Origin of the sequence: Nocardioides flavus (ex Wang et al. 2016), from assembly GCF_014653115.1 — a bacterium.
Taxonomy (GTDB): domain Bacteria; phylum Actinomycetota; class Actinomycetes; order Propionibacteriales; family Nocardioidaceae; genus Nocardioides; species Nocardioides flavus.
In genome coordinates, this window is sequence record NZ_BNAD01000015.1 from 1 (window position 1) to 55,302 (window position 55,302).

A 55,302-nucleotide genomic window follows, 5' to 3' on the forward strand; every position below is an offset into this window, starting at 1 on the left:
CGTGATGGTCCTCGAGGATTCGGTAGAAGGTTGACTCGAAGGATCACGCGGTGGCCGCGCCTACGTCCGACGTACACGCCGGTGACGATCTCGGCGACCGCGCTACACCACTATCGGGGACTCAACTGAAGCCGAACTTTCCCGCCGTATCAGTGGTACCGCCGGCGGGGCCGTTCGTGTTGCTGACGGAGACGTTTGGAGACGGACTCCCGGCAAGGTTGGTGACAACACCAGTCACCTGCGGGAGCACATCCGCGGCGGCCGATTGCGTGCTTGGCAGCACCAGCGCCAACAGCACAACGAGTAGCGGCGCAGTGCGTCCGGCGCGAATCACGAATCCCCCTGCCGCGAGCGTGACGTCGGGGTCGCCGCGGTGCTACTAGATTACTGAGCTCACCGGTTAGCGGGGTATTTCCGGCGATTCTGGGGCGGGCGTCTCCAACCGTCCCGCTCATATTAAGCGGCGAGTCCGGATTGCGACGGTCCCGCTCCCTCGGCGGCGGCGGGGGGTTCATGTCACACACATGTCACAAGACAACTGAAAACGTCCCAAGACAACCGAAGGTGTCTTGGGACGTTTTCGCAGGTCAGGCGCCTATCGACAGGGAAAGCCGCAGGTCAGCGCTAAGCGTGACTCAGATGTCGTAGTACTGACTGACTGACCCATGTTGACCTGCGCAAACGTCGGCGAATGTTGATCGTTTGTACCACGTGTGTAACGGCAGGTCGTCCCTCAGGGCGGGTTGACTCACGTGAGGTGGTGCAGTTTGGGCAGCCGTTCATCGTTGTTCAGAGGTTGCATAGTATCTGCGTATGCATGCAGACAATGAGTCTTTGGAACCACTGCCGGTCGAGCAAGCGGAACTGGCCGCCGAGGTGTTCCGCATGCTCGCCGAGCCCACCCGGGTGCGACTGCTCTGGGCGTTGCTCGACGAGGAACTGCCGGTCAACGAGCTGGCTGACCTGGTGGGGAAGCCTGCCCCCTCGGTCTCCCAGCACCTAGCCAAGCTGCGGATGGCCCGACTCGTGCACACGCGCCGCGAAGGGACCCAGGTCTTCTACAGGGTCGAGAACGACCATGTGGCGCATCTGGTCCGCGACGGGGTGTTCAACGCCGAGCACGCCGGCCCGGATCTGCCCCGCCACCACCAGGGTGAAGCGGGGCCACTGCGATCGGCGAAGCGGCGGGGTGACGCGTGAACGAGCACGATCACGGGCACGCTCATGACGGCGCGCACAGCCACCTCCGCGGCCAGCACCGCGGCCACGGGCACGACCAGGACCCGGCTGGGCGGCGAGGCATGCGGGACCGCATCGGCCACGTCCTCCGCCCGCACTCGCACGACGCAGCGGACTTCCTCGACGACGCGCTCGAGTCCAGCGCCCAGGGCATCCGAGCGGTCAAAATCAGCCTGGTCGCGCTCGGCGCGACCGCCATGGCACAGCTCGCGGTAGTTGCGATCTCGGGATCGGTCGCGCTGCTGGCCGACACCATCCACAACTTCTCCGACGCCCTGACCGCGCTGCCGCTCTGGCTCGCCTTCGCGATCGGCAGGCGGGCGCCGACCCGCCGCTACACCTACGGGTACGGGCGCGCCGAGGACCTCGCCGGTCTCTTCGTGGTGGCCATGATCGCCCTGTCTGCCGTGGTGGCCGGCTTCGAGTCGATCGACCGGCTGATCCACCCACGACCGGTCGACCACCTCGGCTGGGTTGCGCTTGCCGGAATGGTCGGTTTCATCGGCAACGAGGCGGTCGCCCTCTTCCGGATCCGGGTCGGCCGCCAGATCGGGTCGGCGGCCCTCGTCGCGGACGGCCTGCACGCCCGCGCCGACGGCTTCACCTCCTTGGCCGTCCTGCTCGGCGCCGCAGGCGTCGCGGTCGGCTGGGACGCCGCCGATCCGGTCGTCGGGCTGCTCATCACCGTGGCCATCCTCGCCGTGCTGCGGACCGCGATGCGCGACATCTTCCGCCGGCTGATGGACGCCGTCGACCCCACTGCGATCGACACCGCCGAGTCGACGCTGACGGCGATCCCCGGTGTCCTGGCGGTACGGCGGGTCCGGATGCGCTGGATCGGCCACGAGATCCACGCCGACGCCGACCTCGACATCGACCGCCACGCCTCGCTCGCTGACGCGCACCGGCTCGCCCATGCCGCCGAGCACCAGCTCACCCAAGCCGTGCCGAAGCTGACCAGCGCCGTGGTCCACGCCTATCCGACGAGCACGGGAAACGTGTCTCCGCACCAGCACGCTCCTGCGCCGCCGACAGCCGAGAGCCCCGGACCACGTGCTTGACGCGCTGAGCACCAACGGCGCTATCATCGCCAAATGACGATGACAGTTGGCGATGGCCCGAGTCAGACGGAGCGGACACCTGACCTGACTGAGGCCGCCTGCCTCTTCCATGGCTTCAGCGACCCGTCGCGACTCACGATCCTGCGCCACCTTGCTCTGGGCGAGCACCGGGTCGTCGACCTCACCGAGCATCTCGGACTCGCCCAGTCCACGGTCTCCAAGCACCTGGCCTGCCTCAAGGACTGCGGTCTGATCCAGTCCCACCCGCAGGGGCGTGCGTCAGTGTTCTCGCTCACCCACTCCGAGGCCCTACTGGACCTGCTCGCCTCGGCCGAGCGACTGCTCGCGCTCACCGGCGACGCCGTCGCGCTCTGCCCCACCTCCGGCCTCGCCACGATGCCGGCCGCCTCGTGACCACCACTCTGGCCCCCGAGGTCCGCAGCCGACTCGGCCGCCGCGCCCAGCGGCTGGCCGGCGCGTCGGTGGCCTACAACCTCCTCGAAGCGGCCATCGCCATCACCGCCGGCCTGGTGGCAGGTTCGGTGGCGCTGGTGGGATTCGGGCTCGACTCGGTCGTCGAGGTCTCCAGCGGCCTGATCATCCTGTGGCAGTTCCGGCACGCTCTGCCGGAGTCGCGCGAGCGGCTGGCGCTGCGGCTGATGGCGGTCTCGTTCTTCGCCCTCGCCGCCTATGTCGCGGTCGAGTCGACTCGGGCGCTGGTCTTCGGTGCCGACCCCGACCCCTCGCCGGTCGGCGTCGGGCTCGCCGCTGCGTCGCTGGTCATCATGCCGTTCCTGTCGTGGGCCCAACGGCGCACCGGCAAGGCGCTCGGCTCCAACGCCGTGCTCGCAGACTCGACGCAGACGTTGCTGTGCACCTACCTCTCTGCGGTTCTGTTGGTCGGGCTGCTCCTCAACGCCACCCTCGGCTGGTCATGGGCTGACCCGATCGCCGGCCTGGTGATCGCCGCGATCGCCGTCAGGGAGGGACGCGACGCGTGGCGCGGCGAGGGATGCTGCGGTGCCATCGCCTCGCCAGGTGGGCGCGAACACGCGGAAGGCGGCTGCACGTGCGCGGACGGGGCCTGCCCAGACGGCTGCTGCGCGCTGCAGGCCGCCGCACCCGCCGGCGACCTCTCGCTGCTGCAGATCCAGACCCGCCACGACACCCGTCTCTAGCCACCACGGCTCATTCGACCCCACACTTACAGAACAGACCATGGGAGCAGGACACGGCCACGGCCAGCCTGGCCACGCCGGCGGCCCAGCCTCGCCTTCGGCCTGGTCTTGGCCTTCTTCGTCGTCGAACTGACCGCCGGGCTCGTCTCTGGCTCGCTGGCGCTGCTCTCGGACGCCGGCCACATGGCCGCCGACGTGGTGGCCCTGGGCGCCGTTTTCGTCGCCACCACGGTCGCCACCCGCGCCGAGCTCGGGCTCGTGGCCATCGGTCAGCGACTCGAACCGGAGCGGGCCGTGTTTGCGTGTCGCGTGGTGGAGCCCGATCAGTGGTGTCGCCGTTGCGGCCGCGAGGGTTCGCCGCGCGAGACCGTGGTCCGGCGCTTGGCGCACGAGCCGTGGGGTTGGCGGCCCCACGACCCTGGACGGCATCAAGAACGCGGTCCTCGCCGTGGGCAAGCGGGTCCTGATCGACGACCCCACACGGCTCGACGGCGTCAGCGCGATCGGCGTCGACGAACACGTCGCGCGCCACCAGACGCGGCGACGAGGACGTCACCGTCATCACGACCTGACCGGCATCCGCGCCGGCACCGGCCCCCGCCCAGCTGCTCGACGTGGTCGAGGGCCGCTCCGAGCAGGCCGTCAAGGCCTGGCTGAGCGAGCGCCCCCAGGACTGGCGCGACGGCGTCGAGGGCGTTGCCATTGGGCGAACGGACGAGAAGCCGATTCGGGCTGGCGGACCCGCAGGAGTCGGCATAGTCGCGCCACCCGTCAGGCTGTAGTCAAGGGACTTCGACGAACCACTCCGTGCCCAGGACACGACGTGCCACGGGGCGTGGGAGCGCGAGCAGGATGGCGACGGTACGGATGCCGCCGCTGTGCTGCGAGGCATGGGCTGCCAGCGAAGCTCGTTTCGCGGTCAACTGCGGGCGGACGTCTACGGTCAGGGTGAGTGTGTCTCGGCTGGTGAAGATACCGTCGCCAGGAAGGGTCAGGCCGGGCAGGAGGCGCGATAGAGGCCGCAGGAGTATCAGGAGCCGGGCCAGCCAGGTGCGGTCGAGTGTTGCCTCCAGCAACAGGGGCCTGAACGCCGCCAGGGTCTGGGCGCGGCGTGCGACCCGGTGCACCTGGACGTGGTCGGGGTGGCCGTAGCCGCCGTTCGCGTCGTAGCCGGTGAGGATGTCCGCGCCCTCGTGGTCAACGATGGCCGCGAGCTCGCGGGCCGCCTCGTCGACGGAGATGTCCACGAAGCGGCGGCCGCCTTGGGAAGGTCGGTTGGCCATCCCGGAGTCGGCATAGCCGAGCCACGTCACCCGGGCCGCTCCCAAGGCCGTGGCGGAGACCGTGGCCTCGGCCCGTCGCACCTGGGCCAGTGAGGTGGATGAGTGGCGGTGGTCGGCGAGCCCGGCGGCGCCGTCGGTGGCGAACACGAGGACGATCCGGTCACCGGCGGCTGAGCGTTGTGCGAGCCAGCCGCCGGTCAGGAGCGCTTCGTCGTCGGGGTGGGCGTGCAGTGAGACGATGGTGGCCACGGTGCTCAGGCCTCCAAGGCCATGACCGGCCGTACTTCGGCCACCGGGCGCTGGGGGAGGCGAACCCGCTTCGCGGCCACCTCGTAGAGCTCCGCGGTGCGCTCCAAGATATCGGCCCAGTCCAACGCCGGCGCGACCGCCTCGTTGTGAGCAGCGATCCGGTTGCGCAGGTTCGGGTCGCGGACGAGGTCGGCGAGGGCGACTAGCATCTGCTCGTCGCTGTCGACGAGGACCCCCTCGACCCTGTCGCGGACGAACTCGCCGACACCACTTCGGCCGCTGGCGATCACCGGCAGGCCGGCACAGCGTGCTTCGAGCGCGGCGATGCCGAACGACTCCTTGGGCGCCGGGGCGATGTACATCGATGCCACGGCGAGCTCGTCGTGGACCTGGTGACGGGGCAGCCGTCCGGTGATCCGGACGTGCTCGTCTAGTCCGCGACGCCGCACGCACCGGTCCGTCCGGCCGCGGAGCGGGCCGTCGCCGACGATCACGAGCCGGACATCGTCACGGCCGGTGAGGCGACGGACCTGCTCGAACATCCGCACCAGCTGGAGCGGGCGCTTGCGGGGCACCAGGCGCATCACGCTGATGATTGTGATGGGCCAGTCGGCCTGCGCGTGCCTGTCCGGCGTCGACCCCACCGGGTGTCGTCGCCAGGCGGCGACGTCCAGAGCGTTCGGGAGCACCGAGACCTCGACGCCGCCGAGCGACCGTCCGAAGCTCTCGGCGGCGGCGCCACTCACCGCGGACCACGCGACCGGCCAGCGACGAAGCCCGGCCAGCGCAGCCAGCCGGAGGATCCCACCCGCGCCACTCCACATCGAGTGCACCGTGACGAGGACCGGAACACCGGCCTTTGCTGCCGCTCGCGCCACGCCGATGCCATACGGCGAGAACATCGACACGTGCACGTGCACCGCGTCGTACCCGGTCACTGCACGACGTGCGTCTGCGGCCGGCATCCGGCGGACCCATGTGGGATCGGCCCCGTCGGAGCGGGTCGGGGTCAGGACCTCGGGTTCGAGTCCTGCCGCGCGTTGGTGGCGGACCAGGTCGTCGACGTGGGTCTCGATCCCGCCCAGGCGGGGGAGGAAGACGTCGGTGACGTGCGCGATGCGCCGCGCCGGTGACAAGAACAGACCGGAGGACGACGACGTCAGGGCGGTGCGTCGCCCCGCCCGGCGCTGAGCGAGGAGCCAGACGCCGAGAGCGCCGCCGCCGACGGGGATCTCGACAGCGAAGATGAACGCCCGGTACAGAATCGCGGCGCCGGCGACACTGGCCGGGTCTCCGCCGAGGGCGAGCAGCACGCCGACGAGGCCGAGGTCGGCGACACCGACCCCACCCGGGGTGAGCGGCACGATGGTGAGGGCGCGCTCCACCGCGAACGCGGCGAGGATCTCCGGCCAGGCGCTGCCGCCGCCGGTGACATGCAGGCAGAGCCCCAGGAGCAGGCCCTGCAAGGCGACGTAGCCGGCGATCCCGGCGGACATCCGCAACCACCCCTGAGCCACCAAGGTCGCGCACTGTGCCCGGATGTCGCGCAGGGCCGTGGCAAGGCCGAGCTCCCGGTCCTTGCCGACCAGCCGGAGACCACGCCGCGCCCACGCCTCGAGGACGCGGCCCACCGTGACCGCGCCGCGCGAGCTCATCAGCACCGACGCCGCGCCGGCCGCCACCACGACGAAGGCCACCCCTGAGATGAACGACGCCGTCTGAACCTGCGGCGAGACGTGCTGCCCGGCGCGGGCCAGCGTGACCACCGCGATCACCGGCAGCAGCAGCTTCGACCCGACGTCCCACAGGTTGGTGAGGAAGGTGTAGCCGGTGAAGGCCCTGCCGTCGATGCCCCACGCGCGCATCATCCGGCGGTTGAGTTCGACACCGGCGGCGCCACCGAGCGGCACGACGTTGGAGACCGCGCTTCCGGTCAGGTTCAGGGTGAGGGCGCGTCGGTGGGTCAGGCTCGGCGCGGCGGCGGTGAGCACGAAGGTGTGCACGTACAGGCCGAGGAGCCAGAGCCCGGCGAGACCGAGCGCTGCTGGCCAGTGGACAGACCCGAGGACCGGGAGCACACCGTGCCAGGACACGTCCACGGCACGGGGCAGGACGGTGATGACCAAGGCCAGGGCGGCGACCCAGGACAGGACGAACCGGATCCTGGCCCGGAGTTCAGCGCGTGAACCGCTCGCCCCCTTCAGGCTCGAGTGGGCACTCGCGTTCATGCGCGCGCTGTGCCGTCGTGCACCACTGCCGGCGCAGCGGGGCGGGTCGTCCGTCGACGCGTGAGCTCGCGGAACCGCCAGCGGAGGACGAGGAGGGCAGCCTCCCTGGCGACGCCGGGGCTCATCTTCGAATCGCCGGCGGTGCGTTCGACGAAGGTGATCGGGTGTTCGGCGAGCCGAAGTCCCCGCCGCTCGCAGCGCCAGGTGTTCTCGACCTGGAATCCGTATCCGTTCGAGGTCGTCTCCGGGACCCCGGCAGCAGCGATCGCCTCGGCGCGCCAGGCGCGGAACCCGGAGGTGGCGTCATGGGTGCGTAGCCTCAGCACGGTGCGTGCGTAGGTGTTCGCCGCCCACGAGAGCGCCCTGCGGCGGCCCGGCCAGTTCTCGGTCCGACCACCCGGGACGTAGCGTGAGCCGATCGCGACGTCGTTGGTGCGCACCAGCACCAGCAGCGGCAGGACCGCGGTGGCGGGGTGCGACCCGTCGGCGTCCATCTGGACGACGACGTCGTACCCGGCGCGGACGGCAGCGGCGAAGCCGGCACGGTAGGCCGCACCGAGTCCGTCCTTCGAAGCGCGGGGCAGCAGGTGCACCCACCCACCGAAACCCGGGTGCGAGCGGACGATGTCCTGGGTCTGGTCGGGGCTGTTGTCATCGACGACCAGGACGTCGATGACCTCATCTGGGGCCTGGTCCCGGCAGGCACCGATCCCGTCGAGCAGGTCCCCGATGGTGGACGCCTCGTTGTAGGTCGGAACGACGATCACACAGCGCATGGTCGGAAGGTAGGGCGGGCCCGATGAAGGGGACGTGAAGACGTCAGCCGGCGGCCCGGTGGGTGGCCGGATCCGCAGGTTGCGACCGCCTGGGCTCGGGGCGACGGCGTGCCCCGACGGTCAGCGGGCCGAGGACCCACGCGAGTGCGGCGATGGCCAGGCCGGCCGGGATGTCGACCGCGAAGTGCCAACCGAGATAGACCGTCGCCACCATCGTCCCGGCCAGGTAGACCGCCAGCACGACGGTCGTCCGGCGCAGCCGGTGCCACCAGGCGAGCCCGAGGATCGTGGCCGTCACGCCGACGTGCAGGCTGGCGAAGGCGGACACCTGGGCGAACGCGTCACCGGCGTGCGGGTGAGCGAGCAGGTAGTCCCGTTGCGCGATGTAGCGCGCCTGGGTGTCCTGGATCATCGTGTCCGGCAGACCTGAGAAGTCTTCCGGTTCGGCGTGGAAGGGGCCCAGGGACGGGATGATGTAGTAGGTCGCGGTGCCGAGGATCCATACCCACACGAACGCGGCGATGCCGGCGTAGGCGTCCCGGATCCGCCTGGAGAGCACGACAGCGGCCGGGAAGGCGAGGACCACCAGGGTTGGGAACGTTTCGTACCAGACCGCGAGTACCCAGGCGGCTGTGTGTTGGCCGAGCAGGTCGTGGAGCAGCACGCCCGGGCTGTACCCAAGGAAGAGCCAGCGGTCCCACCCGGTGAGCATGCCATCGCGGGGGGCGTTGAAGACGTCCCAGCTCTTGAGGTTGTGGTAGGTGAAGTACGTCAGGTGGTAGGCGAGCAGGGCGGCCCACGCGAGGGCCAGCCGTCCCGGAGTCCACCGGGCCCGGATGGTCGACCACGAGCGCCGCACCGTGAACGGGCGGCCGGCGCGGAGGAGCCCGTCGACCGCGACAAGTCCGAGGAAGATCAAGAGCGTCAGCGTCACCCGGCTCAGCAGGTACGCCCCGTGCGGGTCACGGAAGGGGATGTCGACCTGGACCGACCGTGCGATCCCGACGCCGACGAAGCACACCACGACCGCCCAGAGCCGCACCGCGTGCCACCACGCCCACCGCAGTGCCTTGCTCGCCGTCGGCGCCCGCGTCTCCGTCCCCGGCGTCTCCGGCACTTGCACCGTGGTCGTGCGGGCATCGCCGATCATCCCGGCAACCTAGGTGAGACAACATGAAGTGGTGATGAACCGGGACCAGCTCGGGACCGATCCGCTTAGGTCCCCGCCGGCGTCTCGGGTGCCTCGGCAATCGTGGGCAGCAGGACCGTGACCGTCATCTCCGGGCCGTGGGCGCACGGCACCGGAGCGGGGCGACCGTGCGAGGAGTGTCGCCCGTCGTGGCAGAGCCGGAGCTCGCCACCGGCCTGGCCGACCAAGGCATCCACCAGCGAGAGTCCGAGTCCCGCCCCCGGGCGGGGGCGGGCGTCGTCGGCGCGTGCGAAGCGCTGGGTTCCCGTGGCGAGGAGTGCCGGCGGCATCCCCGCTCCGAAGTCCGAGACCGTCATCCGCGCCCAGCCGGGGGAGGGTTCGTCGGCGGCCACCTGGAACGGAGGCGCTCCGTGCGCGACAGCATTGTCGAGGAGGTTGGTCAGGATCCGTTCCAGCTCGAAGTCGGCCACCCCCACCGGCAGCGGATGCGAGGGACGGGTGACCGACACGTCACCAGCGTCGGCGGGGTCTGCCAGGCGTCGCTGGTTGATCACCCTGCCGATGACCGCGACCAGGTTGCTGGAACCCACGACCGTGCCGGAGTCGACGCGGCCGACTTGGAGCAGTTGCTCGGCGAGACCGGCGAGCCGGTCGAGGTCGACCTTCAGCTCGGTGAGGATGTGTTCGTGTTCGCGTTGGCTGCGGGGGCGGCGCAGCGCGAGCTGGACGCGACTGGTCAGAAGGGTGACCGGTGTGCGCAGTTCGTGACTGGCGTCGCTGACGAACTGTCGCTCGCGGTCCAGCGCCTCCTCCAGCGAGGAGAGCATGTCGTTGAACGTGTGACCCAATCGGGTGATCTCGTCGTCCCGCAGCGGCGGCACGTCGAGCCGCAGCTCGGCGTTGCCGGCGGCGATGGCGGCGGCGCGCCGCCGGTAGCGTTCGACCGGGCGCAGCGCGGCCCGTGCGAGTCGCTCACCGACGAAGGCGGTGACCAGCAGCGCGCCGAGCCCGGCGAGGCTGAGCTGGACGAGGAGCTCGCGCAGCGCCTCGTCGCGGTGATCGCGTCGGACCCCGACGAGCAGGTAGCGCTGGGGGGATGAGCCGGCATGCGCCACCCGGAGGCGGTAGGGCTGGTGGGCGGCGGGCAGGAAGTCGCCGACGTTGTAGGTGTGGGGGCTGTCGCGGACCCGGCCGAGCTGTCGAACGCTGACCATCGGGGTGGTGCCGGCCGGCCCACCGTGGTCGAGCACCGTCCCGTCCGAGGCGAGGACCTGCCAAGCCACCCCGGTGGCCTCGGCCGCGGACCGGTTAGTGACCGTGCCGTCGGTTCCGATGAGGGGATCGAGGGCCTGGCTCGCCTGCGCCAGTTCGGTGTCGAGGCCACGATCGAGGGCGTAGTCGACTCGCCAGTACACGAAGACGCCGGCTGCGAGCAGGACCACGAACGTGGCGGCGGAGAAGCCCGCCACCAGGCGGATGCGCAACGGCAGGCGCGAGACCCGAGTCCGCACCGGCGTCATTGCGGTCCGGCCGTCGGCTCGAGCCGATATCCCACCCCACGCAGGGTGGTGATCGTCTCCGTGCCGAAGGGCTTGTCGATCTTGCCGCGGATCGCCGCCAGATGGACGTCGATCACGTTGCTGCGCAGGTCGGTCTCCCCGTCCCACACCTCGTCGAGGATGGTGAACCGGGTCACGACCTGGCCGGCGTGCGAGGCGAGCAGGTGCAAGATGTCGAACTCGCGCGCCGACAGCGTGACCTCCACACGGCCACGGAAGACGCGCCGGGCGACGGGGTCCACGACGAGATCACCGACTTGCACCGGGCCATCGCCGACGTGGCTGCTTCGCCGGTAGAGCGCGCGCAGCCGGGCAAGCAGCTCGTCGAGGTCGAACGGCTTCGGCAGGTAGTCGTCGGCCCCGGCGTCGAGCCCGTCGATCCGGTCTCGCACGTCGCCGCGAGCAGTGAGCATCAAGATCGGCGTGGTCAGTCCCAGGCCCCGCAACCGTCGGGCGACGCTGACCCCGTCCATGCCGGGGAGCATCCAGTCCAACAGCACGACGTCGTATCCGGCGTCGCGCAAGAGAAGGTCGTAGGCCGAGCGGCCGTCGTGGACCACCTCGGCCCGCCATCCCGCCTCGGTCAAGGACTCCCGGAGCAGGTCGGCCAGCCGCACGTCGTCCTCAGCCACCAGGACTCTCATCGATCGCCTCCTCCCTCACGGTGCTGCCACACATGCCAGTCGCCGTAGGCCACCTGCTCAAGGTAGTGCCGCTCGAGGAGGCGCTGGGTGGCCCCGGCGTGCAGTCCCCACGAGTCAACGCTGTCGCCTGCGACGACCACCCAGCGCGGGGCGTCCGGACCGGTCATGACGGCGCCGAGCTCCGTCAGCTCAGGGTCGCGCACACGCACCGGGAGGCTCCACAGGTACTCGTAGGGACTGGACAGGCCACTTCCGGCGACGATGTCCGGATGCCCGAACGCCACGACCACGCCGTCAGCGCTTTCAGCATGCGCGCGAAGGTAGGCAACCACCCGCGCGTCGTCGGAGATCGTGACCGGTGAGATGGCCTGATGCCCCCAGACCACAGCGCTGGCCACCACAAGGTACGAGACACAAGCAGTCAGCACCCTCCGCCAACGCCGTGACGGGCGGACCAGCGCCACGAGCAGGAGCACCCCAGGAACCAGACCCGTCAGGTAGTGGAGCCAGTAGCTGCCACCGAGCGCGACACCGCACACCTCCCACAGCACCATCCCCAGGGCGGCCCACGTCACCGCGATCTGAGGCTCGACCGGTGCCCCACCCCTCGCGCGGGCAGATCCCGCTTGATACCTGGGCCGGCCCAGCACCGCGCCGACGGCCGCCGCGATCCCGAGCACGAGCACACCGCTGCCCACAGCCGCCAGCGCGAGGTTGCCCATGCGCCCGGCGGTCGCACTGGACGCGGACGCGTGGATCACCGCCGAAGCCTGGAGCCGGAAGACGACGGTCGCGTCCCACAACCCCGCCGGAGTCGTCCCACGAGCAGCCGCCACCAGCACGGATGCGGCGAGCACGCCCGCGGCCGTGGTCAGAAAAGTGCCGACTCGGCGCCACCGGTGCGACAGATTTCCGCCGGCAGCGACCAGCAGGACGGCGGCGAAGACGAAGACATCGATGACGTTCTGCTTGACCAGGGCGGCACCCACGCCCGAGGCACCCGCCGCGACGGTGAGGAGCCCAGCGTCGCGTCCCCAGTTGCGGCGCGCCGCGGCGATCAGGCACGCGGTCCCGAGCAGGACGAACGGGAGCGCCAGCAGCTCGCCGTTCGTCACGGGCATGCCGAGCAGCGGACTGGACAGCAGCGCCAACGCGGCGACCACGGTGACGCGGCGCGTCCAGCGCTGGGTGGGTGCGACCAGCTGGGCAACCACGCCGGCCAGCACCACCGTCAGGCCACTGGCGGCCGCACCCAGGAGCCTCACGCCCGGCGCCGTGACGCCGGTGGCCGGGTGACCGACCGGCCCAAGGTGTCCGGCCACGGAGAAGAGCCACAGCAGCAGCGGGGGACGGTCGACCCAATAGTTGCCGTAGAGCGAGGACCCCGGCCGCCAGTGTTGGGCCAGCAGGAGGAAACCACTCTCATCGGGCGAGAGCGGGACGCCGAGGAACGGCAACCAGGCCGCCACCGCCAGCGCAGCGGCGATGCCGACGCCGATGACAGCGGGTCGGTCCCACCCGCGCGGCGGACGCGCCGGAGGAGGTGTCCCGGGTCGGATCGAGGGGGCGAGAAGGTCGGCCGACATGGTGGTCTCCGGCGCTATCCGGCGCTGTCCGGGGCACGGCGGGTCGACGTGTCCCTGGGGAGGAGAGGCGGGACCGTCGAAAGTGCACCTCGCGTTGAGCCCCGTGCCCCGGCAGTGGTGGGCTGGTGGCCAACGTCGGGCTCCGCGCCGGGGGCGCCAGGCAGGCGTTGTCCGGGCCGGCGGACCAGACGGCGGATGAGACGGGGGATGAGACGGGCGGCGACGAACAACACCACCACGCCGACGGTCAGCGCGACGCCGGCGCCGGTGAACAGCGCGACGCCGGCGCCGGTGACGTAGCGCTCCACTGTGTGCCAGTTGTTGCCGGCCAGGTAGCCGGCCGTCGCCACGAGCAGGCCCCACACGGCGCCCCCGGCCACGTTGGCTGCCAGGAACCGTCGCGACCCCATGCCGGCCATCCCGGCCAGGCCCGGGATCATGACACGCAGGGCGACCGTGAACCGGCCGAGGAACACCGCCCAGCCGCCTCGTCGGAGCAGGGCCCGCTCGGCTCGGGCGAGATGCCGGTGGTTGATGAGGCGGCTCAGCGTCGAACCGAGGATCCGTCGACCCCAACGGCGGCCGACGAGATAGCCGACCGCGTCGCCCAGGATGGCGCCGCCGACACCGGCGGCCACCACCGCGGCCAGCGGAGCATGACCCTGGCCGGCGGCGACCCCTCCGAGCAACACCGCTGTCTCGCCGGGGAAGACGAACCCGAGGAACGCCGATGACTCAAGGGCGGGAAGGGCGAACACCACCAACAGCACCAGCCATGCCGGCGTGGACAGGAGCTGCTCCAGCAGCCCGCTCACTGGCGCACCATCCCCTCGGGATGAGCCCTCACCAGCAGCCGCACCGGGGTCCGCAAGAGGAGCAGGATCAGCCAGGAGAGCGCGGGCCGCGCGGCCAGGTACGAGACCACGGCGACGATCGCTCCCACGGCCAGACCGGCGGCCACATCCAGCGGAAAGTGGGCACCCACGTACACCCGAGTCAGAGCCATCACAACGGCTAGGGCGGCGGTGACCCGGCCGAGCCTGCGGGTGGCGAGAACGACCCCGACGACGACCGCGCCGGCCATCACGGCGTGGTCGCTGGGGAAGGAGTAGTCGGTGCTGCGCGAGACCAGCACGAGGGCCTGGGGCATAGCCGTGTATGGCCGTTCCTCGGCCACGGCGGCCACCAGGAACTGGTTGACGCCGATTGCGATCAACGCCCCCGCAGGTGCCCACAGGGCCGCCGTCACCCGGCGCAGATCGCCGTCGCGTCGCGCCAGCAACCAGGAGAACAGCAACAGCCCCGCGAAGAGGACCACGCCGTACTCGGCGTACATTCGCGCCGGCGTGTGAAGCCACGGCGTGCTGCGCGCGAAGTCATTGACCGCGCTGAACCAGCCCTCCTGGGTCTGGCCCCAGACCACCGTCCCGCTCGCCACCACCGTTCCTCCTCGGCCAGCGCAGCCCGATCGGTGTGACCGGGAACCTGACCGTAGGCAGCACCGCATGAAGCAACGATGAAGCCGCCCCTTTAGGTTGCCTTCAGCGCCTGCCACAGGCGCGGCATGACATGGATGAGTCCAGCCGGGCACCTGCAGGAGTTCGGATCGACCCTGTTCTGGATCAGCTGCTGATGACCGTCGTCGAGCGCGGTACTGCTCATCCGCCTCCTAGCAACACGGCAGCCGGGCCGTCGCGACCGGACGGCTCGTGCCTTCGTCCGTACCCTCACAACGCCGGTCGCCTGAGCCGTACACGTGGAACGTCGCCGGTTCATGACCGAGGAGCGCCACCAGCGCCACCGGCGCCGACGGCCTCGTCGCGATCATCAACCTGCTCGACCACTACCTCGTCACGACCATCCCACCCCGCAAGCACGACGTCGACCACGCCAATCCTCGCATTCTCCGCTGTACCGACCGTCGCTCAGGCTCGGGGCGGGGCCGGTCGTCGAGGTCCGGTGCCGAGTTCAGCTGGACGTCGCCCGTGGGCGCTACGGTCGTCGGGCAAGGGCCCCGAGGCACCTCGACGCACGCCCTGTGGAGGCCGAAGCTGTGGGGCGACGAGGTGGCTCCACTCGGGCTTGGGACGCTCGTTGAGGTCGACACCTCCTGTGAGGTAGACGTGCGACAGATTGTCGCGTCGCTGCGGCCTATGTTCACCGGGTGACCGGTCCGTCGGTGGCGCAGACCGGGCACGACTCGTGGTCGTTCTGTGGGCCGGAGGGTGTGGGCGCAGGGAGGCGTTCGGCCGCATCCGACCCGTCGTGGGCGTCCACGCAGGGGCGGGCGTGTTGCTGGACGGTCCCGCCGGCGCGTGCTGCGGGCGCCGGCCGGCGGGACCTGGGATGAACCCCATTGACGGCGTTCCTCCTGCCGCTCACCTTGTCATCGGCTCGTGTCGTTCTTCAACCGCGGCGCAGCCATGACCTCTCCGAAGGCGTGAGCCCCATCGCCGAGCCGCCGTCAGGGCGCGTCGCCGTCGGTTCTTCGTCGAGGACCGGTGTACTCGCCTTGTGCCCGAACGACTGTCGCCCCCCGACGACGCGACAACCTCGGACCTGCGTGATGAGCCGCCCCGGACGGTCGGCCGGCTGGCACGCCGGGCGGGCCTGGGAGTCCTGATGCTGATCGTGGGCGCCGCAGGTTTCGACCTGCTCGGCCCGCGCACGGCCACCACGTCGGCGAACGGTGGTGGCTACGACCTCGCCGTGGAGTTCCCCCAGATCGCCCGGGCCGGCGAACCGGCCCCGCTGAACCTGACCATCACGTCCGAAGACGTGTACGACCAGACCGTGCAGGTGCGGTTCTGCGGCAGCTACTTCAAGCACCTCGACTTCCAGTCGTGGTACCCCAACCCGTCCGCGGAGACCTCCGACTCGGCCTTCGAGGTATCGTCCGGCGCGGCGCCGGATGGTGACTGGGTGGTCTACGAGTTCGACGCGCCCCCCACCGGCAACACCCTGCGCATCGCGCTCGACGCCCGGGTGGCCCCGGGGCAGCTCGCAGGTCGTGACTCGTGCGAGGTCAGCGTCCTCGAGGACGACCAGCCGGTTGTGACGGCGACGTGGACGACCTGGAGGATGCCCTGATGGACGTCCTGATCCGGTCGGTGGCGATCTTCGCGTTCCTCTGGTTTGTGGTCCGGGTTGGTGGCAAGCGTGAAGTGGCGCAGCTGTCCGCTTTCGACATGATCCTGCTTATCACTGTCGGGGACCTGGTCAGCCAAGGCATCGTGCAAGAGGACTACTCCGTCACGGCCGCCGTCATCGCGGTCGCGACATTCACCCTCGCCGGCATCCTCCTCAACGCCGTCACGTTCCGCTTCCCGCGGTTCCGGCCGTGGCTCGCCGGCCGGGCACGCATCGTCGTCCGTGACGGCGAACCGCTGCTGCAGACCCTCGCCGGTGAGAGGATGACGATCAAGGACGTCCACGAAGCCGCTCGGGAGAAGGGCATACGCCGACTGAGCGACATCGAGTTGTGTGTGCTCGAGACCGACGGGTCCTTTTCGTTCTTCACTCGCGACGATGACAAAGAGGGTGCACCCGAAGGGCCCGACGCCCTCTCCTAGGACGGCGGTGACCACGCCGCATTAGCACGCGCACGACCTGCCGCCCCCGGCACTCTCATCCACGGAGGCGATGCGTGAAGCCAAAGATCTCGCTCTGCTCGATGTCACATCGACATTCTCTAGAGCCAGAGTGGCGCCGCAACGGCACTGGCGTCCGCGCGACTCAATCACAGGTTCTGACGTCCCTACGTGCAGGTGACGTGTGGCACCGCGTCTTGGGGCGAGGTGTCCAGACGAGAAGGTGGGGCCCGCTGCCATTTGGCAACGGGCCCCACCGGTGTACCGATGAGTTCGGCGGTTCAGCGACCTGAACGGGGGACGGTCGCTTACTCGGTCTCGCCGGACTCGTCGGCGTCCTGGTGGCCGGGCTCGTTGGGGTTGGCGTCGGGGCCCTGGTCGGCTCCGTCGTTGGTCTCTTCGGCGCCCTCGGTCTCGCCGGACTCGTCGGCGTCCTGGTGGCCGGGCTCGTTGGGGTTGGCGTCGGGGCCCTGGTCGGCTCCGTCGTTGGTCTCTTCGGCGCCCTCGGTCTCACCGGACTCGTCGGCGTCCTGGTGGCCGGGCTCGTTGGGGTTGGCGTCGGGGCCCTGGTCGGCCCCGTCGTTGGTCTCTTCGGCGCCCTCGACCTCGGTGGCGTCGTCGACCTCGCCGTCGCCGTCGGTCTGCTGGATGACCGGGGCCGGGTCGTTGGTGGTGGCTTGGGCGGTGACTGCGCCGCCGATGCCGAGTGCGGCAAGGATCGCGGCGGCGCCGGTGATCGCGGCGTTGCGCTTGAGGTTCGCCATGTTGTGTCTCCTCGGTGGGTGGCCGCCGGTTGCGACCTTGGTAACAAGAGAGTGCCTGGGGGCCACTGTGAGGAGGCTGAGGAATGCTGAGGGTCCGCTCAGCGCTTGCCGCGTCGCGACTGCATGGCTAATGGGACAGCTCGAAGGAGTCGAAGAGCATGCCGGACTGGTCGATCGCGCGGAGCGTCAGGCGGTCGTCCTCGGCGAGGAGGTCGACGTAGTGGAGAGTCGATGTGCTGATCTCCGTGAAGTCCTGATGTCCGGTGGGGCGGAGCGTGGCCGCGCCACCGGAGATCACGTAGGTGACACCAGCGATCGGTTTGGACCGGTGGTAATCATGGTCATGGCCGGCGAGCACCAGCGGGATATCGTACTGCTCGAAGAGCGGCACCCATTGATGCTGGATCGCTGCGTCCGAGCCGTGGACCCCGGCGGAGTGGGCCGGCTTGTGCATAGCGACGATGGTCCAGGCAGCATCCGTCGGGGATGCGAGCGTTTCCTGCAGCCAGGTGGCCTGGGCGGGACTGTCGACCTGCTCGGTATCCAGCACGATGATGCGGACAATGCCGACCCGTTCGGCGTACCAGGTCCGCTCGCGACCGACCTCGGTGAGGATGGTGGACTGTTCGTCGCTCATGTAGTCGTGGTTGCCCAGTACCGGTACCAGTCGAGCGCCCCGACTGGTCACGGGGGCGAAAACGTCGGTGATCGTGCTCCGGGCCTGGTCCGCGTCGCCCTCGGGATAGATCAGGTCGCCCAGCAAGACGAGCCCGTTGTAGTCACGCTGCCGACTCTGGTCGACCATGGTCTGCACGGTTGCCTCGATAGCACTGCCCGGCCCGGTCCCGGTGTCGCCCGCGATGGCGATGCGTGTGTGGGTCGCTGGGGAGACCGCGGGGGCCGGGGTGCTCGGCAACATCGGGGTCGTCGTCGTGTCGCCCACGATCCCGAAGCCCAGCAGGGCGGCCGTTCCACAGAGCGCGACGGCTGCGGTGAGACCAGTGACGGCTCGTCGGTTCACGAGAGGGAGCCTTTCACGAGGACGGACGGCGCGTGCGATGGCGCTCACCGTTACGCGCGCGCTTGGCCCACAGCGTGCGCCTCGTTGCCTGTGATGAACCTGAGAGGGCCTTCGCCAAGATCGGCTTCACAGCGTGTCCTCAGCCGCGGCCCGCCAAGATGGGAGCTGACAGGGAAAGGCAGGTCGACCGGTGCGGGTATTGATGGTGGAGGACGAGGTCCGCCTCGCGGAGACGGTGAGGCGTGGCCTGGTTGCCGAAGGATTTGTCGTGGACGTGTTTCACGACGGGGCCGAAGGGCTCGAGCATGCGCGGTCGCGGGACTACGACGTGCTCATCCTCGACATCATGTTGCCGTCCCTAAACGGTTACGACGTCTGCAGGGGTCTCCGCGAGTCCGGTGTGTGGACGCCGGTGCTGATGTTGACGGCCAAGGACGGGGAGTACGACCAGGTCGACGCCTTCGACCTGGGGGCCGACGACTACCTGATCAAACCGTTCTCCTTCGTGGTCCTCGTGGCGCGGCTGCGGGCACTGGTGCGGCGTGGAGCGCCCGAGCGTCCCACAGTCCTGACGGTGGGGGACCTGATGCTGGACCCGGCTACCCGGATGGTGCGTCGCGGCGCGGCCGAGGTCGACCTAACTCCGCGGGAGTTCGGGTTGCTGCATTTTCTGATGCGCCACTCCGGGCAGGTGGTCTCCAAACTGGAGATCCTCCAAGGAGTGTGGGACCTGAACTACGAAGGTGACGAGAACGTCGTCGAGGTCTACGTCGGATACCTACGCCGCAAGGTCGACCAACCCTTCGGCCAGCAGTCGATCCAAACGGTCCGTGGCGTGGGCTACCGCCTGTCCGGACAAGGGGCGCGTCAGTGAACAGGAGAAGATTCCGTGGTGTCCGGTGGCGGACCACCGCTGCAGCCACCCTCGCCGTCGCGGTCTTCCTGGCCCTCGCAGGCCTGGCGTTCGCGTTCGCGCAGCGCCAGCAGCTGGAGGCATCCATCACCGAAGCCGCGCAGCAACAGGCCGCCGACATCGCCGGTCAAGTCGCCCAGGATGGGGCCGGTGCGGACCTGGCCACCGGCGCAGGGGACCAGTCCTTGGTACAGATCGTCGACGCAGGCGGCAACGTCCTGGCCGCGAGCCCCTCAGTGGAGGGAGAACCGCCGGTGGTCGACACCCGACCAGGCCCGGGATCTACCAGCACCGTCCGCTCGGCGGCGCTGCCCATCGGTGAAGGTGAGGACTTCGTCGTGGTCGCCCTGGGAGTCTCAGGTCCTGACGGGCCCGTGGTGGTCCTGGTCGCGCAAAGCCTCGAGTTGGTCGGGCAGTCCACCGCGGTGGTCGTCACCCTGTTGCTGATCGGCTACCCCGTGGTCCTGCTGGGCGTCGCGGCGACTTCCTACTGGCTCGCTGGTCGAGCCCTTGCCCCGGTCGAGGCCATCCGGGCCCGGGTCGCGCAGGTCCAGGGAACCTCGGAACTCGATGCTCGCGTTCCTGTGCCTGAGGGCGACGACGAGATCGCGGCCCTTGCGGTCACGATGAACGCGATGCTGGAGCGGCTGGAGAGCGGCAGTGAGCGGCAACGCCGGTTTGTTGGAGACGCCTCGCATGAGTTGCGCAGCCCTCTGGCCACCATTCGGGCTGCTCACGAGATCGCGGCGCTGCACCCGGGAAGCCGGGACTGGAGCTCAACCAGCCGCGACGTGCTCGCCGAGCTCGACCGCCTCGACCACCTGGTCGCGGACCTGCTTCTGCTCGCTCGGGTTGACGAGCACGGTCTCAGGGTCCGATCTGTCGACGTTGACCTCGACGATCTCGTCAGCCTCGAGGCGGAGCGGCTACGCAAGCTCGGCGCGCTCACGGTGACCGTGGCGGCGCCACCGGTCCGCATCAAAGGTGACCCCGTCCAGCTCGCCCGGGCACTGCGCAATCTGGCCGACAATGCCGCACGTCACGCCGAGGGTCACATCGACCTCACCCTGCAGCGCCGCGGCAACGAGGTGGAGGTAGCGATCGAGGACGACGGTTCGGGCATCCCCCTGGCAGACCGTGAGCGGGTCTTCGAACGCTTCGTGCGCCTCGATGAGAGCCGCACTCGCGCCAGCGGTGGCACTGGTCTAGGACTGGCGATCGCCCGCGAGATCAGCACAGCACACGGAGGGAGCCTCTCTGTGGAGGCCGGCGCGCGCGGGGGGGCCCGTTTTGTGCTGCTGCTCCCGTGCGAGAGCAGGGTGCGAGAGGCGGCCGGATAGTGAGGGGTGCGATCGGCCAATTAGCCAGGGGCTGATGCTGGTCGATCAGTCGGATTGAGGACCGAGTCCTCCCTCCTGTCGGGCACCTGGCCCCGATCCTTTCGGAGCGGCCTCCTTCAGCTCGACGAAGAGAACATGGGTGGGGGTGTCGCCTACGTTCACGCCGTGATGCGTCTGAGCCGGCAGCCAACCGGCCGAGCCGGCCCGCAGCTCCACCTCGCGATGCAGGTCGTGTGAGACCAGGCGCCGACGAAAGGTGCTCAGCGTGTACATGACGCTGTCTGGGTGCTCATGCGGAGTCGTCCGGTCACCCGGCATGTCCGTGTACTCCAGCACCCGCACCCGTTCGTTCTCGAAGAGGACCTTGTAGTGGTCTGGGTTGGTCTCCACCGGATCTAAGCTCATGGCAGCACCCTGGCAGAATTGAACCGGGTAGCTCCAGGGGTCTCGATGGCCGCAAGTTCGTGGGGCACCCTGCGAGGCGCCTCTGCTTTCCAACCGCCTTCTCAGTCGATCGGCTCGCCCGCGAGTGCCTTGGCGGCCAGTCGTTCCTCCTCGCTGACTTCCCAGACCTCGTAGGCGGCATGCAGGGCCAGCAGAATGATGAAGCTACCTAGCACCAGGTCTGGCCAGCCCGACTGCGTCCAGACGGTCACCACGCCCATGGCAATGATGGCCACGTTCACTAGCACGTCGTTGCGAGCCGAGAGGAACGCTGCCCGACTCAAGGAGCCACCCGCATGGCGGACGCTGGTGAGAAGCCACGCGCTGGCGCCGTTGATCGCGATGGCACCGAGAGACGCAAGCACTAACGGCGTGACGTCGGGCGCAACGGGGTCGAAGACACGTTGGATCGCAGTCCAGGCCGCCACTGCTGCGGGACCGAGGATGATCACAGCCATGGATTTGCCCGCGATCGCGCGCCGGGCAAGTGGCCAGCCCAAAGCAGCGAAGATCAATAGGTTGATCGCGGTGTCTTCGAGGAAGTCGACGCTATCGGCGAGCAGGGAAACCGAGCCTGCGACGAGCGCGACAGAGAACTCGACAAAGAAGTACGAGAAGTTGAGGACCGCGACGACCAGGACGGTCCGCCGCAGCAATGGGGCACCCACGTCAGCTGGTGGCCGATTCTCGTCGCTGGGCCGGGTCGTGTGCTCCACTGTGGTAACCCTATCGGACGTGCTGTGGGCATGCCGCGGAGTGCCCGACGGCGCAACGCACTCGCCGGCGGTTGGATTTCACGCAGATCATTGCCCCCAGACCTGCGGCCAGCGCCTCAGCAATGGCAGTTGGGTGACTGAATGGCAGGTCGCCTCGTGACCATCAGTGGGTGGCGCAGACGCACGAATCCTGATGCCCTTCTGTTGGGCCTTCGCCATCGATCTGGCCCCGGCTCGTAAGCGTTGTTCGCTTTGCGAGAAGGCTGTGCCCCGGGGTGGGGGACCCCCGGGGCACAGGACTATGGAGGATGGAGTCAGGCGGCTGACTCTTCCACTACAGGATATGTGCTCGTTCCGACGCGTCGCTGTTGCAGGGTGAACCACGCGACCGCGGCCACGATCACAGCCAGGAACAGGCCGCTGGTGCCGTTGGTGCCGAGGCCCAGTCCGCCGTCGGCGGGTGCTGCGGTCAGGTAGTCGCCCAGCGAGGCGCCGAAGGGGCGGGTCAGAATGTAGGCGGCCCAGAAGGCGAGGACGGCGTAAGGCATGGCTCGACCAGCAGCCCGACGGCTTCCGCCTCAACTTCTACGTCGACGAGGTCGGCCAGTTCATCGGGTCCAACACCCACCTGATGCTCAACCTCCAGACCATCGCCGAAAGCCTCAACACCAAGTGCGGCGGCCGGGCCTGGGTCTTCGTGACCTCCCAGGAGGACATGGACAAGGTCGTCGGCGACCGCACCAAGCAGCAGGGCAACGACTTCTCCAAGATCCAGGCCCGGTTCAAGACCCGCGTCCACCTCACCAGCGCCGACGTCGAGGAGGTCATCCGCAAGCGCCTGCTCGAGAAGAACGACGACGGAGCCGTCGCGCTCCGAGAGATCTACGCCTTCGAGTCGGCCAACTTCAAGACACTGTTCGATTTCGTCGACGGCGCGAAGAAGTACCGCAACTACGCCGACGAAGAGCACTTCGTCGGCACCTACCCCTTCGTCAGCTACCAGTTCCCACTCTTCCAGGCCGCGATTATCGGGATCTCCGACCACAACGCCTTCGAAGGCCGCAACAGCTCCGTCGGCGAGCGGTCCATGCTCGGCGTCGTCCAGGACGTCGCCAAGGTCGTCGGCACCAGCGAGCTCGGAACGCTGGCCACCTTTGACCGCATGTTCGAAGGCATCCGCGCCTCGCTCAAGGCACAGGCCCAGCAGCAAATCCTCGTCGCCGAGCGCAACCTCGACAACGAGCTGGCCATTCGGCTCCTCAAGGCACTCTTCCTCGTCAAGTACGTCGAGAGCTTCCAAGCCACCGCCCGCAACCTCACCGTGCTCGTCTACGACCGCTTCGGGCTCGATCTGCCGGCGCTGGCCGAGGACGTCAAGGAAGCGCTCGCCGAGCTGGAGCGGCAGACCTACATCCAGCGCAACGGCCAGGTCTATGAGTACCTCACCAACGAAGAGCAGGTCATCGAGGAGGAAATCAAGAACGTCGACATCGACGCCTCCGAGGTCAGCTCCCAGCTGTTCAAGGTGCTCTCGGTCGACGTCATCAGGACCAACAAGATCCGCTACGCCAAGAACGGCCAGGACTTCCCGTTCGGGTTCAAGCTCGACGACCAGGTCCACGGACAGCAGAAGGAACTCTCCGCCCACTTCATCACCCCGGACTACCCCTACACCGCGGACGAGACCCGGATGCACAGCGCCGGAAAGGACGAGCTGCGGGTCGTGCTCGACCCCGACGAGCGCGTGCTGACCGACCTGCGGCTGCTTCTCAAGACCGACAAGTACATCAAGCGCAAGCGCACCAGCTCACTCTCAGCGATCGAAGAGCAGATCCTCCAAACCAAGGCGACCCTCAACCGTGAACGCGAGAAGGAACTCGCCCAGCGCATCCAGACCGCCGTCGGCAAGGCAGGGCTGATCATCAACGCAGCCGACGTCCCCGCCAGCTCGCTCGACGCACTCGGACGAGTGACAGAGGGCTTCCAGGAACTCATCAGCCGCACCTACACCCAGCTCAAGCTGCTCGGCGGCATCACCTACAGCGAGCAGCAGGTGGCGGGCGCCGCGAACCCCGACAGCGGCCTGTTCGACGCCGACGCACTGATGAAGATCGACCAGGCCGCCCAAGAGGTCCTCTCGACGATCCTGCGCAAGACCGGCCAAGGCGAGCAGGTAACGATGAAGACGATTGTCGACACCTTCCAGGCCAAGCCCTACGGATGGGACCTCGCCTCGATCGAGGTCATTGTGGCCTCTTTGGTCGGCGCCTCGAAGGTCACGCTGACGATGGATGGCAACGTCCTCAAGCGGACCGAAATCGCCACCGCGCTGCGAAACACGCAGAAGCACGGCCACCAGGTCATCGCGCCGCAGAAGACGTTCGACGAGCGCAAGGTCGCAACCTTCCGCAAGTTCTGCATCGACTTCTTCGACGAGCCCAGCGCTCCCAAGGACCCACTCGAGCTGGCCCACCATGGCGGCGACAAGCTCAAGGGCAAGCTCGACGAGTTGCGGGCCGCCGTGAACGTCTCGCGCTACCCGTTCGTCCAGCAGCTCGACGGCCCGATCGACCTCCTGGAACAGGCGGTCGGCAAGAGCGACGACTGGTACCTCAACGACTTCAATCTCGGCGACGACCTCCTCGAAGCCAAGGACCACGTGATCGACCCGATCCAGTCCTTCGTCAACGGACCACAGCGGACGATCTACGACGACGCCGCAGCTCTCCTCACCACCCACGCCAGCAATCTCAACTACCTGCCCTCCGGCAGCGATGAGGCCATCAAGACTGCGCTCGCCGACCCGAACGCCTTCCGTGGCAGCAAGATGGCCCAGCTCAAGCAAGCAACTGACGCCTTGCGGGGCCAGATCGACAGTGTTGTTGCGGACAGTCGGGCGGCGGTCGCCAGCACCGTGGAGCGCCGCCGCAGCGAGCTCGCCGACACCGCGTATTACGCGGCCGCCACACCGGAGGCCCAGCAGCGCGCCGTCCAGCGGATCGACCAGACGCTCGCCCGGATCGCCACCGAGAACCAGGTCGCGCTCATCCAGCAGATCGGCTCGAACTTCGAGTCCAGCGAGTACCCGGGGCTACTCGACCTGCTCGCATCGTCGCCGTCCACCCCGAGCCCCGATCCAGAGCCGGTCAAGCAGACCGTCTCTGTGAAGACCGTCCTGGTGCCAGGTGCGTCTGGAGTCCTCGAGACCGAGGCAGACGTTGACAACTACCTGACCGCCCTGCGCAGCGCGCTCATTGAGACCTTGAACGACGGAAAGCGAATCACCCTCTGATGGAAACCGCACCGCTGAAGAACTTCGCGACCTGGGCACGTACCGCGCTCATCCGCGAGGTCACCGCCCGCGTCGCTGCCGTGCTCGCCCCAGGCTCATCGGAGCGCGTCGAGCAGGCCAAGGCGGTCTATGCCCTGGAGAGGGCGGTCACCGCTGCCGGCGGCGGGGATGAGGGTCGCTCGGCCGTCGCAGACAAGGTCGCCTACACCTGGTTCAACCGGATCGTCGCGCTTCGCTTCATGGATGCCAACGGCTACACCGGCATCGGCGTCGTCTCCCCCCAGGCCGGCATCGAGGTCGGCCAACCCGAGATCCTCGCCGAAGCCAAGCGCGGAGTTGTCGACACCGAGGTCGCGAGTCAGAAGACCTGTACGGCAGTCGCCGCGCTTCTTGACGGCACGCGCGCAAGCGCCAGCCCCCAAGGCGAGGCATATGCACTCCTGCTCGCCGACTACTGCCGACACTGGAACCGCGCCATGCCGTTCATGTTCGAGCGTGAGGGCGACTACACCGAGCTGCTCATCCCGGCCAACCTGCTTGCCGACGACTCAGTCCTTAACCGCTCGGTCAAGGTACTTACCGAAGAGGTCTGCAGGGACGTCGAGGTTATTGGCTGGCTCTACCAGTTCTACATTGCCGAGCGGAAGGACGAGGTATTCGCCGGGTTCAAGAAGAGCAAGAAGGCGGGCGCCGGAGAGATCCCCGCTGCCACCCAGCTCTTCACCCCGCACTGGATCGTCCGCTACCTGGTGGAGAACTCCCTAGGCCGACTCTGGCTGCTCAACCGACCGTCGTCTGGCCTGGTTGACCAAATGGAGTACTACCTTGCACCTGTCGAGGAGGTGACAGACTTCCTCAGGATCGCCAAGCCCGAGGACCTCAAGGTCATCGACCCGGCCTGCGGCTCGGGCCACATGCTCACCTACGCGTTCGACCTCCTGTACTCGATCTACGAGGAGGAGGGCTACGGCCCCGCCGAGATTCCTAGCCTCATCCTCACCAACAACCTCTACGGCACAGAGATCGACCCGCGCGCAGGGGCCCTCGCCGCGTTCGCGCTCACGATGAAGGCCCGCGCCAGACAGCGGACGTTCTTCACCAAGCAGGTCGAGCCGAACATCTGCGTGCTGGAGCCCATCTCGTTCAGTCCAGACGAACTCGACTTCCTCCGCACTAAGAATGGGGATCGCCACGCTGAAGAAGCCTTCTGGAATCAGCTTGCCGACGCGGACACCTTCGGCTCATTGATCCAGCCTGACCCCGACATCACATCGCAGTTGGCCGCCCATCTGGCGACCTTCGACCACGGGGACGAGTTGCTGAGGGCTGAGACCATCGAGCGGGCACACCGGCTGGTTTACCAAGCAGAGTTCCTCCTTCCTCGGTACGGAGTTGTCGTCGCGAACCCGCCTTACATGGGTAGCAGCAACATGGGTCCGCTCCTCGCGGGCTTCGCCAGGGAGAAGTATCCGGCCGCGAAATCCGACCTCATGACGATGTTCATCGAGCGCGCGGCGTCACTGGTGCCTGAAGGCGGCGTGTTCGCGATGATCACGCTCGCCAGCTGGATGTTCAATCAAGATGCGGCGAACTTCCGCAAGGACCTCCTGGGTCGTTCGACAATCTCGTCCCTCCTGCACCTCGGGCGAGGAGTCTTCGGCGTCGACTATGGAACGGTCGCCTTTGCCGCCACCCGCGGTCACGACGACCGGTCCGTCGGCGTCTACCGCAAGCTGTACGACGTCTTCTCCAGTGTCAGGACGCCCGAGGAGATCAGGGACCTATTCCTGGATCACTCACATGCTTCATACCTTGTTGCGCAGCATGCGATCGAGTCCCTGCCAGGGAAGGCGTTCGCATACTGGGTCGACCGCGAGGTCGCCGACGCCTTCAGCCGCTGCGGTCCGATTGGAAAGCGCTTCTCCTCAGGGAATGGCATCACGACGTTGATGCGCAGACGTCCGCCCCGCAGCCCCAGCAGGCATCGTGATGAGTGACCGGAGCGACGCGATCGTGCTGTTCGGCGCGTCGGGCGACCTGGCGAAGAAGATGCTGTTCCCGGCGCTCGTCCAGCTCGCACGGGATGATCTCCTGCCCGGGCGGGTCATCGGGGTCGCCGCGTCGGACTGGGACGACGCTGAGCTTCGTGAGTACGCCCGCCAGTCCATCGTGGAGTACGGCGACGGCGACCCCGACTCCCCGGCGGCGATCCGGCTCCTGAGCGTGCTCAGCTACCTCCGCGGTGACTACCGACGGTCGGACACCTTCGTGCACCTCTCGGAGAGACTCGACGGCGCTGAGCTGCCCTTGCTCTACCTGGCCGTCCCACCCAGCCTGTTCGCCTCGGTCGTCGCAGGCGTCGTCGGTGTCGGCCTGCACGAACACAGCCGCCTCGTGGTCGAGAAGCCCTTCGGGCGTGACCTCGACGGCGCCCGTCAGCTGAACAAGACCGTTCTTGCCTCGTTCCCGGAGGAGGCTGTGTTCCGCATCGACCACTATCTCGGGAAGGAGGAGGTGCTCGACCTGCTGGTCTTCCGGCTGGCGAACACCGTCCTGGAACCGGTCTGGAACCGCAACTACATCGATAGCGTGCAGATCACGATGTCTGAGTCCTTCGGCGTCGACGGTCGAGGTCGGTTCTACGAGGAGGTCGGGGCGCTGCGCGACGTCGTACAGAACCACCTGCTCCAGGTCCTGTCCCTGGTGGCGATGGAGCCGCCCATCGCCGCGGATGCACGGGCGCTGCGAGACGAGAAGGTGAAGGTGCTCCGGGCAGTGAGAGCCCTGGAGCCCAGCGACCTGGTGCGCGGACAGTTCACCGGCTACCGGGACGAGGAAGGCGTCGCCGGCGACTCCGATGTCGAGACGTACGTCGCCCTCAGGCTGTCCATCGACTCCTGGCGCTGGGCGGGCGTGCCGTTCTACATCCGCACGGGCAAGCATCTGCCGGTCACGGCGACCGAGGTCCTGATCGAGTTCAAGCAGCCTCCGCAGATGTTCTTCGCCGACGCCGACGCGCCCCCGCACCCCAACCACCTGCTGTTCCGGCTCAAGCCCGGCGAACAAGTCACGCTCGGCATGCAGATCAACGAGGCCGGTGAGCAGCTCAGGAGCCGCAACATTGACCTGACCTACGAGTACAGCCAGGAGCACGAAGGACCGCGACAGCTCGCCTACGCGCGCCTGTTCCAGGAGGCGATGGACGGCGAGCAGCGCCTCTTCGCCCGTGCAGACGGGGTCGAAGCCGCCTGGCGCATCGTCGACCGCGTCCTCACCGAGCACCCGCCGGCACACGCCTACGGTCAAGGCACCTGGGGACCGCCCGCGGCCGATGACCTGATCACGTGCGACGGCGGCTGGCACAACCCGCCTGCCCGCAACGCCCGCTGACCCGTCTGCGAGCGGGCAGCCAGGTCCGAGGCTCCGCACGACCAGCGATCTCCCGCAGGCAAGGGTGAAGTGAGAGTTCCTTCTCGAAGCTGAGGCGGGGCGACGACGCGGTCACGTCCAAGATTTCGGTCCGCCGCGGCAGCCGGCCATGCGGTCACGTACTGGTACGTGATCTTCAACGTTCCGCAGAACTGCAACACCGGCGCCTGTGGCGAGGACGACATCTTCGTCGGCGGTGACCCGGCTGCAAGGTTCAACATGGCACAGATCGATGCCGCCCGGATCTCCGTCGTGTACGGCGGTGACGGTGCGGTCGTCACCCCGGGGGGACGGCTGGCCCTCGACGGCGGGTTGGCGGAAGGCGAGGTTCCGACCGGCAGCGTCCCCGCGGTCATCGGGCATCCCGATGACGGGGAGCTCGTGCCTGGTCCGGTCACAGGTCTGGAAGATGCACAGACTGCGGAGATCCACGTCGTTCTCCAGGACCACGGCATGGCACACGCCGATCCTGATCTGCTCGAGCAGCAGCTCACCGGCTTCCAGACGGCATGCAACCCGGACTGTGTGGTCGTGCAGTTCGCCGTTCACCTGTAGGAGCGTCCGTCTGATCCGGCGCCAGGGGGTCGCCCCGGCGTGGGTCAGTCGGTTGCGAGGGCGCAAGCGGCCGCGAGCAGCCCGATGTGCGAGAAGGCTTGGGGGAAGTTGCCGACCATCCGGCCGTGGTTGACGTCGTACTCCTCGGCGAGCAGGCCCACGTCGTTGCTGACCTCGAGGGCCCGCTCGAACACCGCGGTCGCTCGCTGCCGGTCACCACGCTCGGCGAGTGCCTGTACCAGCCAGAAGGTGCACAACAGGAAGGTGCCTTCGTCGCCGTCCAGACCGTCCGTGGAGTCTCCGTCCGTGCGGTACCTGAGGACCAGGCCGTCCTGGGTCAAGGTGTCGGCGATGGCGTCGATGGTCGCGGCAACCCGAAGGTCGTCGGCAGGTAGAAAACCCACGAGGGGCAGGAGCAGGAGACTCGCGTCGAGCTGGTCGCTGCCATAGTGCTGGACGAAGGTTCCGAGGTGCTCGTCGAAGCCGTGTGCGCACACGTCGGCGTGCACCTCGTCCGCGAGGCCGCGGAACCGGGTGGCGTCACCCGGCAGGCCATGCTCCTCGATCGCCCGGGCGGCGCGGTCGAAGGCGACCCAGGCCATGACCTTGGAGTGGGTGAAGTGGCGTCGCGGACCCCGGACCTCCCAGATGCCCTCGTCCGGCTCGCGCCAGTGCTCGGCAACGAACTCGACGAGCTCGAGCTGGAGTGCCCAGGCGTCGTCGTCGGGAGCCATGCCCATCAGCCGGGCCTGGTGCATTGCGTCCATGACCTCGCCGTAGACGTCGAGCTGGAACTGGCCGGCGGCGCCGTTGCCGATCCGCACCGGACTGCTCGCCTCGTAGCCGGCCAGCCAGGGCAGCTCGTGCTCCGGCAGCCACCGCTCACCGTCGATGCCGTACATGATCTGGAGCTGGGCCGGGTCGCCGGCGACAGCCCGGAGGAGCCAGTCGCGCCACGCCACGGCCTCGGAGAGACATCCGTTCTGAGCCAGAGCCTGGATCGTGAGGCTGGCGTCCCTGAGCCAGGAGTAACGGTAGTCCCAGTTCCGTGCGCCACCGAGCTCCTCGGGCAGCGAGGTGGTGGGTGAGGCGACCACGCCTCCGGACGGCTCGTAGATCATCGCCTTGAGCGCGATGAGGGAGCCGAGGACGGCTTCGCTCCAGGGGCCCTCGGGAACGGTGCGGTGGCTCCACGCCAGCCACTCCGCCTCGGCGCGGTGGAGCTCGTCCTCGGCATCGAAGGCGTCCGGCGCGGGCTCGGTCGAGCTGTGCCAGGACAGCACGAACGGGACGCGCTCGCCAGCGGCGACGGTGAACCGCGCTACCGTGTGCATGTCCTCCCCCAGGAGCGGAACCGGTGAGGCCACCGTGACCGTGTTCGGACCAGCCACCGCGCTGATGCCCGTCCCGGTCCGTCGTACCCACGGAACCGACCGGCCGTAGTCGAACCGGAGCCGCAACGTCAGCTCCATCGGGACGTGCCCGTCGACGCCCTCGACGATGCGAACCAGGGTCGGGTTCCCGTGTCGGTGTGGCATGAAGTCGACCAGGCGCACGTGGCCCTCGGCGGTGCGGATGTCTGTCTCCAGGATGAGTGTGCCGGGCCGATAGCGACGGCTCACCGCGAGGACGGGGGCCTGCGGCGCGATGGTCCAGTGTCCGTTGTCCTCCGTGCCGAGGAGCGACGCGAAACAGGCTCCGGAGTCGAAGCGGGGCAGGCACAACCAGTCGATGGCGCCGTCCGAGCCGACCAGCGCGGCGGTGTGGCCGTCGCCGATCATGGCATAGTCCTCGAGGCGCTTCGACATGCCGGTGTCCCTCACCTCCTCGCGGCTCCCGGTGCACCGAGCCACGTCCTTCTCAGGCTAGTCAAAGCGTGGCAGTCCGGTCCGTAAGCGCCATCACGGAACGCGCGGCACTTGGTCGCTACGACTCCGCCTCTTCCTTGACATCACGCGACTGCCGGGGGTGTCGCAGCGGCCAGCTCGTTGATGGCCTCAGCGATCTCGCCGGGGTGGTCCTCGGGTGTGAAGTGCTTGCCGCCCTCGATCCGGCGGACGTCCGTGCCGAGGTCCTGCGCGAGGCGTTCGCCGTACGCCAGCTTCTGGAACTGGTCTGCGGTGCCCCAGACCACTCGCGCGGGCAGTCCGAGGTGTGGGAGGCGGTCGGCCACCGCGACGGTGTCGCGGACGTCCAAGGCTGACACCTGGCGCATCATCGACGCCGCTGCGCCGTGTGCGGCGTACGACTGCCAGTGAACGCCGATCGACTCACGCGCGACGTCGTCATGGTCGTGTCCTCGCCGCAGCAGCTGCACGAAGCTGGGGTACATCGCGACGTCGGGCAGGTGCCTCAGCAGCCCCGAGAAGCGGGCCATCAGCTTCACGCTGGGAATCGGCCAGGAGTCGTAGCACACCGCGTTCGTGAGCACGAGACCAACGAACCGGGCGGGCGAGCGGGCAGCCGCGATCTGTGCCACTCCACCGCCGAGGTCGTGGCCGACCAGCACGGGGTCGTCAAGTCCGAGGTGGTCGAGCCAGGCGAGGAGTCGATCGGCTTGCGCGGCCAGGCCGAGGTCGGCACCCACGCCGTCGGGGATGCTCGTGCCGTAGCCGGACATCTCCCACGCCAGACTCCTCCCCTCGACCAGCGGCATGACATGGCGCCACAGCCGGGGTGAGGTCGGGATGCCGTGGACGAGGACCACGGGACGACCCGTGCCGTGGTCGATCCACCGGGACCGTACTCCGTCGACGATGGTCTCCTTGCGCTCCATGGGTGGCTCCTCCAGGCGGGGTCTCGGGTGCCCGCAGACAGTCAACCTACGGGCGTCGTGGTCTTGGTGCCCCCCTGGTCACACGTCATGCGTCGGCGTGGCTGAGAAGCTCCGCCCGCCCTTCCGTGAGCGCGGTCACGGAACGGCTGGTCGATGAGAGTGATCCTGAGGTCGAGGAGGTCCAGGACATGGTTCACCACCGCGCAGCACTGCTGGCCGCAGGTGTGCTGGCCGTGCTGACGGCGTGCTCCGGTCCGGGCGACAGTCCACCGGTGGACGGGACGACCGTCCAGCCCCCTCAGGTCGAGGCGGACGCTTCGGAGGGCTCGGTCTCAGCACTCGAGGATCGCTTCGACCCGCGGCTGCCCGAACCCCTGATCGCCCCGGATCTCGTCCAGTCCGGTGGGCCTCCGCCCGACGGGATCCCACCGATCGACGCGCCCACGTTCGAGTCCGCGGACACGATCACCTGGCTGGAGCCGGACGAGCCGGTGCTCTCGCTCACGGTCGGGGACGAGACACGTGCCTATCCGCTGCGAGTCATGACCTGGCACGAGATCGTCAACGACACCGTCGCCGGGATCCCCGTCGCGGTCACCTACTGCCCGCTGTGCAACTCTGGAGTGACCTTCCTGCGCCAACTGGACAGCCGGGTCCTCTCCTTCGGCACGTCGGGGATGCTGTACGCGGACAACCTGGTGATGTACGACCGGCAGACGGAGTCGCTGTGGCCCCAGCTCACCGGTCGGGCCTCGATCGGCGTGCTCACCGGAGAGAAGCTCGAGTCGATCCCGATGGGGACGGTTGCCTGGGGGGAGTTCCGCGAAGCGCATCCCACGGCGCTGGTCCTGTCGCAGGACACCGGGTCCGACCGACCGTACGGCTCCAACCCCTACGTCGGGTACGACGACCCGAACGGCGATCTGCTCTTCTTGAGCTCAGCGAACCCCGGGAACCCAGCCAGGCCGACGACGTGGTCCCACAGCCGCACCGCGTCGTCGGGATCCGGTAGCCGGCTGATGACCGGACCGAAGAAGGCGGTGCCCTGGGGCGGCTGGAAGTGGATGATCGGGGTGCCGACGTCCTTGCCAGTCAGGGCAAGCGCCTCGTCGGTCTCGGCACGGATGGCGAAGTCGCGTGAGTCGTCGTCGAGCGCCTCCAGCAACGTACGCGGGAGCCCGACCTGGTCGAGGAGAGGTCCGAGGAAGGCCGCCGTTCCGCGGAGGTCGAGACCATCCTCGGTCCGGTCCGCCCGAGCTGGGGGAGCGGAGTCGAAGATCTGCGTACCGAGCGTGGCGTAGAGGGTGCCCACCATCTCGCGTCCGTGCTCCTGGCGGGTCTGGTCCAGGACCCGGAGCAGTCTCAGCCCGGCGGTGTGGCCGGCCTCGTACTCGGGCGGGAAGTGGGCGTCGTAGTCGACATCGGCGTTGACCTGGCGCAGCGAGATGAACCGCCAGTCCACCGTGTACCTACGCTGGGACTGCACTAGGCGCACCCACTTGCTGGTCATCCACGCGAAGGGACACACCGGGTCGAAGTAGAAGTGGATGTCTGTCTCCATGGTCTAGCTCCTCCCGCCGCCCGACGCGGCAGCTCGCACGTCCGTCATCCGGGTAACCCGGTTTCGCGTCTGGATGCTTCCGCACGCCGCGCTTGGTGTCATCCCGGACACTCCTTGTCATTCCCGGCTGGCGCCGCCGACATCGCGGGCCGACGGCCCAGGTACAGGCTTAGCGCCGGCCGCCCAGCGACCCAAGATCTATCCCGCTGACGCGGAGGCGGCGGAGTTCCTCACCGCGCGCTAGCTGTGGCTGGGCATCACAGCTAGCCAGGTGCGGTCGGCGGTGGGGCGGGACGGGTGGGATTGCTCAGTCCCGGTCGACGTCGATCCCGTTCCAGAACGCCACCCTGCCCTTGACCCGGCGGGCCGGGGGGAGTGGGTGGCGGTAGGACCAGGCGCCGTCGGGGACCACCTGGTCGTCGAGGTGGACGTCGTAGTAGCTCGCCACGCCCTTCCAGGGGCACACGCTCATGGTGTCGCTGGGCCGCAGGACACCGTTCGGCACGCTGTCCAGCGGGAAGTAGGCGTTGCCCTCCACGATCACGACGTCGTCGGACGTCACCAGGACCCGGGTCCCCACCCGAGCCGATGCGCTGCTGGAGCGGCGGACCGTGCGGGCGAGCCCCAAGGCCGTGGCGAGACCTGCGCCGGCCACGGCGAGCAGCAGGGCCTCGACCGCCGGTGAACCCGAGCCGGTCCAGGTCGGACCCTGGAGCTGCCCGGTCGCGGAGAGAGCCGCGCTGGCCAGCACAGCGATGGTGAGCCCGGCGCCGCCGGCCGCGACCACCCTTCGACGACTGGATGGGTCGCCGGGGGACTGGTCCTGGCCCACTACCCAGGGCCACGCTGCCGCGATGAGCAGGGGCGCGAGGTGCCAGGTCGTCGTCGGTCGCCATACGGCGAGGACCACCCAGAGCAGCGTGCCGACGACAGTCCACAGCAGTCCGCCAGTACCTCCGCGTACGTGGACAGTTCCGGCACTCTCGGGCTCGGGCGACGGCTGCTGGTGTCCCGGGTACTCAGCCTCCAGCGCTCGCAGGACCTGTCGCACGGATGGGTTGACCAGTGACTGCGTCCCGACGATGACGGTGGGCACGGTCTCGTCGCCACCTGTCACCGCTCGGAGGCGCGCCGCGGCATCGGGTGAGGCCCAGATGTCGTGCTCCACCGTGCTCACTCCCGCACGCAACAGTCCCCGGCGCAAGGAGACGCAGAAGGGGCACCCGGGTCTCCACAGGACCTCCGCGGGCGGGGGTGGGGCGGGGCTGGGCGGCATGCGTTTCTTCCCTTCGAGCATCGGCCAGCGCCGGGCTGGCCACCTGCACTCGGAACCCGGCGACCCGCCGACGTGCTTCCCGCGTGCCGCCGTCCCACGGGCGCCGTCTCGGGTCAGCCGGAGAGCGCCTTGGCAGCCTCCGCCGTGTCGATGACCGCGTTCGCGAGGTAGCGGAAGTTCGTCATCGCCGCCGCGTAGCCGTCGCCGAGGTCGGGGTGCCGGGCGGCCGCGGTGGCGTCGGAGACGACGGTGACGTCGAAGCCGTGCTCGAGCAGGTCTCGCAGGTGGGACTCCACGCAGAGATTGGCCGACATGCCCGCGAGAATCACTCGGCCGATGCCGCGCTTGCGCAGCTGCAGGGCGAGATCGTTGTTCTGCGGGCCGTAGACCTTGTGCGGGCTCGTGACGATCGTGGCGTCGCTCTGGAGGTACGGCTTGTACTGGTCCAGCCAGTCGGCGCCCGAGCCCTCGAAGCCCTCCAGCGTGAGGGGACCGCGGCGGTCGAACATCCCGATCTCGTGCATCTTCTGCTCGAGCGTCCCACCGAAGCGCCACTGGTGGTCGTGCGCGTAGTAGTAGTGGGGGGAGACGAAGATCGGGACGCCGCCCGCTGTCGCGCCCTCCAGGAGGCGCTCGATGTTCTGGATCGTCCCGACTTCCCGGACGCTCTCGCCCACCAGCTCCCAAGCCACGCCGGCCTCGCTCAGGAAGTCGTTCTGCGGGTCCGTCAGGACCAGGGCGGTGTCGTGGTCGACCATCATTCTTCCTCCTCATGCAGGGGCTCTCTCATGTGAGACAACACCTCTGGTTCGCCCAGCGCTGCAGGACTGTCAGGTCGGAGACAGTCTCCGGTTGTGGCAAAGACGGGGGAGCCTCAGGCGAAGGTGCTGCTGAAAACCGTGAACGCCAGCAGGAAGGTGACGCCGATGGTGAGGAAGAGTCCGCCGAAGAACCACCGGGTCAGCCGGGGGCTCACCTTCCCCTGCAGCCCGGTTCCGAGGATCGCACCGAGAACCGCACCGGGCACGGCCCACACGATGAGGTTCCAAGGGATGGCGGAGAGTCCGCCGTGCGTGGCGAGCTGCACCATGTGTGTGCCCGCTGCGCCGACGACGGTGCCGGCGACCACCACCGTCGACGTCGCGGCGGCCACTGCGACCGGGAAGTGTGAGCGACGGACCAGCCCGGGGAGGGTCGCCTCCCCTACGCCGGTCGAGATCAGCCCGGCGAAGAAGGCGCCGATGCCCGAGAGCAGCTGCTGGCCGCGGAGGCCGTGAGCGCAATAGAGGTACTCGGTCCCGTCGGTCGTGGTGACGTGTCGAGCCGTTCCGGCCGGGCAGGGTGGATGTGCGGAGCCGACCGAGGGGGCGAACGCGGCCCCCGGTGCGATGCCACGTCCGGACACTCGCCCGGCGGCCGGCGGGACGGAATCGACGGATGACTCGTTGGGATGCGTCTCGCGGACGAGGAGCACGGCGAGTCCCACCATGGCGACGCCGTACCCGAGCCGGAGTCCTTGGACCGGTGCCTGTGCGGAGGCCAGGGCGCCGAGGACCCCCAGCGGAAGGGTGAGGGCGATCAGTCGCCAGGCGGTGGCTGAGTCGACGAGTCGCAACCGGAAGTAGCGGTAGAGCCCCATGCCGAACCCGGAGGTCTCCAGGAGGAGCGAGGTCCCAATTGCCTCGACCGTCGAGAGCCGGGGTACGCCGAGCAACGGGAAGCCGATCAGGAAGACAGGGATGAGCATGGCCGCCCCGCTGATGCCCGAGAACATGGCGACGCCGGCGATCGCGATGCAGACGGGCAGCATGAACCAGTAGACGGTCCAGTCCATCGCTCAGACCTCCTGCCGTGCCCCGGGCCCGCCGTCGACGACGACGGGCACCGGCGACACGACACCGACCTCGACTCGCAGGCTGCGCACGGGTGTGTTCCTCTCGGCCGGGGGAGCGTCCCCGTGGCTGACCAAGGAACCCGGCCGGCCAGTCGGTTCCTTCCTGGCCCTCCTTACGACCCGAATGCTGCGGTACCCCTGCGGTACCCCTGCGGTACCCCTGCTGGGGCCCTGGTCGGGTTGGTTCCTCAGAGGGCGGGGGCCTCGGGAAGGTCGAGCTCCGTCCCGACGAAGTGGTTGAAGTAGTTGGTGAACAGGTTCAACGTGACGTGCACGGACAGCTCGGTGAGCTGCTCGTCGGTCCATCCGGCATCGACGGCTGCCTGCCACGTGGTGTCCTGGACCGATCCGACGTTCGCGGTGTACTCGCGGGCCAGGTCCAGCAGTGCGTCCAGCTTCGGGTCGAACCCGGCGCCGCCGCGTCGCACCGCGACCATCTCGTCCCCGGTGAGGCCGGCGGCCTTGCCCCCGGCGGTGTGGGCTGCCTGGCAGTAGGAGCACTCGTCGACGTTCGCGACCGCGAGCGCGATGGCTTCCCTGGTGCGGCCGTCGAACGAGCCGTAGTCGTCGATGACCTGCTGGATCGCGATGTACGACTGGAGGACTGCCGGGGAGTGCGCCATCTCGCCGTGGATGTTCAGGACCGTGCCGAAGGTCGCCTCGAGTGCCTTCAGCTGGTCGCGGCTGTTCTCGGGCGCGCTCTGGGTGGTGTGGACGGGGATGCGGGGCATGGTGATCTCCTGTGCGGCGTTGGGTCTGCTTGACCCCCTCACAAGGATCGTCTGGTCCGGTATCGTCCCCGACTGTCATCCAAGTGACACTCCCGGCCGGGCGGGAGCGGAGGAGGGTTCGGGATGCGCAGACGTGAGGAGCAGTCGGCCGCCTTCCGTGATGCCTTGTGGGTGTCCCGCTGTGTGGGACACGCGGGGACGACCCCGCTGCGGCTCGAGGACGTCGAGGACCTGGCCCGTTTCATCCGGGTGCGGACGCTGGCAGCCGGTGAGCCGCTGGCGCGGGTCGGGGACGAGCCGACGGCCGTGTGCATCGTCCGCGAGGGCTGTCTCGAGCTCGCTGTGCACGGGTCGACCGGGCGGTTGGTCATCCAGACCCTGCGGGCGGGTGACATCGACGGCGACATCCAGATGCTGCTCAACGTGCGGATGCCCTACGAGACCCGCGCAAACGTTGAGACGACCTGTCTGATCCTGGACCGGAGCGCCTTCGAGGAGCTGCTCGCGACCCATCCTCACGTCTCGCGTCGCTGGCTCACCAGCGTGTCCCAACGGCTCGCGCGGTCCCACTCACGACTGACCAGCCTGCTGGGGGAGCCGCTGGAGGTTCAGGTTGCCCAGCTCCTCCTGGAGGAGCGCGTGGACGACGTGGTCAACCTGACCCAGACGACCGTCGCCGCCCTCCTCGGCGTCCGCCGGCCCTCGGTCAACAAGGTGCTGCGCCGGTTCGCGGGGAACGGGCTCGTGGCGCTCAGCTACGGCAAGGTGCAGATCCTCGACGCAACGGCGCTCGCCGAGGTCTCTGCCCCGCAGCCGTGAGAAGACCGTCATCGAGGTGACAGTCGAGTCAGGAACCGCGTCGCCGAGGACTTCCCTGTGCAGGAGCCCGCCTGCGGCGGGTCGAGGGAGGAGGCTGACGATGGCGACTGCCTTCGTGCTGTCCGGCGGCGCCAATCTAGGCGCTGCGCAGGCGGGCATGCTTGCCGCGCTGGACGAGGCGGGCGTGGTGCCAGACCTCGTGGTCGGTAGCTCGGTCGGCGCGGTGAACGGTGCCTGGGTCGCCGGGCAGGAGGACCTGAGCGCGCTGGGCGACGTCTGGCGTTCGCTGCGGCGCGGTGATGTCTTCCCGACGCGGCCCATGGGCGGCCTGCTGGGATTCCTCGGGGTCAGCGACCACCTCGTCAGCGACCGTGGTGTGCGTCAGCTTTTGAGTGCCCACCTGCGCTTCGAGCGTCTGGAAGACGCGGCGGTTCCGCTGCACGTGGTGGCCACCGACCTCCTGACCGGGAAGGACGTCCTGCTCTCGAGCGGCGATGTCGTCGACGCGATCTTGGCAAGCGCCGCGATCCCGGGCGTGCTGCCGCCCGTCCTCATCGACGGGCGAGCCCTGATCGACGGCGGCGTGGTCAACAACGCGCCGATCTCGCACGCCGTCGCCCTGGGTGCGAACACGGTCTGGGTGCTAGCCACCGGATACTCGTGCGCGCTCGATCACCCGCCTCGGGGCGCCCTGGGTGTGGCCCTGCAAGCCGCGAGCCTGATGGTGCACCAGCGCCTGATTCTCGACGCGCGGCACTACGCCGCGGCGGTCGACCTCCGGGTGGTGCCTCCGTTGTGCCCGATCGCGGTGGGGCCGACGGACTTCAGCCAGGCCGACGACCTGATCCGACGAGCACACGACCACACCCTGGCCTGGCTGCGGCGCGGGGAGACCGGTACGTCCGTGCGCGCCCTTGCCGAGCAGGACCTGGGACACAGCCACGCTGGGACCTGGGATCGCCCCGGGAGTGGCGCCGCTCCTGAGGAACACGGACGCCGTGGTTGAGCTGGCCCGGAGCCCGGGACCAGCTGCTCCCCGTCGGCACCAGGCGGCGTTTGTTGGCGTGCGACGGTGTCCGCGGTCACAGAAGGCGGCATCTGGCCGCGATAGCGTCGCTGGACTCGTCCAGTCGAAGAGGAGGCTCCGTCATGACGTCCAGCCCGTGGACTGCAGAAGCTCTCGTGGCTCGCTATGACCAGGTCCGAACCCACACCGAGCTGCTTGCGGCACCGCTCTCGCCGGAGGACCAGACGGTCCAGTCGATGGCGGACGTCTCCCCGACCAAGTGGCACCGCGCCCACGTCACATGGTTCTTCGAGACGTTCGTCCTCGCCGAGAACGAGCGCGGGTTCTCGCCGTTCCAGGACAAGTACTGGTTCCTCTTCAACAGCTACTACGAGGCCGTCGGGCCGCGCTACAACCGCGCCGAACGTGGCGTGGTCAGCCGGCCGGGAGCCCACGACGTGGGCATCTACCGCGGGAACGTCGACACTCGCATGCGCGACCTTGTGGACTCGCTCGACCAGGGCACGCTGGACAAGCTGACCAGCACCATTGAGCTCGGCTTCCACCACGAGCAGCAGCACCAGGAGCTGCTGTTGATGGACATCAAGCACGTGCTCTCGATGAATCCGCTACAGCCGGTCTACGCCGGAACGCCGTCCGCCGTCAGCGAACCAGACCAGATCGACTGGCTCGACGTCGAAGGTGGCCTCGTGGAGATCGGTTGCCGCGGCGACGCTTTCTGCTTCGACAACGAGCTGCCCGAGCATCAGGTCTACCTTGAGCCGTACCGGCTCGCCGACCGTCTGGTCACCAACGGCGAATGGCTGGCGTTCATGGCTGACGGCGGCTACCGGCGCCCGGAGCTCTGGCTCTCCGACGGCTGGGCCAAGGTCAAGGCCGAGGGCTGGGACGCGCCCCTCTACTGGCTGAACCTCGACGGGGTCTGGTTCGAGCACACCCTGAACGGCACCTGGCCGGTGAACCCGGGTCTGCCCGTCAGCCACGTCAGCCACTACGAGGCCGACGCGTACGCCGCCTGGGCCGGCAAGCGACTTCCCACCGAGGCCGAGTGGGAGCACGGCGTGAGGCAGGCGGGCCCGCGGGACGCACAGCACCTGGTGGGCAACCTCGCCGACACACAGAGCTTTCACCCGCGCGCGGCCGGCCCTTCGACCGGAAAGCTGCGTCAGGCCTGGGGTGACTGCTGGGAATGGACATCCTCGGCCTACCTGCCCTACCCGGGTTTCCACCCTGCCGCAGGTGCGATCGGGGAGTACAACGGCAAGTTCATGTCCAACCAGATGGTCCTGCGCGGCGGTTGTGCGCTCACCCCGGCAGGTCATGTCCGCGACAGCTACCGGAACTTCTTCCCGCCAAGTGCACGCTGGGCTCTCTCCGGGGTCCGGCTGGCCGATGGCGGGGCGCCGGCGACCCGTGGTGGGACGGCAGCATGACGGCCCCGATTGAGCCCTCGGTCCGCGTGCTGCTCGACCCCGACTGGGCCAGCAGCAGCCTGGTCGAGGACGTCCGTCGAGGCCTGAGCCAGCACCCGCGGACGCTGCCGCCCAAGTGGCTCTACGACGACCGGGGATCCGAGCTCTTCGACGAGATCACCCGCCTGCCCGAGTACTACCCGTTCGACGCCGAGCGATCGATCCTAAAGGAGCACGCCTACGAGATCGTCACAGCCAGTCGCGCGACGACGCTGGTCGAGCTGGGATCAGGGACCAGCGAGAAGACCCGACTGCTGCTGGACGCCTTCACCGAGGCCGGCCAGCTCACGTCGTTCTCCCCGGTCGACGTCTCCGAGCGGACCCTCCGCGACGCGGCGGCCCTGATCGCGAAGCGCTACCCGGGGGTCCATGTGGCCGCCGTCGTCGGGGACTTCACCCTGCACCTGGCCCACCTTCCGCGTGGCAGCCGGCGGATGATCGCCTTCCTCGGCGGCACCATCGGCAACCTCTACCTCGAGGAGCGGCGCGCCTTCCTGGGGGCGCTCGCCGACCAGCTCGAGCCGGGCGACTCCCTGCTCCTCGGCACCGACCTGGTCAAGAGCGCGGACCGCCTGATCGCGGCGTACGACGACGCCCGAGGGGTGACCGACGCGTTCATCCGGAACTCGCTGGTCGTGCTCAATCGCGAGCTCGGCGCCGACTTTGACGTCGACGCGTTCTCCTACGTCCCGTTCTGGGACCCGCACATGGAGCGGATGGACCTGCGGCTGCGCTCGGAGGTTCCGCAGCGGGTGGCCATCCCGGGAGCCGATGTGGTCCTCGACCTGGCGGTCGGTGACGAAATCCGGGTGGAGATCTCCACCAAGTTCCGGCTCAGCGAGCTCGCCGCCGAGCTCGAGCACGCCGGCTTCGGCGTCACCAGCGTCTGGACCGACCCGATGGACGAGTTCGCCCTGACGCTGGCGACGAAGCCCTGACGCCGGAACGCAGCTGTCAGGGGGCCTCGGAAAGGATGTGGCAGATGTCGGTGTCGGTGCAGTCCCCGGGGTCCAGGGCCCGCCCGCGCTCCAGGAGATGGTCGAGCTCCGACGCAAGAATCTCGAGCTCACGCATCCGGGCGGCCACCGCATCGAGCTTGGCTTGCAGGACGGCGGTCACGTGACCGCACGGCACTTCTCCTGCGTCCCGGACGTCGATGATGCTCCGGATCTCCGCGAGCGTGAGGCCGGCTGACTGTGCGGAACGGATGAACGCGAGGCGGTTCAGCGTCGTCCTGTCGTAGACGCGGTAACCGTTGCCGCGTCTGCCGGGTGGTGGCAGCAGCCCTTCGTGCTCGTAGAACCGGATCGTCTGGCTGGTCACACCCGCAGACTCCGCCACCTCGCCGATCAGCACGGGTCCAGCGTAACGCTTGACCTTCTCCTGCACATCAACGTTTACGGTCGCGACATGAACATCGATCTCCTCTACTTCGCCGACTGCCCCAACTGGAAGGTCGCCCACGAGCGTCTCGCCTCGATCGCAGCCGAGCGACCGGACCTCACGGTGACCCACCATCTGGTCGAGTCCGTCGAGGAGGCCGAGCGATGGGGCTTCCACGGTTCGCCGAGCATCCTCCTCGACGGCGTCGACCCGTTCGCCGACGCCGACACGGCGGTGGGCCTGTCCTGCCGTGTCTACGAGACGCCGGACGGACCATCCGGCGCCCCCACGCTCGAGCAGCTGCGCACGGCCCTCGCGCATGGGTGACCGCGTCCCAGGGCTCGGCCTGGCCGCGCTGTTCGGGGCGGTGGGCATCTGCTGCGGGCTCCCGGTACTGGCGACACTCGGCCTCCTGGGGTTCCTCGCCGGCGTCTCGCTGGCCAGCTGGACCCTGGTCGGTCTCGGAGTGGTGTTGGCGGTGCTCGGTCTACGGAGCGTTCGCGAGCGGAGGGGAGGCGCGCGATGATCATGAACCACGACCTGATCGTGATCGGTGCCGGCATGGCCGGCGTCGCGGCCGCGAACAAGTGCGCCAGCCAGGGCTGGGACGTCGCGATCGTCGACGCCCTCCCCTATGGCGGGACCTGTGCGCTCCGGGGCTGCGACCCGAAGAAGATCCTTCGCCGGGGCGCGGAGGTCGTCGACAGTGCCCGGTTGATGCGCGGCCGGGGCATCGACGACACGGGGCTGTCGATCAACTGGACCGACCTGATGAAGCACAAGCGCGGCTTCACCGATCCCGTCCCCGGCAACCTCCAGCGCGACCTCGCCCGACACGGCGTGACGACCCTCCACGGCCGGGCCCGGTTCACCGGCCGAAACGCCGTCGAGGTCGACGGCAAGTCCTTCGAGGCCGGGCACTTCCTGATCGCCACCGGGGCACGACCCCGTCCGCTCGACTTTCCCGGCCGCGAGCACCTGATCGACAGCACGGACTTCCTGGACCTCGAGGCGCTTCCCGCCCGGATCCTGTTCGTCGGCGGCGGTTTCATCTCCTTCGAGTTCGCCCACATCGTCGCCCGCGCTGGCAGCGCCCCGACGATCGTCGACCGCGGGGTGCGACCCTTGAAGGGGTTCGATCCCGACCTGGTTGACCTCCTGGTCGGGCGCAGCGCGGCCGCGGGGATCGACGTGCGACCCTCCACCACGGTCGTCGCGGTCGAGAGGACCCCGACCGGCTACCTGGCCGAGCTCGACAGCTCCGGCACCAGGGAGACACTTGAGTGCGACCTGGTCGTGCACGGCGCCGGCCGGACCGCAGATCTCTCGGGCCTCGACCTCGACGCCGCCGGCGCGGACTGGGGAGAGCGAGGCGTGCGCGTGGCCGGGCACCTGCAGAGCACGACCAACCCTGTGGTCTACGCCGCGGGAGACTCCGCTGACAGCCCCGGCATGCCCCTCACCCCTGTCGCCGTCATCGAGGGCAAGGTTGCCGCGTCCAACATGATCAAGGGCACCGTGACGCAGCCCGACTATGCCGGAGTTCCCACCGCGGTCTTCACCATCCCCGAACTCGCGCGCGTCGGCCTGCTCGAGGACGAGGCCAGGGCCTGCGGCATCGACGTCGACGTCCGCTACCACGACACAGGCGGCTGGTACAGCAACTATCGCGTCGGCGAGGCAACGGCCGCGGCCAAGATCCTCGTCGACCGTTCCACCGACCTGGTCGTCGGTGCCCACCTGCTAGGTCCCGAGTACGCCGAGGTCGTCAACATCCTCGGACTCGCCATGAAGCTCAACATCACCACTCGCCAGCTCAAGTCGATGACCGCCGCCTACCCCACCGTCGGGTCGGACCTCGGGTCGATGCTCTGACGACCAAGCCGTCGAGGTCGCCGGGCCGAGCTGCGCCGCGCAACCTGTCCGCGCTTGTGTGACGCCGCTCACCGAACCATCCCTCCGACCGCGACAACGTGGTGTCACACATCCGCCCGAGCCCGACCCCAGGAGGTCCCCCATGAGCACCACGACTGAACTGAACACGCGCCCGACCCTGGTGCGTGGCGCCGCCTACGGCGCCGGCGCCGGGGTCATCGCTTCGATTGCCATGGGCATCTACGCCATGGTCGCGTCCTACCTCAAGGACACCGGCTTCTTCACCCCGCTGCACCACATCGCGACGCTCTTCGCAGATCCGACCGCGATGATGCAGTCGATGATGGCGGCCATGGAGCAGGGCGATGCCTTCGCCATCACCGGCGGTGTCGCGTTCCTCGGCCTCGTGATCCACATGATGACCGGTGCCATGTACGGCGCGCTCCTTGGCCTCGCCGTCGCGAACCGGAGGCTCCGCGCGGGCGTCCTCGCCCTCGTCGGGGTGGTCTACGGCGCGATCGTGTTCGTGGCCAGCGCGTTCGTGGGCCTGCCGTTGGCGGCGTCCATCTTCGGCGTGAACGACCTCGGCGAGGGCGCGATGGCTGGCATGAACCCGATCGCGGACATGGCCGAGATGGCCGGATGGGGTGTCTTCTTCACTGAGCACCTGCTCTTCGGCCTCGTCGCCGGCCTGCTGGTCGCAGCGGGCCTGCACAAGCGGGCCTGACGGTCTGAAGGTCACGAGAGAGTGACCATCGGGCTCAGAGCCCGCCGCCAATCGACCATGCGGTCGGCCGCCTGGTCCAAGTGGTGCTGGCCGATCCTGTGTGGACGGACGCGTCGGGTCGCGCTGCCGGTGTCGGTGGTCGTGGGCACAGTCCTGCTTGCAGTGAACCAGGGCTCGCAGCTGCTCGCCGGCGATGCCGACCCCGCCATGGCCTTCCGCGTGCTGGCCAACTACGCGATCCCCTATGTGGTCTCGAGCATCGGATACCTCGACGCGTCCAGCACTCCACCCCACTCGCCCGGAGCTGGGACCACGTTGGGTGAAGACGCCTGACGACGAAGGCCTGACGATCCGGACGGCGGGCCGCCAGTCGACACCTGAGTGGACCGCTCCGACTCCGCCGCACCGGTAGCGGGCGCGGCACGTGGCCGCGTGGCCGCGTGGCACATCGTCCACGTCACCAGACGCCTGCGGGCACCTACTCCACGACTCGAGTGCGGGGGCGGAAGGCCACCCAGACGAACCAGAACGTGTCGAGGTGCACCACGGCGGGCAGGCGGCTGCCCGTGAGCTGACCGGAGGTCGCCTCGCCCAGCACGTTCCAGGCCGAGCCGGTCTGCTCGTCGATCAAGCGACCGGCCCGGACGGCAAAGGTGAGGCGACGCCCGTCGAGCAGCGGGCGGAAGACGCCCACGGTGCCGACCTCCTCACCGTCGTGGTAGCCATCGGCGTCCAGGGCTGAGGCCTGGCCCGACCGGTGCCACACGACCAGGTCCCGCCCGCCCACTGTCAGCTCGACCAGTCGTCGCTCGACGATGTGCGACCGACGAACGGCTACCGACTGTCCGTTCACCATGATGCCGACGATGCGTTCCTTGACCGGAAGTCGCCTGTCGGTGCCGCCCGGGGGGTCCGCGAACAGGTCGCCGTTGGGGTCGTCGTCGCGCCAGACGTAGGGGTTGCTGCCATAGTCCCGGACGAAGCCGGTGTCGCGCGTGAGCACCATCGCCTCCGGGTGGGACTCCCGGAACTGCTTCCACCCCACGATGCCCATCGGGATGGACTCGAGCCGGGTGCCGGTCAGCACCCCGACCGAGGCCCGCCCAGTGAGCTGCGGCCACAGCGACTCGGTCTGCCGGTCGTACATGACCAGGTTGTCGACGTAGAGCAGGCCGGACGTGCCGAAGTCGAGCAGTCGGTCCTCGACCCGACGCTCGAACGCGACGCCGGAGTTGCACAGCGGGCAGAACGTCACGGCCACGGGGACGCCGCCGACGGTGTCGTTGACGATCTCGTGCCAGGCCATCACCTGCAGCGGGTAGGCGCGCGTCTCGTCAGCGACGGTCAGCGACAGCACGGGTTCGTTTCCTTCGAGCCAGTCGACGTCGGACACAGGCTCGAACTTCGGGTCGTCGATCGGGGGGATGCCGTCCGGGGGCGGCCCACCGGAGAACAGGTGGTCCGGGTCGATCAGCGGCTCGGGAAACCCAGGGTGGCGCGGGTCGTCGAGTGCCGAGGCGCCCACGACCTCGACCTCGGCATCGACCTCGGCATCGACTCGTGGTCGAGAACCGGCTTCGGTGCTGCACGCAGCGCTCAGCATGACGACCGCCGTCAACAACCCCAGGATCCGCCGACTCATAGGGGAGAGCCTGCGCCCGTCGACGCCGGCCCGCGGTGACCTGGATCACAGTACGCGGGGAAGGCGACGGTGGGACTGGCTTGCCGCCAGCCGGGGAGGGAACTGTGTCACCACGCTGACACTGTGCGGTGGGCTCGTCCGGTCGGTGGGTTTCACAGACAGACGTCGCGCAGCTGGCGCGAGCCGAGCGGGAGCAGGAGTCAGACATGACGGAGCAGGTCGACGTGGTGGTCATCGGGCTGGGGGTCGGAGGAGAGGAAGTGGCGGGCAAGCTCGCCGAGGCAGGGCTCTCCGTGGTCGGGGTCGAGGCCGGGCTGGTCGGCGGCGAGTGCCCCTACTGGGGCTGTGTCCCGACCAAGATGATGATCAGGGCGTCGGGGATCATCGGGGAGACCCGCCGTGCCGCCGCGATCGCGGGGGAGGCATCCATCCGCCCCGACTGGAGCCTGGTTTCCCAGCGGATTCGCGCCGAGGCCACCGACAGCTGGAACGACAAGGTCGCCGTCGACCGGTTCGAGGGCAAGGGCGGCCGGTTCGTCCGCGGCCGAGCCCGGATCACCGGCCGAGGACAGGTCGCGATCGAGGACCAGGTGTTCAGCGCACGGGGCGGGATCGTGGTCGCCACCGGCACCGTCCCTGCCGTGCCGCCCATCTCCGGGCTCGCCGGCACGCCGTACTGGACCAACCGCGAGGCGGTAGCGACCGAGCAGCCCCCGCAGTCGCTCGTGGTGCTCGGCGGCGGCGCCATCGGGCTCGAGCTCGCCCAGGTCTTCGCCCGCTTCGGGACTGAGGTGACGGTCGTCGAGGCGGCCAGGCACCTGCTGCCCGCCGAGGAGCCTGAGGCCGGGGAGACCGTTCGCACGGTGCTGGCCGATGAGGGCGTCGCGATCCACGTCGGAGCCACCGCGACCGGGGTCAGCCACGATGCGGCCGGGTTCGCCGTCACCCTCGATGACGGCACCACCCTGATCGCAGAGCGACTGCTGGTTGCCACCGGCCGACGCCCCGAGCTGCACGGCCTCGGCCTGGAGGAGTACGGCGTGGACGTCGACGCCCCGGTGCTGGACGTCGACGAGCGCCTGCGAGCGGCGGAAGGACTCTGGGCGATCGGCGACGTGACCGGTCACGGTGCCTTCACCCACGTCGCGATGTACCAAGCCGGCATCGCGGTGCGCGACATCCTCGGCCAGGACGGTCCAGCCGCGTCGTACCACGCGGTGCCGCGGGTGACTTTCACCGACCCCGAGGTCGGCTCAGTAGGGCTCACCGAGGCCCAAGCCCGTGACGCGGGCCTCACGGTGCGCGTAGGAAGCAGCCAGACGTCGAGCTCGGCGCGGGGCTGGATCCACAAGAGCGGCAACGAAGGCCTGGTCAAGCTCATCGAGGACACCGGTCGCGGGGTCCTGGTCGGAGCGACCGCGGTCGGCCCGCACGGCGGGGAGGTGCTGGGCGCGCTCGCGGTCGCCGTACACGCACGAGTGCCAGTTCGCGAGCTGCGGCAGATGATCTACGCGTACCCCACCTTCCACCGCGGCATCGAAGACGCCCTGCGTGACCTGCAGGGCCCTGACGTGTGAGGGACCGTCCTGTTCCGGGAAGCCGAGCCGCGCTGTGTGAGCGCCGTCACCGAGCGGATCGCGATCCGGGCGGAGACTCGTTCCATGATCACGCCACTCGGCAGGCGGGGGTGAGGGGAGTGGCGACGTACGTGTGCCCGCCCCGTCTCCTGCCACGTGCGCCGGCGTCCGGGCCAGGTGTGTGGCGGTCGGCCCGCCGTGCCATCGCGGCGCTCGCGACGCGTGCCCTGGAGCCGGCCGCGCTGCGTCGTCTCGCGGAGCTGGCACCGCGGGAACGTCAGTTGGTCGGTGCCTGCGACGAGTCCGATGCGGCCGTGGTCGCCACCAACGTCGCGTTGCACCGTCTCGAACCGCCGGAGGGTCTCGGTGACTGGTCCCGATGGGGATGGGAGCAGATCGCCCGGATCGAGTGGGACGACCCGACGTCGACCATGACCCTCATCGGGCAGGCACCCCTCCTCCAGCACCGAATCGCGTTCCGCCTGTCCGCGCCCGGACCGCTGGTGAGCGTCGCCCGCGAACGGATCGCCTGGACGACGCAGCTGGCGACCCGGGTCCGACTGCCGAGCGGGGGGAGTGTGGCCGTGGTGGTGCGCCGCCATCCGGTCACGGACCGGATGGACTGGTTCCTCTACCCCGACACGACCATCGCCGGTCGGGGCACGGTCGGGAGGGTCGAGCTGGACGATGCGCTCGCCTCGCTGCGCGCCCACACGGGACTGTGAAAACGGATGGTCGCCGGACCGGCCCCGGACTTCTGGAGTGGTGGCCCCTGGCGCGCAAGACTGGTGGACGCCGCCCAAGATGACGAGGAGATCGCATGACCGACCTACCGCCCAGCTCCGACCACCCGGTCAGCCCCGACGGACCACGGCGCCCGCGGCTGCTGGTCTTCGACGTGAACGAGACCCTGTCGGACATGACGCCGCTGTCGGCCCGCTTCGAGGACGTCGGCGCGCCGGCGCACCTCGCGAAGCTGTGGTTCGCCGAGCTGCTGCGGGACGGGTTCGCCGTGACGGTCTCCGGGGACATCGAGTCGTTCGCCACGCTCGGCGCCGAGGCGCTGCGCGTCCGGCTGCACGGCCAGCCTCTCGACAGTCCGCTCGACGCGGCCGTCGACCACGTGATGCAGGGATTCTCCGAGCTCGCGGTGCACCCCGACGTCGTGCAGGGCGTCCGGGCCCTGGCCGCGCTGGGCATCCGGCTGGTGACCCTGAGCAACGGGTCCGCCGCGGTCGCGGACGCGCTCCTCGAGCGAGCCGGCGTACGCGACCTGTTCGAGCGCCTGCTCACCGTCGAGGACGAGGGTGTGTGGAAGCCAGCCCTGCGGGCGTACGCCTATGCCTTGGAGCAGTGCGGCGTGGAGCCGATGGATGCCATGCTCGTCGCAGTACATCCCTGGGACATCGACGGTGCCCGACGCGCGGGGCTGGCCACGGCCTGGATCGACCGGTCGGACGGCCGCTACCCGTCGTACTTCGGGGCGCCCGACCTCCGCGTCGCGTCGTTGACGGAGCTCGCCGACGCGCTCAGTTGACCCGGGCCCACCGGCCCGGCGCCAGAAGGCAGCGCGGGCGGGTGTGTCGTGCGGCACCTAAGAGAAGCTCGTTGATCAGCCGAGCTGGCCGGGGACCAGGTCTTTGACCAGGTGCGTTAGTCACGACTAACGTGTTCTGGGTTGTGACTGACCCACTGTCTGCTGCCGCGGAACCCAACCGCCGACGCCTCCTGCAGCTCCTGGCCACGGGTCCCAGGAGTGTGGGGGAGCTGGCGGAGGAGTTCACGGTCACTCGGTCGGCGATCAGCCAGCACCTCCTCGTGCTGGCGGAGGCCGGCCTGGTGGATGCGGAGAAGGTGGGTCGCACCCGGATCTACCGGGTCCTGCCGTCGGGACTGCAGCGTCTGCAGGCCGAGATCGACAGGTTCTGGACGACAGAGCTCGACCTGCTCGTCGCCGACGCGCACCGACTGAAGGAGAACCAGTGAGCTTCACCAAGACCGCACTCCTGCCCGTCTCGACGGACGAGGCCTTCGCGCTCATCACCGAACCCGAGCGGCTGCGCCGTTGGCAGACAATCGCCGCGACGGTTGACCTGCGCGCCGGCGGCTCCTACAGGTGGACCGTCACGCCTGGCCACGTGGCTGAGGGCACCTACCGGGAGGTCGAGCCCGGCCGTCGCGTCGTCTTCGGGTGGGGCTGGGACGAGAACCCGGACCTTCCCAGGGACGCCTCGACCGTGACCATCACTGTCGAACCCGCCGAGGACGGAACCCTCGTGACCCTGGTCCACGAGGGCCTCACCGAGGCGCAGGCCGCCATGCACGCCGAGGGCTGGAACCACTTCTTCGACCGGCTGGAGAAGCTCGCAGCCACCGGTGACGCCGGTCCCGACGAGTGGGCGTACGCGCCCGAGGACCTCACCCCGCTCGTTGCGGCCGAGGCGGCCTTGGCTGTGATCCAGCCCGTCCTGCGCAACCTGACCGAAACCGACCGCGTCAAGCGCACGCCGTGCGAAGACTTCACCGCCCACGAACTGGTCGAGCACCTGCTCGGCTCACTCGTCCAGCTCGCCGGCGTGGCCGGTGCCTCCCTGACGATCCCCGAGCAGGGCAGCGCCGAGGACAAGGTCTCGGTCCTTGCCGGCCAGATGATCGATGCCTGGCGCACCGTGGACCTCGCCGGCACGCTGCCGTTCGGTGGAGGTGAGGCGCCTGCAGCCTTCTTGGCCAGCATCCTGCCGGTCGAGCTGCTGCTGCACGGCTGGGACCTCGCCCAGGCCACCGCTCAGCAACTGCACGTCTCCGACGAGGTCGTCGCCTATGTCCGCGAGGCAGGAGAGGACCTCATCAAGGGTGGTCGCCGTCGGTCCTTCGGCGACGAGATCACTCCCGCCCCGGACGCCAGCCCCATCGACGCATTCGCGGCCTACGCCGGCCGAACGCCCATCAGCGCCTGACAGCCAGCCTCGCCCCAACCGACCACATGTCCGCCTACCCGAGAAGGAAGTCAGTCCAATGACCAAGTACCTGTTCACCTACCACGCGCCGACCCAGCCCGCCGACGCCACACCACCCGACCCCGCCGAGATGGAAGCCGTCATGGGCCAGTGGATGGCCTGGGCCGGCCGCGTCGGTGAGGGCATGGTCGACTTCGGTACCCCGCTCGCGGGCGGCGTCCAGGTCACCCCGGACGGCACCCGCCCCAGCGCGAGCGAGGTCGTGGGCTACACCCTCCTCGAGGCCGAGGACATGGACGCCGCTCTCGCCCTCGCTGAGAGCCACCCGCACCTGACCATGCCGGGCGGCTGCACGATCGAGGTACACGAGGCCCAGCCGACCCCGGGCATGTGATCGCAGCCGTGAAGATGCCCAAGGCCAGCGACGACGACAAGAACCGGTTCCGGGACCTGATCGAGACGGTCGCACACATCCCGGGTGTCGAGGTGAAGCCGATGTTCGGCCAGCTCGGCGCCTTCGTGAACGGCAACATGTTCGCCGGGCTTTTCGGGAGCTCCATCGGCGTCAAGCTCGACGAGCAGGGCGCCACCCAGCTCCGCGACCTCGGTGGCGGGCCGTTCGGGCCAGAAGAGCGCCCCATGGGCGGCTACACCACCATCCCCGACGTGCTTGAGCCCCAGGCCTGGGTGGAGCGCTCCGCGGCGTACGTCGGCGCCCTGCCACCGAAGTCCAGGAAGAAGTGACCACGTCAACGCCTGACCCGGTCAGGCCGGCGAGACCGTCGGCTCGGGCGTGGTCCCTCAGGGATTCGCCACCAGCCTGGTCTCGGGTTGGAAGGCGGCCCAGGCGAACCAGAACGTGTCGAGGTGCTCGACTGCCGTGAGCCGTTCGCCGGCGAGCGGCCCGCTGGTGGCGCGGCCGAACAGGTTCCAGACCGAGCCGGTCTGCGCGTCGCGGAACGTGCCGTCGTCGGCTCGCTCGAAGTTCAGGGCCCGTCCGGGGGTGTCGGCGAGGAAGGCGGCGACCGACCCGATCTCCGCGCCGTCCGGGATCTGCTGGGTGTCGAGTGCCGAGACCTGTCCGGGGGCGTGCCAGAGCACGACCCGCTCCTGGCCCAGCGCCACGTGCTGGACGCCTCGGTCGGCCAGCAGGTCCCGCGAGACGGCAACCGCGTTCTTCCCCTCGCCGACGCCGACCACGCGAGCCTTCAATGGCAGGCGGGCGTCCCGGCCGGTCGGGAGCGCGAAGAGCGGCTCGGAGTCCGGGTCGTCGTAGCCGACGTAGGGGTTGGTGACGTACTCCCGGTCGTGCCCGGTCGACCTGCTGAGCACGCGCGCGTCCGGGTGCTCCTCGCGGAACTGCCGCCAGCCGACCGCTCCGACCGGGATGCTCTCGAGCTGTGTCCCGGTGAGCGCGCCGACGGACGCCCGGCCGGTCAGCTGGGGCCACAGGGACTCGGTGAGCCGGTCGTACATCACGAGGTTGTCGGCGTAGAGCTTGCCGGAGACCTTGAACGTGGTCGTCTCGCCCGCGATGGTGCGCTCGAAGGCGACACCCGAGTTGCAGAGCGGGCAGTAGGTCACCGCGACGGGGACGCCGGCGAGCCGGTCGTTGACGATCTCGTGCCACGTCATGATCCGGATCGGGTACGCCTTGGTCTTCCCGTTGATCGTCAGCGAGAGCACGGGCTCGTCGTCCTCGAGCCAGTTCACCTCGGAGACCGGCTGGAAGAGGGGGTAGTCGATGGACGGGATGCCGTCGGGTGGTGGTCCGCCGGACAGGAGGTCGTCGAGGTCGATCAGCGGCTCGGGGAAGTCGGGGTTGGTCGGGTCGTCGAGCGCGGACGGTGGCTTCTCGCCGCCGGTGGCGGTGCCCGCGTCGTCGACCTCCGCCTTCGAGGTCCGGTCCTCGTCGCGGTCGGCGGGTTCGCCCGGAGTGGTCGCGCAGGCCCCCAGGACGAACGACAGTGCTCCTGCGGCCGCGAGCCGTGCCGTGGCGTTCATCGTCCGGCCCTTCCTCCCGTCGCCGCGTCCCTCCGGCCGCCACGGGCTCGTCGCCGCGCGACGAGGACGGCGAGGAGGAGCAGCGCTCCGGCGGTCAGCCACCCGAGGGGGCCGATGGAGTCCACGAGGCCCGCGAGCTGCTGCTGGAGCCAGGCGGCCGCTTTGATAACGGGATCGTCGGGGTCTCCGCCGGCCAGGACCCGAAGCTCCCACCAGCCGTAGTAGCCGACATAGGCTCCGGCCGCTGCGAGCAGGGCGCCCGCCGCTCGGGGAGCCCAGCGACCGGCGCCCCTGAGCCGCCCGACCGTCGCGGGCGAGGCGAAGACGGTTGCCACGGCCACGGTGCCCACCACCAGCCCCATCCCCACGGCGTACGCCACGAAGAGCGTGATCCCCTCGAGCACGGAGCCGCTGCGGAAGCCGCCGACGACCACGGCGAGGAAGGGCGCGATCGTGCAGGAGATGGAGGCGACCGCGTAGCTGGCCCCGAAGCCGGCCATCGACCAGAACGACCGCGTCAGCGGCCGGGCGTCACGCGTGCGACCAGAGCGACCGAGGCGAGGGAGCGAGAGGCTGCGACCCGCGGCCAGCCACAGGCCCATGAGGGTGAGCGTGACCCCCAGCACGACCGTGAACCACGGCAGGTGGCGCTGCAGCTGACCCGCCACCGGCGAGATGACCAGGCCGAAGACGGCGAACACACCTGCGAACCCCGCGGTCATGGCCACGCTCAACGCGGCGGCACGTCCCGCGGCCGCGGGGCGGGAGAGCGAGTCGCTCCCGGCCAGCAGGAGCGAGACGTAGGCCGGGAGGAGGGCGAATCCGCACGGGTTGACGGCGGCGAGCATGCCGGCGCCGACGGCGACGACGAGCAGGCCCTCGGACATCAGCCCGCGAGGTCCTCGACGAGGGCGGCCAGGTCGGCGTCGTCGAGGTAGCCCGAGGCCTGCTCCGTCCCGGCCTCGTCGAGGACGAGGTAGGTGCTCTGGGCGGTCACGCCGAGCTGACGCCACACGGCGCCGTCGGGGTCCGCGAGCAGCGTGACGTCGGAAGACACCTCGGCAGCGAATCCCTCGATGGCTTCACGCTCGTCGAGCGATCCGACACCCACGACGTTGACGTCGGCGCCGTAGGTCTCGGCGAGCTCGCTGACGCCCGAGATCTGGGCCCAGCAGGTGGGGCACCAGGGTGCCCAGAACCAGAAGACGGTCGGCTTGCCTGCGAGCGAGGTGCCGTCGAAGGTGTCACCGTCGACGGTCTCGGAGGTGAAGTCGAGCACGGCGGGCGTGGCTGTCGTCGATCTGCTGGTCGAGGTGTCGTCGGCCGTGGAGGCCACACCCCCGCTGCCGCATCCGGACGCGAACAGCGCGAGCACAGCCACCAGTCCGGCCAGGCGTCGGGTCGATGTCGGTGCAACCATGTCAGTCCGTCACCTTGACGCCCTTCCAGAAGGCCACCCGGCCACTGATCTGGGCGGCCGCGGGGCTGGGGTCGGCGTAGAACCAGGCCGCGTCCTCGTTGACCTGTCCGTCGACCTCGAGCGAGTAGTAGGAGGCCTGTCCCTTCCATGCACACGAGGTTCGCTTGGACGACGGGCGCAAGAGGTCCTCGCGGACCGAGCTGACTGGGAAGTAGTGGTTGCCCTCCACGACCACCGTGTCGTCGCTCTCGGCGACCGTGGCACCGTTCCACACTGCCTTCATGCTGACCTCGCTGCTGGGTTGGTGACTGGGTGCCTACGGAACCCGGCGGAGGACCGGGTTCCTTCCCGATCGGCTGAGAAGAGGTACGTGACGCCATCCACACCCTGGCGCGGAATCGTGCCCCGTCGTGGCCGGGTTGCCTCAGGGACAACCGAACCCGATCTCTCGGAGGAGACATGCCCCGCATTCCCGTCCACACCACGGACAGCGCACCCGAGGCCAGCCGCGACGCGCTCAAGCAGCTCGAGGCGAAGTACGGCAAGGTGCTCAACATCCACGGCGAGATGGCCCACTCACCCACAGTCCTGCACTCCTACGTCGCCCTGCAGGACGTCATCCGGGAGCACACGCTGCTCGACGCCAGGACCCGCGAGGCGATCGCACTGGCGGTGGGCAACCAGGACGAGTGCACCTACTGCCAGTCCGCCCACACCGGCGGCGGCAAGAAGGCTGGCCTCAGCGACGACGAGATGATCGCTATCCGTCGGGGCGAGGCGGACTTCGACCCTGCCCTCGACGCGCTGCTCAACCTGGCGCGGGAGTACACCGCGAAGGTCGGCAACACCAGCGACGCCGCATGGCAGGCCGCACTGGACGCGGGGTGGAGCGAGGAGCAGCTTACCGAGCTCTCGGCCCACGTGACGCTGAACTTGCTCACGAACTACTTCAACCACCACGTCCACACCGAGCTCGACGTGCCCCAGGCACCCGAGATCTGAGAATCGGACAATCCGTGCGAGGGCCGACGCCGACCAGGCGCCGGCCCTCGTGCCGTCCTGGCATCCCGCCGCTCGGGGCGCCCGTGCAAGGCTCGCCGCATGCCGTCTCTCTGTCTGTGCCACGGTCCGGCCTCGAGGACCC

At 69.1% G+C, this 55,302-nt stretch carries 55 protein-coding genes and 3 pseudogenes; 31 read left to right on the forward strand and 27 right to left on the reverse strand.

What is annotated here, in order from left to right:
• Window positions 1-813: 813 nt before the first annotated feature.
• From IE200_RS17585 to IE200_RS20890, 6 genes and pseudogenes are all read left to right on the forward strand, one after another.
• Window positions 814-1,200, forward strand: a complete 387-nt coding sequence (locus IE200_RS17585; protein WP_191280793.1) for an ArsR/SmtB family transcription factor — start codon at window positions 814-816, stop codon at window positions 1,198-1,200.
• Window positions 1,197-2,300 (forward strand): cation diffusion facilitator family transporter, encoded by a 1,104-nt coding sequence (locus tag IE200_RS17590; protein WP_229856748.1) that lies wholly within the window; start codon window positions 1,197-1,199, stop codon window positions 2,298-2,300. Before IE200_RS17585 ends, IE200_RS17590 begins: the two co-directional genes overlap by 4 nt.
• 33 nt (window positions 2,301-2,333) lie before the next feature.
• Window positions 2,334-2,714 carry an ArsR/SmtB family transcription factor gene (locus IE200_RS17595; protein WP_191280794.1) on the forward strand — a complete coding sequence of 127 codons (381 nt, stop codon included), beginning with the start codon at window positions 2,334-2,336 and terminating at the stop codon, window positions 2,712-2,714.
• Window positions 2,711-3,478 (forward strand): cation diffusion facilitator family transporter, encoded by a 768-nt coding sequence (locus IE200_RS17600; protein WP_308433025.1) that lies wholly within the window; start codon window positions 2,711-2,713, stop codon window positions 3,476-3,478. The genes IE200_RS17595 and IE200_RS17600 overlap by 4 nt, the downstream gene beginning before the upstream one ends.
• A gap of 108 nt (window positions 3,479-3,586) precedes the next feature.
• Window positions 3,587-3,661, forward strand: a pseudogene (locus tag IE200_RS21240) (hypothetical protein); the annotation flags it as partial.
• Window positions 3,662-4,182: pseudogene (locus IE200_RS20890) on the forward strand (transposase); the annotation flags it as partial.
• 78 nt (window positions 4,183-4,260) lie between these two features.
• On the opposite strand, the gene IE200_RS17610 reads toward IE200_RS20890, so the two are convergent.
• The 9 genes from IE200_RS17610 to IE200_RS17650 form a co-directional block, all read right to left on the reverse strand.
• Window positions 4,261-5,010, reverse strand: a complete 750-nt coding sequence (locus IE200_RS17610) for a PIG-L family deacetylase (protein ID WP_191280795.1) — start codon at window positions 5,008-5,010, stop codon at window positions 4,261-4,263.
• Window positions 5,011-5,015: 5 nt separating this feature from the next.
• On the reverse strand, window positions 5,016-7,238 hold the full coding sequence (locus tag IE200_RS17615; RefSeq protein ID WP_191280796.1) for a glycosyltransferase: 2,223 nt from the start codon (window positions 7,236-7,238) through the stop codon (window positions 5,016-5,018).
• The gene (locus tag IE200_RS17620; RefSeq protein ID WP_191280797.1) at window positions 7,235-8,014 is read right to left on the reverse strand and encodes a glycosyltransferase; all 780 of its coding nucleotides are present in this window, start codon (window positions 8,012-8,014) and stop codon (window positions 7,235-7,237) included. The genes IE200_RS17615 and IE200_RS17620 overlap by 4 nt, the downstream gene beginning before the upstream one ends.
• A gap of 43 nt (window positions 8,015-8,057) precedes the next feature.
• Entirely contained in the window at window positions 8,058-9,164 is a 1,107-nt protein-coding gene (locus IE200_RS17625) for a phosphatase PAP2 family protein (protein WP_191280798.1), read from the reverse strand.
• A 65-nt stretch (window positions 9,165-9,229) separates the two neighbouring features.
• Window positions 9,230-10,684: a sensor histidine kinase gene (locus tag IE200_RS17630; RefSeq protein WP_191280799.1), complete on the reverse strand. Its 1,455-nt coding sequence runs from the start codon at window positions 10,682-10,684 to the stop codon at window positions 9,230-9,232.
• Complete coding sequence (locus IE200_RS17635) at window positions 10,681-11,367, reverse strand: response regulator transcription factor (RefSeq protein ID WP_191280800.1); 687 nt, start codon at window positions 11,365-11,367, stop codon at window positions 10,681-10,683. The genes IE200_RS17630 and IE200_RS17635 overlap by 4 nt, the downstream gene beginning before the upstream one ends.
• Complete coding sequence (locus tag IE200_RS17640) at window positions 11,364-12,953, reverse strand: hypothetical protein (protein ID WP_229856751.1); 1,590 nt, start codon at window positions 12,951-12,953, stop codon at window positions 11,364-11,366. Before IE200_RS17640 ends, IE200_RS17635 begins: the two co-directional genes overlap by 4 nt.
• Before the next feature lie 14 nt (window positions 12,954-12,967).
• Window positions 12,968-13,768 carry a DedA family protein gene (locus IE200_RS17645; protein WP_191280801.1) on the reverse strand — a complete coding sequence of 267 codons (801 nt, stop codon included), beginning with the start codon at window positions 13,766-13,768 and terminating at the stop codon, window positions 12,968-12,970.
• Window positions 13,765-14,391 (reverse strand): phosphatase PAP2 family protein, encoded by a 627-nt coding sequence (locus IE200_RS17650; RefSeq protein ID WP_229856753.1) that lies wholly within the window; start codon window positions 14,389-14,391, stop codon window positions 13,765-13,767. Before IE200_RS17650 ends, IE200_RS17645 begins: the two co-directional genes overlap by 4 nt.
• A 1,184-nt stretch (window positions 14,392-15,575) precedes the next feature.
• Here IE200_RS17650 and IE200_RS17655 point away from each other — a divergent pair.
• Together IE200_RS17655 and IE200_RS17660 are read left to right on the forward strand one after the other, a co-directional pair.
• Window positions 15,576-16,043 carry a hypothetical protein gene (locus IE200_RS17655; RefSeq protein ID WP_191280802.1) on the forward strand — a complete coding sequence of 156 codons (468 nt, stop codon included), beginning with the start codon at window positions 15,576-15,578 and terminating at the stop codon, window positions 16,041-16,043.
• Window positions 16,043-16,525, forward strand: coding sequence for a DUF421 domain-containing protein (locus IE200_RS17660; protein WP_191280803.1), 483 nt, complete (start codon window positions 16,043-16,045; stop codon window positions 16,523-16,525). Before IE200_RS17655 ends, IE200_RS17660 begins: the two co-directional genes overlap by 1 nt.
• A gap of 326 nt (window positions 16,526-16,851) precedes the next feature.
• Here IE200_RS17660 and IE200_RS17665 read toward each other — a convergent pair whose 3' ends face one another.
• Window positions 16,852-17,307 (reverse strand): hypothetical protein, encoded by a 456-nt coding sequence (locus IE200_RS17665; protein WP_191280804.1) that lies wholly within the window; start codon window positions 17,305-17,307, stop codon window positions 16,852-16,854.
• Between the two features lie 127 nt (window positions 17,308-17,434).
• Complete coding sequence (locus IE200_RS17670) at window positions 17,435-18,328, reverse strand: metallophosphoesterase family protein (protein ID WP_191280805.1); 894 nt, start codon at window positions 18,326-18,328, stop codon at window positions 17,435-17,437.
• Between the two features lie 202 nt (window positions 18,329-18,530).
• Here IE200_RS17670 and IE200_RS17675 point away from each other — a divergent pair, with 202 nt between their 5' ends.
• Both IE200_RS17675 and IE200_RS17680 read left to right on the forward strand, forming a co-directional pair.
• On the forward strand, window positions 18,531-19,202 hold the full coding sequence (locus IE200_RS17675) for a response regulator transcription factor (protein ID WP_456237877.1): 672 nt from the start codon (window positions 18,531-18,533) through the stop codon (window positions 19,200-19,202).
• Complete coding sequence (locus IE200_RS17680) at window positions 19,199-20,581, forward strand: sensor histidine kinase (protein ID WP_191280807.1); 1,383 nt, start codon at window positions 19,199-19,201, stop codon at window positions 20,579-20,581. Before IE200_RS17675 ends, IE200_RS17680 begins: the two co-directional genes overlap by 4 nt.
• 45 nt (window positions 20,582-20,626) lie before the next feature.
• On the opposite strand, the gene IE200_RS17685 is transcribed toward IE200_RS17680, so the two are convergent.
• The 3 genes from IE200_RS17685 to IE200_RS17695 all read right to left on the reverse strand — a co-directional run bounded on the left by IE200_RS17685 (window position 20,627) and on the right by IE200_RS17695 (window position 22,289).
• The gene (locus IE200_RS17685) at window positions 20,627-20,986 is read right to left on the reverse strand and encodes a cupin domain-containing protein (RefSeq protein ID WP_191280808.1); all 360 of its coding nucleotides are present in this window, start codon (window positions 20,984-20,986) and stop codon (window positions 20,627-20,629) included.
• Between the two features lie 101 nt (window positions 20,987-21,087).
• A complete protein-coding gene (locus tag IE200_RS17690; RefSeq protein WP_229856756.1) occupies window positions 21,088-21,741 on the reverse strand; it encodes a cation transporter in 654 nt (217 codons plus the stop codon).
• A gap of 314 nt (window positions 21,742-22,055) precedes the next feature.
• Window positions 22,056-22,289 (reverse strand): COG4705 family protein, encoded by a 234-nt coding sequence (locus tag IE200_RS17695; RefSeq protein WP_191280809.1) that lies wholly within the window; start codon window positions 22,287-22,289, stop codon window positions 22,056-22,058.
• Between IE200_RS17695 and brxC the strand changes: the two genes are divergently transcribed.
• The 4 genes from brxC to IE200_RS17715 all read left to right on the forward strand — a co-directional run bounded on the left by brxC (window position 22,202) and on the right by IE200_RS17715 (window position 29,017).
• A complete protein-coding gene (brxC, locus tag IE200_RS17700) occupies window positions 22,202-25,033 on the forward strand; it encodes a BREX system P-loop protein BrxC (RefSeq protein ID WP_191280810.1) in 2,832 nt (943 codons plus the stop codon). The genes IE200_RS17695 and brxC overlap by 88 nt on opposite strands.
• Window positions 25,033-27,030 carry a BREX-1 system adenine-specific DNA-methyltransferase PglX gene (gene pglX, locus IE200_RS17705; protein ID WP_191280811.1) on the forward strand — a complete coding sequence of 666 codons (1,998 nt, stop codon included), beginning with the start codon at window positions 25,033-25,035 and terminating at the stop codon, window positions 27,028-27,030. Before brxC ends, pglX begins: the two co-directional genes overlap by 1 nt.
• A complete protein-coding gene (zwf, locus tag IE200_RS17710) occupies window positions 27,023-28,423 on the forward strand; it encodes a glucose-6-phosphate dehydrogenase (protein ID WP_191280812.1) in 1,401 nt (466 codons plus the stop codon). The genes pglX and zwf overlap by 8 nt, the downstream gene beginning before the upstream one ends.
• Window positions 28,424-28,591: 168 nt before the next feature.
• The gene (locus IE200_RS17715) at window positions 28,592-29,017 is read left to right on the forward strand and encodes a hypothetical protein (protein ID WP_191280813.1); all 426 of its coding nucleotides are present in this window, start codon (window positions 28,592-28,594) and stop codon (window positions 29,015-29,017) included.
• Window positions 29,018-29,061: 44 nt separating this feature from the next.
• Here the strand turns inward: IE200_RS17715 and IE200_RS17720 are convergent, their stop codons facing one another.
• Complete coding sequence (locus IE200_RS17720) at window positions 29,062-30,825, reverse strand: glycoside hydrolase family 15 protein (RefSeq protein ID WP_191280814.1); 1,764 nt, start codon at window positions 30,823-30,825, stop codon at window positions 29,062-29,064.
• 143 nt (window positions 30,826-30,968) lie between these two features.
• Entirely contained in the window at window positions 30,969-31,793 is an 825-nt protein-coding gene (locus tag IE200_RS17725; protein WP_191280815.1) for an alpha/beta fold hydrolase, read from the reverse strand.
• Window positions 31,794-31,981: 188 nt separating this feature from the next.
• Here IE200_RS17725 and IE200_RS20895 point away from each other — a divergent pair.
• Window positions 31,982-32,677 (forward strand): annotated as a pseudogene (locus IE200_RS20895) (DUF3179 domain-containing protein); the annotation flags it as partial.
• Between the two features lie 8 nt (window positions 32,678-32,685).
• On the opposite strand, the gene IE200_RS20900 reads toward IE200_RS20895, so the two are convergent.
• The 5 genes from IE200_RS20900 to IE200_RS17755 form a co-directional block, all read right to left on the reverse strand.
• Window positions 32,686-33,354 (reverse strand): DsbA family protein, encoded by a 669-nt coding sequence (locus IE200_RS20900; RefSeq protein ID WP_229856757.1) that lies wholly within the window; start codon window positions 33,352-33,354, stop codon window positions 32,686-32,688.
• A gap of 307 nt (window positions 33,355-33,661) precedes the next feature.
• Window positions 33,662-34,651: a DUF427 domain-containing protein gene (locus IE200_RS20905; protein WP_308433026.1), complete on the reverse strand. Its 990-nt coding sequence runs from the start codon at window positions 34,649-34,651 to the stop codon at window positions 33,662-33,664.
• 92 nt (window positions 34,652-34,743) lie between these two features.
• The gene (locus tag IE200_RS17745; protein ID WP_229856760.1) at window positions 34,744-35,391 is read right to left on the reverse strand and encodes a cysteine hydrolase; all 648 of its coding nucleotides are present in this window, start codon (window positions 35,389-35,391) and stop codon (window positions 34,744-34,746) included.
• Window positions 35,392-35,504: 113 nt separating this feature from the next.
• Entirely contained in the window at window positions 35,505-36,464 is a 960-nt protein-coding gene (locus tag IE200_RS17750) for a sulfite exporter TauE/SafE family protein (protein ID WP_191280817.1), read from the reverse strand.
• A gap of 248 nt (window positions 36,465-36,712) precedes the next feature.
• Window positions 36,713-37,255 (reverse strand): carboxymuconolactone decarboxylase family protein, encoded by a 543-nt coding sequence (locus tag IE200_RS17755; RefSeq protein WP_191280818.1) that lies wholly within the window; start codon window positions 37,253-37,255, stop codon window positions 36,713-36,715.
• Window positions 37,256-37,378: 123 nt separating this feature from the next.
• Here IE200_RS17755 and IE200_RS17760 point away from each other — a divergent pair, with 123 nt between their 5' ends.
• From IE200_RS17760 to egtD, 4 genes are all read left to right on the forward strand, one after another.
• Window positions 37,379-38,074 (forward strand): Crp/Fnr family transcriptional regulator, encoded by a 696-nt coding sequence (locus IE200_RS17760; protein ID WP_191280819.1) that lies wholly within the window; start codon window positions 37,379-37,381, stop codon window positions 38,072-38,074.
• 100 nt (window positions 38,075-38,174) lie between these two features.
• On the forward strand, window positions 38,175-39,080 hold the full coding sequence (locus IE200_RS17765; protein ID WP_191280820.1) for a patatin-like phospholipase family protein: 906 nt from the start codon (window positions 38,175-38,177) through the stop codon (window positions 39,078-39,080).
• A 176-nt stretch (window positions 39,081-39,256) separates the two neighbouring features.
• Complete coding sequence (egtB, locus tag IE200_RS17770; protein WP_229856763.1) at window positions 39,257-40,534, forward strand: ergothioneine biosynthesis protein EgtB; 1,278 nt, start codon at window positions 39,257-39,259, stop codon at window positions 40,532-40,534.
• Window positions 40,531-41,511, forward strand: coding sequence for an L-histidine N(alpha)-methyltransferase (egtD, locus tag IE200_RS17775; RefSeq protein WP_191280822.1), 981 nt, complete (start codon window positions 40,531-40,533; stop codon window positions 41,509-41,511). Before egtB ends, egtD begins: the two co-directional genes overlap by 4 nt.
• Window positions 41,512-41,527: 16 nt before the next feature.
• On the opposite strand, the gene IE200_RS17780 is transcribed toward egtD, so the two are convergent.
• Window positions 41,528-41,929, reverse strand: coding sequence for a heavy metal-responsive transcriptional regulator (locus tag IE200_RS17780; RefSeq protein ID WP_191280823.1), 402 nt, complete (start codon window positions 41,927-41,929; stop codon window positions 41,528-41,530).
• Window positions 41,930-41,983: 54 nt separating this feature from the next.
• Between IE200_RS17780 and IE200_RS17785 the strand changes: the two genes are divergently transcribed.
• The 4 genes from IE200_RS17785 to nrtS all read left to right on the forward strand — a co-directional run bounded on the left by IE200_RS17785 (window position 41,984) and on the right by nrtS (window position 44,891).
• Window positions 41,984-42,283, forward strand: coding sequence for a thioredoxin family protein (locus tag IE200_RS17785; protein ID WP_191280824.1), 300 nt, complete (start codon window positions 41,984-41,986; stop codon window positions 42,281-42,283).
• A gap of 195 nt (window positions 42,284-42,478) precedes the next feature.
• Entirely contained in the window at window positions 42,479-43,831 is a 1,353-nt protein-coding gene (locus IE200_RS17790) for a dihydrolipoyl dehydrogenase family protein (RefSeq protein ID WP_191280825.1), read from the forward strand.
• Window positions 43,832-43,973: 142 nt separating this feature from the next.
• Window positions 43,974-44,558, forward strand: coding sequence for a hypothetical protein (locus IE200_RS17795; protein WP_191280826.1), 585 nt, complete (start codon window positions 43,974-43,976; stop codon window positions 44,556-44,558).
• Window positions 44,559-44,579: 21 nt separating this feature from the next.
• Window positions 44,580-44,891 carry a nitrate/nitrite transporter NrtS gene (nrtS, locus tag IE200_RS17800; RefSeq protein ID WP_191280827.1) on the forward strand — a complete coding sequence of 104 codons (312 nt, stop codon included), beginning with the start codon at window positions 44,580-44,582 and terminating at the stop codon, window positions 44,889-44,891.
• 145 nt (window positions 44,892-45,036) lie between these two features.
• Here nrtS and IE200_RS17805 read toward each other — a convergent pair whose 3' ends face one another.
• Window positions 45,037-46,200, reverse strand: a complete 1,164-nt coding sequence (locus IE200_RS17805; RefSeq protein WP_191280828.1) for a DUF3179 domain-containing protein — start codon at window positions 46,198-46,200, stop codon at window positions 45,037-45,039.
• Between the two features lie 206 nt (window positions 46,201-46,406).
• On the opposite strand from IE200_RS17805, the gene IE200_RS17810 reads away from it, so the two are divergent.
• The 7 genes from IE200_RS17810 (at window position 46,407) to IE200_RS17840 (ending at window position 51,478) form a co-directional block, all read left to right on the forward strand.
• Window positions 46,407-47,777 carry a dihydrolipoyl dehydrogenase family protein gene (locus tag IE200_RS17810; protein ID WP_191280829.1) on the forward strand — a complete coding sequence of 457 codons (1,371 nt, stop codon included), beginning with the start codon at window positions 46,407-46,409 and terminating at the stop codon, window positions 47,775-47,777.
• Window positions 47,778-48,091: 314 nt separating this feature from the next.
• Window positions 48,092-48,502, forward strand: a complete 411-nt coding sequence (locus IE200_RS17815) for a hypothetical protein (protein WP_191280830.1) — start codon at window positions 48,092-48,094, stop codon at window positions 48,500-48,502.
• Window positions 48,503-48,597: 95 nt separating this feature from the next.
• Window positions 48,598-49,314, forward strand: coding sequence for a haloacid dehalogenase type II (locus tag IE200_RS17820; RefSeq protein WP_191280831.1), 717 nt, complete (start codon window positions 48,598-48,600; stop codon window positions 49,312-49,314).
• Between the two features lie 143 nt (window positions 49,315-49,457).
• A complete protein-coding gene (locus IE200_RS17825; RefSeq protein WP_191280832.1) occupies window positions 49,458-49,763 on the forward strand; it encodes an ArsR/SmtB family transcription factor in 306 nt (101 codons plus the stop codon).
• Window positions 49,760-50,734, forward strand: coding sequence for a TIGR03086 family metal-binding protein (locus IE200_RS17830; protein WP_191280833.1), 975 nt, complete (start codon window positions 49,760-49,762; stop codon window positions 50,732-50,734). The genes IE200_RS17825 and IE200_RS17830 overlap by 4 nt, the downstream gene beginning before the upstream one ends.
• A gap of 58 nt (window positions 50,735-50,792) precedes the next feature.
• Window positions 50,793-51,128 carry a YciI family protein gene (locus IE200_RS17835; protein WP_191280834.1) on the forward strand — a complete coding sequence of 112 codons (336 nt, stop codon included), beginning with the start codon at window positions 50,793-50,795 and terminating at the stop codon, window positions 51,126-51,128.
• 14 nt (window positions 51,129-51,142) lie between these two features.
• Window positions 51,143-51,478: a TfoX/Sxy family protein gene (locus tag IE200_RS17840; RefSeq protein ID WP_229856773.1), complete on the forward strand. Its 336-nt coding sequence runs from the start codon at window positions 51,143-51,145 to the stop codon at window positions 51,476-51,478.
• Between the two features lie 57 nt (window positions 51,479-51,535).
• Here the strand turns inward: IE200_RS17840 and IE200_RS17845 are convergent, their stop codons facing one another.
• The 4 genes from IE200_RS17845 to IE200_RS17860 are packed head-to-tail and all read right to left on the reverse strand — an operon-like array spanning window position 51,536 to window position 54,441.
• Window positions 51,536-52,738: a DUF3179 domain-containing protein gene (locus IE200_RS17845; RefSeq protein WP_191280836.1), complete on the reverse strand. Its 1,203-nt coding sequence runs from the start codon at window positions 52,736-52,738 to the stop codon at window positions 51,536-51,538.
• The gene (locus IE200_RS17850) at window positions 52,735-53,625 is read right to left on the reverse strand and encodes a cytochrome c biogenesis CcdA family protein (protein WP_191280837.1); all 891 of its coding nucleotides are present in this window, start codon (window positions 53,623-53,625) and stop codon (window positions 52,735-52,737) included. Before IE200_RS17850 ends, IE200_RS17845 begins: the two co-directional genes overlap by 4 nt.
• Window positions 53,625-54,158 (reverse strand): TlpA family protein disulfide reductase, encoded by a 534-nt coding sequence (locus IE200_RS17855; RefSeq protein ID WP_191280838.1) that lies wholly within the window; start codon window positions 54,156-54,158, stop codon window positions 53,625-53,627. Before IE200_RS17855 ends, IE200_RS17850 begins: the two co-directional genes overlap by 1 nt.
• A gap of 1 nt (window position 54,159) precedes the next feature.
• The gene (locus IE200_RS17860; RefSeq protein WP_191280839.1) at window positions 54,160-54,441 is read right to left on the reverse strand and encodes a DUF427 domain-containing protein; all 282 of its coding nucleotides are present in this window, start codon (window positions 54,439-54,441) and stop codon (window positions 54,160-54,162) included.
• 176 nt (window positions 54,442-54,617) lie between these two features.
• On the opposite strand from IE200_RS17860, the gene IE200_RS17865 reads away from it, so the two are divergent.
• Window positions 54,618-55,160, forward strand: coding sequence for a carboxymuconolactone decarboxylase family protein (locus tag IE200_RS17865; RefSeq protein WP_191280840.1), 543 nt, complete (start codon window positions 54,618-54,620; stop codon window positions 55,158-55,160).
• The last annotated feature ends 142 nt before the right edge of the window (window positions 55,161-55,302 follow it).

What these genes read in the sequence shown, in the direction of transcription:
- IE200_RS17655 (WP_191280802.1), top strand. Translation starts at nt 15,576, where the DNA reads ATGCTGATCGTGGGCGCCGCAGGTTTCGACCTGCTCGGCCCGCGCACG.
- IE200_RS17685 (WP_191280808.1), bottom strand. Translation starts at nt 20,986, where the DNA reads ATGAGCTTAGATCCGGTGGAGACCAACCCAGACCACTACAAGGTCCTC.
- IE200_RS17615 (WP_191280796.1), bottom strand. Translation starts at nt 7,238, where the DNA reads ATGAACGCGAGTGCCCACTCGAGCCTGAAGGGGGCGAGCGGTTCACGC.
- IE200_RS17755 (WP_191280818.1), bottom strand. Translation starts at nt 37,255, where the DNA reads ATGCCCCGCATCCCCGTCCACACCACCCAGAGCGCGCCCGAGAACAGC.
- egtD (WP_191280822.1), top strand. Translation starts at nt 40,531, where the DNA reads ATGACGGCCCCGATTGAGCCCTCGGTCCGCGTGCTGCTCGACCCCGAC.
- IE200_RS17695 (WP_191280809.1), bottom strand. Translation starts at nt 22,289, where the DNA reads ATGCCTTACGCCGTCCTCGCCTTCTGGGCCGCCTACATTCTGACCCGC.
- IE200_RS17820 (WP_191280831.1), top strand. Translation starts at nt 48,598, where the DNA reads ATGACCGACCTACCGCCCAGCTCCGACCACCCGGTCAGCCCCGACGGA.
- IE200_RS17635 (WP_191280800.1), bottom strand. Translation starts at nt 11,367, where the DNA reads ATGAGAGTCCTGGTGGCTGAGGACGACGTGCGGCTGGCCGACCTGCTC.
- IE200_RS17765 (WP_191280820.1), top strand. Translation starts at nt 38,175, where the DNA reads ATGGCGACTGCCTTCGTGCTGTCCGGCGGCGCCAATCTAGGCGCTGCG.
- IE200_RS17665 (WP_191280804.1), bottom strand. Translation starts at nt 17,307, where the DNA reads ATGGCGAACCTCAAGCGCAACGCCGCGATCACCGGCGCCGCCGCGATC.
- IE200_RS17835 (WP_191280834.1), top strand. Translation starts at nt 50,793, where the DNA reads ATGACCAAGTACCTGTTCACCTACCACGCGCCGACCCAGCCCGCCGAC.
- IE200_RS17810 (WP_191280829.1), top strand. Translation starts at nt 46,407, where the DNA reads ATGACGGAGCAGGTCGACGTGGTGGTCATCGGGCTGGGGGTCGGAGGA.
- IE200_RS17630 (WP_191280799.1), bottom strand. Translation starts at nt 10,684, where the DNA reads ATGACGCCGGTGCGGACTCGGGTCTCGCGCCTGCCGTTGCGCATCCGC.
- IE200_RS20905 (WP_308433026.1), bottom strand. Translation starts at nt 34,651, where the DNA reads ATGCTCGAAGGGAAGAAACGCATGCCGCCCAGCCCCGCCCCACCCCCG.
- IE200_RS17760 (WP_191280819.1), top strand. Translation starts at nt 37,379, where the DNA reads ATGCGCAGACGTGAGGAGCAGTCGGCCGCCTTCCGTGATGCCTTGTGG.
- IE200_RS17620 (WP_191280797.1), bottom strand. Translation starts at nt 8,014, where the DNA reads ATGCGCTGTGTGATCGTCGTTCCGACCTACAACGAGGCGTCCACCATC.
- IE200_RS17640 (WP_229856751.1), bottom strand. Translation starts at nt 12,953, where the DNA reads ATGTCGGCCGACCTTCTCGCCCCCTCGATCCGACCCGGGACACCTCCT.
- IE200_RS17855 (WP_191280838.1), bottom strand. Translation starts at nt 54,158, where the DNA reads ATGGTTGCACCGACATCGACCCGACGCCTGGCCGGACTGGTGGCTGTG.
- IE200_RS17785 (WP_191280824.1), top strand. Translation starts at nt 41,984, where the DNA reads ATGAACATCGATCTCCTCTACTTCGCCGACTGCCCCAACTGGAAGGTC.
- IE200_RS17805 (WP_191280828.1), bottom strand. Translation starts at nt 46,200, where the DNA reads ATGAGTCGGCGGATCCTGGGGTTGTTGACGGCGGTCGTCATGCTGAGC.
- IE200_RS17725 (WP_191280815.1), bottom strand. Translation starts at nt 31,793, where the DNA reads ATGGAGCGCAAGGAGACCATCGTCGACGGAGTACGGTCCCGGTGGATC.
- IE200_RS17660 (WP_191280803.1), top strand. Translation starts at nt 16,043, where the DNA reads ATGGACGTCCTGATCCGGTCGGTGGCGATCTTCGCGTTCCTCTGGTTT.
- pglX (WP_191280811.1), top strand. Translation starts at nt 25,033, where the DNA reads ATGGAAACCGCACCGCTGAAGAACTTCGCGACCTGGGCACGTACCGCG.
- IE200_RS17790 (WP_191280825.1), top strand. Translation starts at nt 42,479, where the DNA reads ATGATCATGAACCACGACCTGATCGTGATCGGTGCCGGCATGGCCGGC.
- IE200_RS17720 (WP_191280814.1), bottom strand. Translation starts at nt 30,825, where the DNA reads ATGTCGAAGCGCCTCGAGGACTATGCCATGATCGGCGACGGCCACACC.
- IE200_RS17625 (WP_191280798.1), bottom strand. Translation starts at nt 9,164, where the DNA reads ATGATCGGCGATGCCCGCACGACCACGGTGCAAGTGCCGGAGACGCCG.
- IE200_RS17745 (WP_229856760.1), bottom strand. Translation starts at nt 35,391, where the DNA reads ATGATGGTCGACCACGACACCGCCCTGGTCCTGACGGACCCGCAGAAC.
- IE200_RS17585 (WP_191280793.1), top strand. Translation starts at nt 814, where the DNA reads ATGCATGCAGACAATGAGTCTTTGGAACCACTGCCGGTCGAGCAAGCG.
- IE200_RS17840 (WP_229856773.1), top strand. Translation starts at nt 51,143, where the DNA reads ATGCCCAAGGCCAGCGACGACGACAAGAACCGGTTCCGGGACCTGATC.
- IE200_RS17795 (WP_191280826.1), top strand. Translation starts at nt 43,974, where the DNA reads ATGAGCACCACGACTGAACTGAACACGCGCCCGACCCTGGTGCGTGGC.
- IE200_RS17595 (WP_191280794.1), top strand. Translation starts at nt 2,334, where the DNA reads ATGACGATGACAGTTGGCGATGGCCCGAGTCAGACGGAGCGGACACCT.
- zwf (WP_191280812.1), top strand. Translation starts at nt 27,023, where the DNA reads ATGAGTGACCGGAGCGACGCGATCGTGCTGTTCGGCGCGTCGGGCGAC.
- IE200_RS17865 (WP_191280840.1), top strand. Translation starts at nt 54,618, where the DNA reads ATGCCCCGCATTCCCGTCCACACCACGGACAGCGCACCCGAGGCCAGC.
- IE200_RS17860 (WP_191280839.1), bottom strand. Translation starts at nt 54,441, where the DNA reads ATGAAGGCAGTGTGGAACGGTGCCACGGTCGCCGAGAGCGACGACACG.
- IE200_RS20900 (WP_229856757.1), bottom strand. Translation starts at nt 33,354, where the DNA reads ATGGAGACAGACATCCACTTCTACTTCGACCCGGTGTGTCCCTTCGCG.
- IE200_RS17750 (WP_191280817.1), bottom strand. Translation starts at nt 36,464, where the DNA reads ATGGACTGGACCGTCTACTGGTTCATGCTGCCCGTCTGCATCGCGATC.
- IE200_RS17675 (WP_456237877.1), top strand. Translation starts at nt 18,531, where the DNA reads ATGGTGGAGGACGAGGTCCGCCTCGCGGAGACGGTGAGGCGTGGCCTG.
- IE200_RS17850 (WP_191280837.1), bottom strand. Translation starts at nt 53,625, where the DNA reads ATGTCCGAGGGCCTGCTCGTCGTCGCCGTCGGCGCCGGCATGCTCGCC.
- IE200_RS17845 (WP_191280836.1), bottom strand. Translation starts at nt 52,738, where the DNA reads ATGAACGCCACGGCACGGCTCGCGGCCGCAGGAGCACTGTCGTTCGTC.